Genomic DNA, 57,671 nt, shown 5'->3' with positions numbered 1-57,671 from the left:
ACAAAATGAACCGCTGTCAACAACTGTCGGGTAGGTACTTTAGCCTGTACCCAAACATCACCATCATCGTCCGAATAAAGAATATGCCCTCGGTCACCTACAGCAACCAATCGACCACTGGGTCCAGCGGTTGTCACATCAATTAATAGTTTTTGCTGGGCTAATACTGATGACTCTGCAAACTCAACAGGTGTACTCGTACTGTTTTCTTCTGCTCGTAGGGCAGTTATCATTAACGCAAACAGTAAACACACCGTTAGCCCTACACAAGGCACTTTAGACAGGCTATGATTGAGTGCACTCAAAGCAGAGCCTACCCGATCGGCTACTCGCATATGCCAACCCCTTCTCTCAGTCTTTTTTATAATTGTCTTGGCTGTATCTATGTGGTTACACCACAGTATATTGGTACATCGTTCCACGAATAATTTGGCGAATCTAAATTTAAACGACCGTTATAATATCGCTGTTAATCCTATATGGCTACTGAATAAAGGGAAGTAATTTAACGACAATGAAAAAAATTGGCCAATAGTAATGACGTCTTTACAGCAAAGCTGTCTAACAGTAAAGTAATATTACCAATATAAACGTTTTAATATGAGTGAAATAAATTTTTTATTGTATATATTAACAAAATAAACCCGCAGCGAAGGGTTTACCCTTAAGGAACTACATACAAGGACGAAGTCAATGATTCATCACCTCAAAATCACTCAAGATATTTTAACCTATGTCAGAGACATATCCCTTCGTGAAACCAATACGCTCAAAGCCCTCAGAAATGAAACACTAAAAATGCCTGAGTGCAATATGCAAATCCTGCCTGAACAAGGCCAATTCATGGCATTACTTGTACGCTTAATGCAAGCTAAAAAAGCCCTAGAAATTGGCGTATTTACAGGTTATAGCTCCTTATGTGTGGCACAGGCACTACCTGATAATGGAGAGCTTATCGCCTGTGATAACAATGCTGACTGGGTGAATATTGGCCGAAAGTATTGGCAGCAAGCAGGTGTAGAACACAAAATATCAACCATGATTGGCAGTGCCAAAGACAGCCTGCAACAACTCATTGATGAGAAGCTTGAAGGCTCATTTGATATTGCATTTATTGATGCTGATAAAGAAAACTACGACACGTACTATGAGTTTGCCCTTAAGCTCGTGAGAAAAGGTGGCCTAATTTTACTCGATAATATGCTGTGGTCTGGAGCAGTGGTAAATTCATCAATAACGGACACAGAAACTGAATCCTTACGGGCACTTAATAAAAATATATCAACTGATGAAAGGATAGACTTAAGCTTACTGCCATTTGCTGATGGGTTAACACTTGCGCTTAAACGTTAGCGCTTTTAACTCTGATAGTATTAACCTATTTATTTTTAATACTGATATTACTTTATCATGTAAGTAGCGAAGTCTTCTTCGCTACTCCCCATAAAAATACTACTACTCCAAAATATCAAGCGCTGTTATTTCATCAGACTCAGTTTGCTCAGCTTTTTTCTTAGCACGGTAAACCTCCAGACGCTCTTTATGTTCTTCCTCATAAGCTGCAAAATCCTGATCCAAGTCTTCAATCATATATTGTACTTCTGACATTCTCAGCTTAGAAAGACGCGCAAACACTTTAGCAGACTGCTCAGCTTCTTCAGGAGAAGCCATACCATTATTAATACGCCCTATCAGATCGTTATATTCAACAGCATGTTCTAGGTCTTCAATTTGTGTCTTTATTTGCTTACGATCAAGCTCACTAATTGGCTGATTAATGTCATAACCATAAATGATTAAAGATGAAACACTGGCCCCCTGTTGATCAGAATCTATGGTCTTATCAGCCACTGATACTTCATCACGTAGCTTTCCTGCATCATCATTTTTCATCTTATCAGCATCAGTAACAACAACCCTTTTTTGGTTATTATTTACTGCACTCGACATACTATTCAGGTATATACTAATAGCCAACAAGAGTATCACAAAAGCAACAACAATAGAGACTTTTTTATTCATATATAGTTTCAATTATTTTGTTTTTAAACATTGTAATCACTCATTCTAGCAGTGATTAGCTTAACTATGCATTTCTTTAACAGCAGCAAAAAAGATAAAACAATCTACGCTGTATTAAATAGTGAATAACTTTTATAATACGCCACTTATTGTACACAGAGCAAATACTACTTTGTAAACAGTATAGATCAGTTAAAACGTTTAATAAACAGACAAAAGATAGCTATTTCTGGGATGAACTATAGTGAAAAATAATATTCTTGCATCGAGTATTTTAATAGCAATATCAAGCTCAACATTTGCTACAAGCGGGCCTCTTTATAAAAATAACTGTCCGCAAACAATAAATCATCCTTTACTGGGTACCGGAGTTTACTTTGATGAGTTATGTAAGACAGCATATGTTACACCACCTATTTTTGGAGAATTTAGAGTAATCAATTTAACTGTTGGAGCAGAAAGTTATAGAAACTGTTCCATATTAAAAGAGAGCGCAAAGCTGAATGAGATTCGCTCTAGCATAATTTCACTACAACAAGAAAGAGTAAATGAATACAAACTTAATTTAAAAGAAAGCAACCTGAAAAATCTAGAGTCAGAAATAGATTTCCTAGAAAAAAAAGTGGAGGCAATAAAATCCAAAGAGGTAATCCTTGAAAAGGAAATATACTCAATAGAGCTTGAAATAAAACCTTTTCTTGAAGATTACAAAAAATGTAAGAAAAGCCCGTTAAATACTGAAGAAGACTGTAAACCCCACAAAGATATCGTCCAAGAGTTATATAGAAAAGTTGAAAAAATACAGAAATCCAAGCTTGACCCGCTCATTAATGAGCGTTTTGACCTTGAAGCAAAAATAGGATACTTAGAAATAGATATTAAATCAGAGGCCGACAAAGAACTACAATACCAAAAAGATCTAGAAACAATAGAAGGTATTAGCAATGATATAAATAGACTAGTTGAACAGGTGGATAACATTTACAAAGAGGTAAGAAGTTTGCCTGGTGGAGATGTCGCGGTTGAATACTATGTAGATTGGCACGATTTAATTAACAAATATCAGTTTTTAAATAATGGCTTAAATATTAATTGGCAACCAATACCCATTTCAAAAGCAACATTCAGCATTAACCTTCGCTCTGATGATTTAACAATAAATAAAGCGCCTTTAGTTTTAGCTACTTCATTAGCGGGTGTTAGCTTAAACCAGGGTTCAGTGATTAACCCACCTGAAGGTGAAACAATTGAGCCTTTAAAAAATAAACCTATCAGCTTAAATCCCGCATCCGTTGGTTTTAGCGACAGTATGAGTGCATCTATGACGCTTAGTGTACCGGCTGTTTGTTACATACTAAATGACGACCTAAGCACACCTGATGATATATCTAAAAATGTTATGAGCTATCTTAGTAGCCGCGTGGATTATAACTATCATCCTAAGGTACGAAGAAAATATACCGCCAAGTATAACTTAGAAGCTCTTTATAAGCGCATAGAAAAACTAAAAAGTAAAGGCGGTTTTTTTAGTTCAAAAGCAAAGCATGAAATAATAGAGGATAAAAATTCAAACGAAATATTTGATATCAAATATGATGCCGATGACAGCTACTTCAGCTGGACACCTGAAGAACAAGATAAACTTACTAAGGATATAAAGGCTACACTACTAAATCGTGTACTTAAACAGATATCTCTTTTTAACAATCTTGGAACTAATTTAACCTTACCTACAGCCCCAGAAACAGGTGTTGGTAAATTAGCTGCCTTGTTAAACAATGGCGATTGTGCGAATCCAGAAGTTAAAGCCAAAGCAGTGGAAGCGGTTGCAAACGAAAACAACCCATCTTCAGTCAGCAATAATGATGACTCAACTCCAGAGAACAATAAACCGGCTGAGACAGTAAAAGCATTTAACGATGCGTGTAAATTTACCTTTGATAAAAACCTGCTTGGATCTCTTATTAAAGATAAAGACAATGTATTAGCTTCTGTTGCATCGAATTTCTCTAGTGGAAACTTCCTGGCTATTCCAGGCAGCATTTTATCAAGCTTTAGCTCATCATCAACAAAAGTCTCCTTTTTCCAAAACAACAGTCATACTGTAGAAGAAACAGTAGATCAGATGTCATTTGTAGATAAAGCTACAACGGTTACATTCCGCCCTAAAGCCAAATAATATAATACTTCAACTTATAATAATAAAAAAACCTCCTCCTTACGCTAAGGGGGAGGTTGGTGGGGGACTAAAGCAGTGTTTAACGGTAACTTCTTCTACGAAGCGTACTGGGTTTGAAGTATTTATCGTCTGGAATTGGACGAGAGAAGTCTACGTAGTTGCGTTCTTCGTTTGCCATACCTTGTACATGGTAACGGCGGGCTTGTAGATCATGGAATACATCTAATCCAGTCCAGGTAGTAGGCAGATCGTAATTATTTAATAAGTACGCCATGCTAACCCGCCATAACTCTCCGCGTCCGTCGTATTGGTCAACCACGGCTGCGCCCCAGCTATCTTCATCCAGGTAAAGCGTACGCTTAGAGTAAATATGTCGCTCACCTTTTTTCAAGGTACCTTCTACAACCCAAACGCGGTGTAATTCATAGCGCGTATGTTCTGGATTGATATGCCCTTTTGCCAATACATTTTCATACTTAAGATCAGGGCTAATCACATTATAGTTGTTGTAAGGAATATAAACTTCTTTTTTCCCTAGCAATTTCCATTCATAACGATTTGGAGCACCGTTAAACATGTCTGTATCATCAGCGGTACGTAAACCATCTGCACCTGAAATGGGCGTATCATACGCAAGGTTAGGTGCCCGACGCACTCGCCGCTGACCAGCATTGTACTTCCAGGCTTGGCGTGGCTGTTTAACCTGGTCTAATGTTTCATGTACTAACACCGCTTCACCGGCTAAGCGCGCAGGACTTGTGGTGAATGAAAGATAATAAATAATGGTATTATCTAACGTGCTCTCACTGCCTTTTGGGTAGTAAAAATTAAAACCCGCCTCTTGTTGTGCAGTGATTAATGTATAGTCACCATTACGCTGTACTGCAACTTCAGATGCACGACGCACGACGTATTCACCACGGTAACGAACAATATGGTTCCATAAAGCTTCTAAACCTGTTTTAGGAATAGGAAACGGCACACTGGCATAAGCACCTTTAAAGCCATTCCCGCCATTGACTAATGTAGCCGTTGTTGCATTTTTAAGGGTGTTATCATACACATGCTGTGGTAACGAACCAGAGCGTCGCGTTTGGTAAACTGGCATTTTAAACGTTTTTGGGTAGGCCTCAAATAACGCAATCTGCCCGGCTGTTAATTTGCTTTTATATTTCGCCAGATTTTCAGCGGTAATATAAAACTGAGGTTTATCTCCCGGCCAAGGATTAGGATAATGTTGTCCACGACGTTTATACGACGCGGGAATATCTTTTTTGGTTATCCCCCCTGTCCAAGCGGGAATCGTGCCATCCGCATTTCCTGCTTTTTCAGCACCGATAGGCGTTAAGGTTGTGCCTAATTTTTTCGCTTCTTGTGGGCTAATGGCAGCCGTAGCCGTTTGAATTGCTAAAGTCAGAGCTGCCACTGCAGCACCGATATAAATTGTGTTCTTTTTCATAGCAGGCTCTCTATTAGTCTTTGTAAGATACTCATCTACTTTGTTATCTTCGCTCTTGACCACCAAGGATGCTGGCAATGCAGTTAATACAGGAGCAATTAACTGTCAGCTCAGTCACTTATTTTTTTTCACTTCATCACTTGATGCCGCGTAGATGAACACCTTACGTTGGCTAATGCTAATTTTTATATGTTTTTATTTAGAATGAGTACTTAACTGTAAATGCTATATTATCACGGTCATTCAATTTATTACGCCGCTCTGCACCAAAAAAGTTGGTATAACTGATACCTGCTTCTAAAGAATTCATATACGTTGCATTTAATGCCAAAGTTACTGCTTTACGGTCTTCCATAAAGTTACCTGTAACACGCGAGTTACCTTGCACATCTTGCTTAAAGCGTAAAATCGGGTTCAAGTTAACACCTGCAAATACATCATTCCACTGACCTGAAAATACGGTGGTATAACCCCAACTAAAGCGGTCTAAGCGTTCGTGTTCAGGTGTATAGTCCCCGGAAAACTTTCTTGAATCATATGGACTTGAACCTTTAGCTGCAAAGGCATCATAATTACCACCAATACCTGAAACCAACTCAAAGGAAGGCTCTAGTACTGCTATAAAGTTATCAAAGCCAAAGCGTGGACCAAAATTATGGATAAATACTAAAGAGCCTGTATATAACTCAACACGCTCATAGTTTTTATAGTCTTCACCAACACAACCAAAACTATCAGGTCTTCCCTGAGATAATCTTAGTGTCGTGCAAATTCCTGCTTCTGACCCTGCTGTTGCAACAGCGGGTATAATAATACCTAGATTTTGACTAATACCAGAAACTAAATCATCCGGATGGTCAATCCACATTGGCATATTAGGTCGATATGTCATCTCACCTGCAATTGAAGTGCTACCAACAGTGGTATTAAAGCTTAAACCAAACATTCTTATATCTTCAGGGTAAATTCTGTTTGCATAAACGCCATTTGACAATACATGGGCAATTGGAGCAGCAACAGCAGAGGTAAAGTCTGGATATGGGATACCAACAGTCTGATTTACAGCATTAAGGACACTCCCTGAACGAATACCTGCATCTGCGAAAGGTACTTGCGCATGGTAGTTAACAAAGTAAAAGCCAAACTCTGTCTCATTTAAATCTTCAGCGAAATATTTAAAGTTAATGCCCCACTGCCCACTGTCCCTTGCATTCTTTTTACCTCTAAGGTCTGCAACAACAAGGTAATCTCCATACGTATTAATCCCTAAACTACTAAAAAGACTTTTATATGGAGTTAGACTGGCTCCACTAAACTCAAGCTCATTATACCCAAACGTAGCACCATCAGCGAAAATATCATTATTACTAAAATAAGAACCTACGGGTGGCACAATACTCTCATCCCACTCCATCATGTAGTACGTTTCCATGGAGAGGTTTTCAGTAAGACCTAGGTTAAACGATAGCGCCATTTGTGGAATTAACACATCTTTAAGCTCTGAGCCTGGCAAAGCAAATTGCGCAGCATCAAGTGGGTTAATGGTATTTATACCATCACGGTAAAAAATACCTTCTCCCCAGTTCAGCACTTGCTTACCAAACCTGATATCTAAAGGCATATCACCAACGTGGAAGCTACCAAACACAAATGCATCCATAATTGAAGCGTCTTTTCCAATTAACTCTTCAACATCACTGTCAAATGCATCTGCTGCCCTATTGGTACCTGCCTGATCAAAGTAGCCAGGAAATCTTCGATTAAACCGGTCATTAGTATCAGACCAGTCTGTGTCTTTATCCATTATTTCGGTGTCATAGAATGCACGACCACGCACGAATGCACCATAGTTTTTATAATTCAATTTAAGTTCTGAATTTATTTTGTAGACGCTAGACACCATTCCCGTATCAAAATTACGGTTACCATCGTTGGTATTTACATCATCATGGGTTGGCTCGGTGTCGTTACCATAGGTATGTGTATCTCTACCTTCAACTCGCCACATCGCGCCATAGGATAAGGTAGTATCTAATGAACCGGTTACCTCTCCTTCCATTAAGTCAAATTCAAACGCCTGGACAGGCATAACGGCAAGTAAACTGGCTAAGGCAAATCCTGCTTTTGCGGGTGCAAATAACAGGCGTACAGGCAGGCTATTTGTGTTATTCATGGATCGCTCCGTAGCATGGACTTATAGGAAGGGTGGAAATCATTAAGCGTTTAAACTTGCTAACCACTTAATAAGCTCACCACGCAGGAGCGGTTTGGTTGTGATATATACACTATAACTATACTACTAACCTAAAAAATAGATAAGTACTTTTCTTTTGGTATATATCACTGCGAATAACGAGTTAATTACACCCTTGCTGTCGATATACTAATTTTGGGCGAATATACTCGTGTATCCAGTTAAAATCATAAGAGTAAAACGACAGATAATGTATATATGATTATATGAGTATTATTTATTCACATTTAGTAGAGTTTATATAATCGCATCCATATCTTATTGTCATTGTCCCCTAGTTTTCCAAATTGAACTACTACACACTTTAGTTAGTGTGCAACAAGTAAAGCTTTTTTGTATTAATAGCTCTTTTTGGTTATTACGCTCAGCTCCAACTTCCTAATTATTTTTGTTATCTCAGTACATTCATACTTAAATTTTTCAATGTTTACTGTGAACACATTGAATTAGCTTTTTATGATTTTCTATTTACCATCATATAAAGCCCTCAAAGTGAGCTATATACTATCTTCTTATTTTTTTTATTCAATGTTAATAGCTTCGCAATGAAATATGTAAAAAATTATTGAGTAATGCCTATTAACTTATCTCAGTCCATTGTTGTTTTATAAATTTGTTACATTATGAAACTTTTAAGCAATACAGTCTAGCAAAAACGAACGTTTAAACGATACCAACTGTTTAACTATTAAGCAAACCACATTCTTTTAACCCCTCTAGTCTGTAAACTTGTCCAAGGGACAAGTAATTGCTACACCTACATGATACAGCTAACGACTTATTAGTTTTTTATGTAGTAGATCACTTTTTAAATAAAATGAGCTATTGACTGTCTATAGTTCAGCAAGCGCAAATCATAATCGAGGGCACCTCAATATGCGAAAAGAAGTAACATAGGTGGACAGGTGAGGTATCACTTTTAGTAAAAAGTAACAGTTGCAGTGCTTAAGGAAGTAAAAAAGCAGGAATAAAAAAGATAGAAACACTGTCTTACATATAAACAAAAACGAATTGTTAGACAATTATTTTATCCACGAGGAACAAAAATAAATCCTTCGACTTTTGTGGCATATCTTAAACCCCACCCTGGCCCTCCCCTTACCAGGGAGGCTGCCGCAAAACTACTGCACTTGCAAATACAGCGTTAAAAATCGGCTCAAAGTACTCATTTATTAAGTATAAACTCCGCCTTTTCGCTGATTTTTGCCTTGTCTTTGCTTCGCTCATAACCTTTTGCGACACCCTCCAAGGGGAGGGAATAAAATACCGAAGCCGCTTTAAACTCTCATTCAGTCCCTCCCCCTTGTTGAAGGGGGAGGTTAGGAGGGGGTTAGTTACTGCAAGCTTTTAGAGACTATCTCATAGACGTCTTTCGAAAGGTCTTTTTCTTTCATAATACGCTGCAGTTGTTCTTTCATTAGCGCACCACGGGTTTCATCATATCGCTTCCAACGGGTGATAGGCGTTAATAAGCGAGAGGCCATTTGCGGATTTAGACGGTTAAGTACTAACACCTGATCAGCCAGGAAAGCATAACCAGCCCCATCATCTCGATGGAAATGTACTTTATTTCGGTTAGCGAATACTCCAATCAATGCCCTGACTTTATTTGGGTTTTTCATATCAAACGCTTCATGCTGCATTAATTGGTGTATTTTTTCGAGATCCGTATACTCACCCCCTGCTTGCACAGATAGCCATTGCTCTATCATTTGCACATCGTGCTGCCATTGCTGATAAAAGCTAGCGAGTGCTTGTTCCGCATAGTCGCGGGCTTTAACAGACACCGCATTTTCTAAAATACTCAAGGCAGAAAAGCGATCCGTCATGTTGTTTGCCTGCTGGTATTGCTGCCAAGACAGCTCTATGCCTTGCTCATCAGCCAGTGTCAGATAGCTCAAGCAAATATTTTTAAGGCTACGCTCAGCAATATCATCTGCCGTGGGCTGATAGGCTTTTTCAATATTATTGGCTGCGTAGCAGGCTTTAAACTGCTTGTGTAGTTTCACCGCCAACGTACGGCGCACAAAATCACGTGCCACGTGTATGCTAAGTGGATAAATAACATCACACTCTTCTGCAATGTATTCTTCACTTGGCAAAGCAAGCATTTTGGCTAGCATCGCTTTATCCAGCGAAGCGCTGGTCAATAATGACTTATAAGCGGTAACTAAACGCTCATCCAATGTTAGTGTCATTCCTGCCCGCTGGTGCTCAACAAGCTCTTTAATAATATCAACTGCCAGTTTTTGACCTGCATCCCAACGGTTAAAGCCATCATTATCGTGGCTCATTAAAAACATGAGTTGATCACGAGTATAAGGGTGCTCAACTTTTATCGGGGCTGAAAAGTCTCTTGCCAATGACGGTAACGGCTGCTCGTTGATATTGTTGAAGGTAAACGTTTGCTCAGCCTCTTTAATATCTAAAACAAGTGTCGTATTACCATGTTCATCAAGCGGCATATCATTACCCAATGAGTCAATCAACCCAACAGCAAATGGGATATGAAAAGGTGCTTTTTCTACTTGTCCTGGTGTGGGAGGACATTTTTGCTTCACGGTTAATGTATAGCGTTTATTAGCCGCATCATAATTATCCGACACCTGTACTACAGGTGTTCCAGACTGGGTGTACCAACGGCGAAACTGTGTTAAATCAACATTATTCGCCTCTTCCATGGCCTTAACAAAATCTTCTGTGGTTACTGCCTGCCCATCATGTCGCGAAAAATATAAATCACTACCTTTTCTAAAACCTTCTTTACCCACAATGTTATGAATCATGCGCACGACCTCAGCGCCTTTTTCATAGACAGTTAGGGTATAAAAGTTAGAAATTTCAATATACGACGCAGGACGCACAGGGTGAGAAGTAGGGCCAGCATCTTCAGGGAATTGCATGGTGCGTAAAAAGTTTGCATCTTCAATACGCTTCACTGGTCGTGAATTCATATCCGCCGAAAACTCTGCATCCCGAAAAACGGTAAAGCCTTCTTTCAGACTTAACTGGAACCAGTCTCGACAGGTTACACGGTTACCACTCCAGTTATGAAAATATTCATGGGCAACAATCGCTTCAATGCGCTGATAAGTTCCATCCGTTGCTGTTTCAGGTTTGGCTAACACACACGACGAGTTAAATATATTTAAGCCTTTATTTTCCATGGCTCCCATATTGAAGTGATCCACAGCCACGATCATAAAAATGTCCAGATCATATTCACGACCATAGACATCTTCATCCCACTTCATTGATCGTTTGAGTGATAACAACGCATGAGCACATTTATCAACATTGGCCGCTTCAGTAAATAATTTAAGCGCAACCTTACGACCCGACTGGGTAATAAACTCATCATCAACACAAGCCAAATCCCCAGCAACCAACGCAAATAAATAACAGGGTTTTTTAAAGGGATCTTCCCACTTAACTTTTCGCAAACCATCAGCTAAATATTCATCGGCAACCAAGTTACCATTCGAAAGCATCACAGGGTATTTTTTGGGATCAGCAATAATTGTCGTAGAAAACTTAGCCATGACATCAGGACGATCAAGGTAATACGTGATCTTACGAAACCCTTCTGCCTCACACTGCGTACAAAACATATCATTCGAACGGTATAACCCTTCAAGTGATGTATTTTCTTGTGGCTTTATGCGGGTATTAATAGTCACCACAAATTGTTCTTTGCTCACAGGCAAACTTAAGTTTTCTGTTGTCACTGTGTACTGGTTACTGTCGATTGATTGATTATCAATGCTTACCGACAGAAGTTGCATATCAGTGCCATCTAACACCAGGTTAGGTAAATGTTCATGTTGTTTACTTTTATTTAAGCGTACCTGCAAAACGGCAGTCACATCTGTGTGATCTTCACCTAAATGAAAAGTTAAGTCTGTTTGGTCTATCCAGTAATCTGGTTCCTGGTAATCTTTTAAATAAATTGTCCGAGGCTGGGCGTCTTTCATGCTGTTTTCTCTTAGAATATTCGTTATAGTTTTACCCTTCGCGAATCAATTTTAGGGTTTGTTGTCAGCGCTCTTCACCACAGTCACTTATTAATATAAGCTCCTGTGGCTTCATCACTTGACGGCCGCCCCTAAAAATCCTTCGCTTTGGGTAAATACCCATTATGAAGGATATTTTATACAATGCAGAGTTGTACGTTATATGCCGTATACTTGCGGATATTTAACACCCCAATATCCATTATCAGATACTGACCTTTTATACCTAAAAGCGTACCCGTTATTTCTGATTGTTTATCAAAGTTAAGCGCTGTGACTTTCACTGGGTACTGTAAAACCGGATAATTAATAGTGTATGGCTTGGCATCTGTTATGGCTTGTAATGCCTGTACCCCAAACTGTTGCTGAAACGATGTTATGGTCTCAGCACACTGGGCAAACAATTCATCCCTCTTGCTCACCAAGTCAACTTCATCTGAAGTCCCTTTCAACATTGTTCGCCAGTTTGTTTTATCCGCTACAAAGGCTTTCATTGCCGCTTCAATCAATCCCGACTGTTGTCGTGTAGCAACCCGCATAATGGGTAATGCCTGGGTTGCCCCCTGGTCAATCCAGCGTGTTGGGACTTGTGACAGGCGGGTAATACCTACTTTTACCCCTGATGAGTTTGCCAGATAAACAATATGATCAGTCATACAAAACTGGTCACCCCAAGTCGCATCTCTACAGGTACCCTGATCATAATGGCACTTTTCAGGAGACATAATACAGCTGTCACACTGGGGTAACTTTTTAAAACATGGAAAGCAATAACCTTGATTAAAGCTTTTATTGGTTTTCCGACCACAGGCAATACAATGAATAGCCCCTAAAAACTTCAGTGTTATTTGCTGACCCAACAACTCATTTAATGAAACCAGTGATTCACCCACGGGTAATTGATATATCACTGGGTCTGCGAGTTGTGATTTCATTTTTTGCAGCTGACCAGATATTGGCGATACGGTGGTTACTGACTGAGATAAAACATCACTCAAAACAGGCTATTCCTTTTTTTGTACCGATAAAGGTCTTATACCTTTTATTTAGGTTTTGTATAAATCACGGGAGAAGGTTTATTACTTTATTTTTACAGTCTGTGGCTGACTATCTGCCTGCTCAGTGTCTAGCTTGGTCTGACTGGCACATTGCTGGCTCATAAACCCCGTGTGTTGATCTACAGGTAAGTGCTTGTGCTCATAGGCAATGATCGCTTGCAAACAAAGCTCAACTTGAGATGGTTCAAGGACACGACCATCTGGCCACTTTCTAATTTCTACTGCCGTTTTTAAGCGCTGGTAGGTATCTGCATCAATTTGGTTAATGAGTTGCGAAAAGTCCATAGATTCTCTCAGCTATCACAAAAAAAGTGCCTTTTTTAGAGGTGCTTTAACATCGAAGCGCATTATCTGGATTATAACGGCCTCGAAATGCTGCAAACAAGCAACCAGCTAATAAACCCACGGTATGGGCTGTATTTGCCACATTACCAAAGCCTATCACAGCTAAAATATCTGAGTAACCAATCACCAACCAGACGAGCATAAACATATAGATACTTTGAGGGATAGAAAAGCTCACGTTGGCCAGCTTTTCTCTAACCCAACAGTAGCCTAACAAGCCATAAACAACACCCGAAAAACCACCAAAGATGGGGTGATCCATTGACATTAAATATTGTCCAAGGTTAGAAAGAAAGCCGACAAATAGCACTAAGCCAAACATAAGGCCACTACTGTCTTTGTTTTCGATACGCCGACCCAGCACATAGAGCCAAAGCATATTGAAGATGATATGGAGCCAGCCAAAGTGCAGGAAAATTGGTGACAACAAACGCCAATATTGATGGTTTGCAAACACATCACCCATTGATGCGGCTAATACATAATTACCTATTAGGGTAAAGTCTACAAAGGTTAGCCACGACACGACTTGATAGTTACTGCCAAGCCCAGTCATCGCGGCTACAAATAAGTTAATAACTAAGAAAAAGGCTGTTATTGGGAAGAGGCTTATCTGGCTGATTGAGAACTGTGCGCTTTGAGTAGGTTGTGGCGGAGGATTATCAATCACAGCCTGGTAACGTGATAAATCTAATTCTCCACACTGGACCTGCTGAAACCAGTGTGAAACTTGTTGTTGCTGGTCTTCTGTCACCAGCCATAATACTTGCTGCCCCGATTCTTCAGTGATTTTGTGCTTCACCCCCTGGTGAAACAAATACAATGAGAATGAACGTAAGTCCTGTTCAGCAGGGACCTCAAGCAATCGCATCATAGTTATTCTTCCTTTTAGCGAGGCACAAAAGGGCTTCGCGGCTCCACTTCAACCCATACAAACTTCTTTTTATCTAATACCGTTTCATTATCCATACGATAAGCCACTAACTTGCCGTATTTGACTGCACTGTAGTCAAGGCATGCAATGTTTGGACGAATGGGGTGTGGCACGCCCATTTGCCAGTAGTGACCCACAAATAATGGCTTTTCGTTTAGCTCATAAACAAACAAGCGGTTTTTATCTTCAGCTGTGAGCGTTTCTGCTGCCACGGCTGGTGGCAACGGATCTGGCTGAAAGATAACGTCCTGGTATGTTTCTGGGTCAGGATGCCAAAAGTGCGCACGAAACCGATTGCGAATATAGCCATCCTTACTCTCAATTTTTATGCCTTTTGGCAGTGGAATATCTATGCCACGAATAAGACGACTAACGCAGTACTTTTCAAAGCTCCGAGAAACAATGGTTTGATGTAAAAAATCGTCGTCAATAGTTGCTCGCTGATAGCGGCTCCAAAAAGCCTCAATCAGTCGTTGATCCCAACATGCATGGACCACCCGAAATTGAGCAAACTCTAAAAATAAGGGCAGCTCTTTAAACCATTGTAAAAACATTTGCCACTCTTTAGGGTGACAAGCAAATTGTTCTAAAGTTTCCGCAATGAGACGGTGGTGTCGAGGGTTATGCTCGCGCAAGTATGATCGTCCACTGCCCTCAAGTGCTGGTGTACAGTACGCTAACGCATTGAACTCATGATTACCCATGACAATATGCGCCTGATCATGATCAACCATGTCTTTTACAATATGGAGTGCATCACGTATACGAGGGCCTCGATCTACAATATCTCCCATAAATATGGCTTTGCGTCGAGGGTGGCGAAAGCAACCACGATATTGTCGATAACCTAACTTTTTTAACAACAGCACTAATGCACGAGCACAGCCGTGAATATCACCAATTAAGTCATACCCATCAGCAGTATCTGCCGTAATCCAACTCATATAAATCTCAACCTCATCCCTCTCCTAAACGATTGCCCCACCCTAGTTTACGTCGACACACTTCATAATAATTATGGTTCAAGGGGTGGATGAGTTTTAGACGCTGTGGTTTCTTTGCCACGGTAATGGTATCAGAGGGTGATGCTGGAATATGCACCTGACCATCACAAATAACTTGTGGGTAGGTGGTATTGTGTCCACTAATAGCAATTTTGATTTCTGTGTTGCCATCCACCACAAGGGGACGACTGGTCAAAGTATGCGGAAACATAGGTACGACCACAATGGCATCCAGTTTGGGGTGCATGATTGGACCGCCACCTGATAAAGAATAACCCGTTGAGCCCGTAGGCGTTGAAATAATAAGACCATCTGCGCGCTGGCTATAGACAAACTGCCCTTCTATATAAACTTCAAACTCGATCATTCGCGCAACTTTACCAGGGTGTAACACAACATCGTTCAATGCATCTGACTGGCCAATAGGTTGACCTTGACGCTTAACCACAGCTTGCAATAAGAAGCGGCTCTCCATGATGTATTTACCCGCCAGTACTTCACCGACACGCTGCTCGATTTCATCCGGGTGAATATCTGTCAAAAAGCCTAGCCGCCCTCGATTAATACCAAGCACAGGCACTCGGTAGCGGGCCAGTGCTCTTGCTGCGGCAAGCATACTTCCATCGCCTCCGATAACCACTACCAAGTCACAAACCTCACCCATCATATTATGGCTACACACCTGAAGCCCATGTCCAGGTAAAACATCAGCAAGAGGTTTGTCCAAAATGACATGAACCCCTTCAGAGAGCAGAAATTTTTTTAATCGCTTCAGAGTCTCAACGACCTCTGCACTGCCTAGTCGACCGATAACACCGACATGCTTAAATTGCTCCATAACACTCCGTGATAACAGGCTACTTGTTTTGACTGATTGTCACTGGCTCAGCGCATAATGTCTACCTTCTAGAGTTACTTACAGCTAAAACCTGAATTATTACGCTTTGTTTAATAACTTTAAGTTGTGCGGTACTCTTAATCTATAGGCAAAATAAACAACATATGCATAATATAGCTTTCGTGCATATATGTTTGAGTTATGAGGGTATCTCAATCTACAAGCCTAAAATACTGATTACTAATGACTTACCGAATTGAACAGTTATTTCAAGACTTACAGTGGATTAATCAATCCCCTGTTATTCTCTTGCCTTATGGTCAAACTAATACAGCTTCAACTTTCTTTTTAGAAAGACCTTTTTACGACCACACCATCTCTTGGCAACAAGATCAACTTGAAGTACTTCAGTTAGCGTTACAAAAGAAACAAAACTACCGTCTTGGGCATTATTATGAAACGCTGGTCCATACGTTATTACAACATCAACCAAAGGTTCACTTTCTAAAACATAATATCCCAGTCCACTCTGCAGGCCGAACATTAGGAGAGTTTGACTTACTTTACTTTGATCAAACAGTAAATCATTGGATACATCGTGAACTTGCTGTCAAGTTTTATTTAGGTTTGCCCAGTCAAACAAAACAAAAATCAAGCTCATGGCATCAATGGGTGGGACCTAATTGTCAAGATAGGCTTGATCTCAAAGTCAATAAAATGCTGACTAAGCAATTAAGACTGAGTGAACACCCAGCAGCAAAGTTAGAGTTAAAGCAGTTAACTAAGCAAACAGGACAACCATTACAAGAGAATGAGCCTATAAAAGAAGGTATGCTACAAGGTTATTTATTTTATCCTTATCAACAGTATTGTCCCCCACCCAAACAGGCCAACCCTCAGCATCTTACCGGCGATTGGGTCGCTGTCAGTAAATTAACTGAATATTTAGCAACCCTCACAGATTCATACAAATTAAAAGGTCAACTGGCGTATATTCCTCTCGCCAAATTAGAGTGGCTTTCCACTGTTCATCGGCAAGCTACCAATGAAATAAAAGGTTTTATGAGTGACGCTGCTTTACAGCAATCCATGCAGCAACGGTTTGCGCTGGCTCAACCACCACAGTTAATTGCCGCCTGCTATCAAGAGCGTCACTTTTTTAATGAGATAAGGCGTTTTTTTGTTGTTGCTGACCACTGGTTAGATAAGGCAACAGCCTCTTCACAAGAAAAGTAAAAGACTTCATTTATAGTATTGTGGAAATCCTCTGCGCCCTTGTAAACCTCCACTGTGAATGATGAGCACTCGACTTCCTGCTGGTATTTCATCTCGCTTTATACCCTCAAGCACTCGCCATACAAGCTTACCTGTATAAATAGGATCTAATGGCAAAGCATAGTCCTTTTCGATTGATAAAATAAACTGGTGAAGCTGTTCATTGGTTTTGCCATAGCCTCCCCAGTGACCATCTAGCCATAAATGCCACTGTTTGTTTTCTTCAAGCCCTGAATCCCGTAAAAAGCCTTCGATAACACCCTGAAGAAATCCCCCACCTTTAAGCACAGGTACACCAATAACTTGTTGATGATTAGCAGCACCTTTTATTAACCCTGCTAATGTTCCCCCCGTACCACAGGCTGCAAAAATATAGTCAAACTGTTTTACCTGTTCGTTTTCGGTAATTTCCTGTGTACCTTGTACTGCTAAAAGGTTACTTCCCCCCTCTGGTACCCAGTAAACGGATCTGCTGTTATCAATAAACTGATTTGCCAGTATGCTTCGCTGTTCAGGCAGGTGTTTTTCCCGATAAGACGCTCGATCCAAATAAATGAGCTGCATCCCCATTTCAGCGGCATCTTTAAGTGTTGGAGATAACAACTTGGGCTTATGCCCTCGAATAAAGCCCACTGTTTCAAGCCCCAAGTATGAGCCTGCCGCTGCCAAGGCATGAATATGATTTGAATAAGCACCACCAAAGCTCGCGATACAGTCAGCACCATGGGTAATTGCTGCTTTAAGGTTATATTTCAACTTATACCACTTGTTACCTGAAATCTTTGGGTGTACTAAATCCAAACGCAGCACGTCCAGTTGAATATTTTTTTCACGGGCTAAAGCGTGAGAAAGTGACTGAAAGGGAGGTGTAAATGTGGGGAATTGAGAGATAAAAATGTCAGTGCACATAATCGGGTAAGCATTATAAAAACCCCATTATATGCACTGCAACTGGTATTACCAAAACTAGCCCAAAATACTAGCTTGCTTAAATTTTCTAAACTAAGCCAGCTGTAAATCCGTTACATTATTTGGAGCTGATTCCTTGTCATTTTTATGATGCTCACAGCGGTTTGAATCACCATCGATAAACTGCCCTGGCATATCAATACGCTTGACAGGCTGGCCGCAGCTCTTTCCATCCTCACCTGCCGCTTCACATCGTGACGATTCATAGTGACGACGCCACTTTAAATAGTGCTCTTTACTGACAAAACACTTTGCCGCAACATAAGCAATATTATCTTCTAAATAACGCTCTACTTCGTTGAGTGGAATAGTGACATGCCCAACACCTGGATGATAGGCAACAAATATCACCCCTTTTGCAGCCAGCTGATCAAGCAGTTGGTGAGGGCTACCACTCTGCAGACGAGCAATTTCTTTATGTAAGTCTTTTATTTCAGTTTGCTGCTGTTTATCAAGCTCTTCTAAATACTCTTGCTCAACTTCTTTAGCACGTAGTTGCTCTTTTAACTCTTGCGTTGCAGAACGAACCTTAGTTCTGATCTGAAACTCTAATTGCTGCTGCATTGTTGCCAGCTCTGCACGGCTCTGCTGCTCAATTTCTTTTAGCAGCTGTGTCATTTCGTTACGACTTTCTTGAAACTGTTGTTTTTGATTTTCAAGTTTCATAACCAGTGCGCGGTTTTTATTAGCTAACTGTTCATTAGCTTGCTTTGCTAACGCTAGTTCTTGCTTATAACGTGCAAGCTCGTGGCTAAACTGTTGCTTGAGACGCGCTATTTCTTCTTTGCTTTGTAATGCCAATTTAGCCAGTTTTTCTTCATGCAACTTAACTGCCTTGATAGCACGAGCCGCAGCTAACTGAGTTGGCTCTGGTTCATTGTTTTGAACCAGTTTAACGACAGTTGTGTTATTTACGTCTGTAAAAAGGCGCAACCGGTTACGTTTAGCGGCCGCTTTTAGTAGCACAAGTTCATTAACTGAGGCATTCTGACGATAGTCCCATAGGCTGGCATGATGCCAGTTCACAGGGCAATTAGTCCGAGTGGCCAGCCGAATAGGTCCTGCACCTAAGTTAGGGCCTTTATCAGCCACAGATGACATATGCTTTAATGGCACATTCCAGCTGCGATCTGCCATACCCTCTCGATCAAAATCCAAGAGGAATAAAACAGCTGCAGTTACATGCAAATTTGCATCAATTTGCACGTAAGCACCTTTAACTGTTTGAGTTTTAAACTCTTCTAAATGAACGACACCGTCAAGAACTGCTTCAAACTCAGACATAAGCATTTGTTTGCAAATGCCTTTTGTGTTGAAAAACATGACTGCTTCAGCGAACTTATTCAAGGCGAACTCCTTTTACCTTGTAAGAAAATAGGTAATACCAGCTTGTTATCATAACGATTCACTACACCAATGAAATGACCAGGTTTAAAAAAACAACAAGCCACTCATTTTTACAGATTAGTTCTCGGTCACCCTGAGAACTAATCGAAATAACGATATGCAAAATTATTTCTACTTTTCAGATAGTTAGCTTTGCACGTTCGCCTCATTGTAGTGAAACTACTGCACAAAAAATGTGATTTCCATAGCAATAGTTCGTTTAAAAAACAACCAGTTATCGATAGCTAAGCGGTAAATAATTCAAACAGTCGTGTTAACGCTTTGTTTTAATTAGCCTTTAATAGCAACACTATAACTTAGCGGCTAACTCAGTTCCCTGAGCAATTGCGCGTTTGGCATCCAACTCTGCCGCTTTATCTGCACCACCTATCAAATGCACACTCATGCCTGCAGAAGCTAATGGTTGATAAAGGGCTTGATCAGGATCCTGGCCCGCACAAATAATAATCGACTCTGCTGCTATAAACGATGGATTTCCCCCAACCGTTACATGAATTCCATTCGCTTCAATCCGCTCATACTGGACGTCATTCATCATCTCAACACCGCGCTGTTTAAGCTGTGCGCGATGAATCCAGCCCGTTGTTTTGCCAAGATTTTTGCCCACTTTTGACTTTTTGCGCTGTAATAAAAAGACCTTACGTTCAGGACGAGAATGATCCGAAGCAATAATGCCACCTCGCTCACTGACTGAAAGATCAATTCCCCATTCATGGCAAAATGCCTGGGGTTCTGATGCCTCTGAAGACTTATGGGTTATATACTCTGCCACATCAAACCCTATACCTCCTGCGCCAATAATTACCACGTTATTCCCAACAGGCTTCTGTTTTTTAATCACATCTAAATAACTCATCACTAAAGGATGTCCGATGCCAGGAATTTCAGGGGTTCGAGGAGATACTCCTGTGGCTAAAATAACTTCATCAAACTGCTGTGCAATTAAGTCATCAGCCTTAATGGGCACTCCTGTTCTCACACTCACACCCGCCAACTGTAAACGTTGGGTAAAATACCTTAACGTTTCATGAAACTCCTCTTTACCAGGTATCTGTTTGGCTAAATTAAACTGTCCACCAATTTGATCACTTTGTTCAAAAAGTGTTACTTCATGACCTCGTTCTGCAGCAGTACAGGCAAAGGCAAGTCCAGCTGGGCCAGCACCAACAACCGCTATTTTCTTTGCTGCTCCATTCACAGGACGAATGACCAGCTCTGTCTCATGGCAAGCGCGAGGATTAACCAAACAGCTGGTCAGCTTCATTTGAAAGGTGTGATCAAGACAAGCTTGGTTGCAGGCAATACAGGTATTAATAAGGTTTGAATGTCCTTCAGCTGCTTTATTGACAAAGTCTGCATCCGCCAGGAAAGGACGCGCCATAGAAACCATATCTGCTTGGTTAGCTGCCAAAATATTCTCTGCTATTTCTGGGGTATTGATACGATTGGTTGCGATCACTGGAATTGTTACTGAAGGGCGCAGTCTTGCTGTAACTTCTGCAAAGGCTCCCCGAGGAACCATTGTGGCAATTGTCGGCACTCTTGCTTCATGCCAGCCAATGCCAGTATTGATCAAGGTTGCACCTGCCTGCTCAATCGCCTGAGCCAGCGTAACTACTTCATCCCACTGGCTGCCACCTGGCACTAAATCCAACATAGAAAGCCTGAAAATGATGATAAAGTCTTCTCCAACAGCTTCACGAGTACGCCGAACAATTTCAATAGGAAATCTAATGCGTTGATTAAAAGCGCCCCCCCATTCATCATCTCTTTGGTTCGTCTCAGCCACGATAAACTGATTAATCAGGTAGCCTTCAGAACCCATGATTTCTACACCATCATATCCCGATTCTTTTGCGAGCTGAGCACATTGTACAAAGTCAGAAATTTGTTGTTCTACCTCATCTGAAGTCAGAGCATGAGGCTTGAATGGGTTAATCGGTGCCTGAATTGCAGAAGGTGCAACATTAGCGGGATTGTATGCATAACGTCCCGCATGGAGAATTTGCATACATATTTTACCGCCAACATCATGGACTGCCTGAGTAATAACCTTATGCTGCGCCACCTCTTTGCTATTGGTCAGTTTTGCTGCTCCCTTTAGAACAGCACCCACTTCATTCGGACTGATGCCCCCTGTCACGATTAATCCGACACCACCAAGTGCTCGCTCTCGGTAAAAGGCAGCTAAACGCTCAAAACCATTAGGTCTTTCTTCTAATCCTGTATGCATTGACCCCATTAACACACGGTTGGCTAACGTGGTGAACCCTAAATCAAGTGGTTTTAGTAAGTGAGGGTAATGTTGATTCATGATCACTCCTAATCAGGCATTCATTTCTTTTTCTGCGGCTTACCATAAATCTGTCTTATAATGCCGACAATGATTAAGAGTGACACTTTACTGACCATGATGAGCAGGTACTGATGAAGTTAGGTAATGTTTCAGTAACCTATATAGAGACACTGGCTAATGCAATTCGTCGCTGTGGTAAAAGGCCAGAACCTTTATTAAATGAGTTTGGGTTAGCACTGCCAACGCTGAATGATGAGCAACAGCAAGTAAGCATTGCCAAGTTTATGCATCTGGGAGCTGCAGCAATCACATTAACCCAAGAACCCTACCTTGGCTTAATAATGGGACAATATGCTCCCATCCAGCAGTGGGGCTTAGCTGGCTTATTAGCAATGAGTGCACCCAATCTAAAAATGGCGATAACAGCATTGATAGATTATGAATGCCTAACCAGTGAAAGTGTGCGAGGGGAGTCTTTTATTGAATATTCAGGAGACAGTTGTCATATAAACTTTTACAGTATTTCTCCGTATACGGTTTATAACCAATTTATTGCTGAGTCTGTTTTACTAAGCTGGTTAAAAACGTTGCGCTGGCTTGCTAAACCTGAAAATCTCCTGGCAGAGGTATTCTTTGAGTTTCCTGCACCAGCCTATGCCAATCAGTTTAAACAGTTTTTTAAGTGTCCAGTCTACTTTTCTCAACCATTTAATAAGCTAGTTATCTCTGTATCATCTCTTACACAGAGTAATCGGTTTAGACATCATGTTATGTATAACTCGCTACTGGCTGTATGCGAGCAAAAGAAAAAACAACTCACCTTTTCTGCTCGATGGCAGGAACGCGTCGCTCGTATCCTTTCACGGGAACTGCATGGAGGTCAGCCCACACTAGAGTTCACCGCATCACAGTTAGGTTTATCTCAGTGGACACTGAGACGTAAACTTAATGAAGAAAATACGTCTTTTCAAAAATTACTCAATCAAACCCGGTTGGATTTAGCGCTTAACTATGTAAAAGAAACACCGCTTAGCTTTTCAGAAATTGCTTATTTATTAGGCTTTTCATCCCCAGAAGCCTTCCAGCGAGCATTTAAACGTTGGACTAAACAAACTCCTGGTCAAGTACGACAAAAAGAGTGAAATTACTCTTCATAATCCAAAGGAAAATCTACAGGTGTTTCGTGTTGCTCTGCCAGTTCAAACCAGTCTTCTGACTGCTGTTGTTGCTCTAACAACTCCTCAACATAATCTTCCATTTAAGTGCCCTCTATTTGTGCAAAAGTTATTAGTACTGATCACTATGCGTACATCAAAGGTTTTATACACCCCTCTCTTGTATTTGAGGCAGGCAAAAACCATCTGGCTTGCAAATGCTACGTTAAAAACCAGCAGGTAAAGTAAGGCAATAACTAAGCCACTGTTGAGAATAGCTTAATAAAGTAAGCTTTGGTAATTAAAAGCTAGAAAAGGATTTCACGAGACTAGAAAACTTGATTTAAAGCATGAAGTAGTAATGAGGGGATTTAAGATCTTTAGATATGGCGGAGCGGACGGGACTCGAACCCGCGACCCCCGGCGTGACAGGCCGGTATTCTAACCAACTGAACTACCGCTCCATATCTTATACTGTGTCACCTGTTTTACTAACCTGACGTGGTGGGCAGGGAGGGGTTCGAACCCCCGACCCTCGCCTTGTAAGGGCGATGCTCTCCCAGCTGAGCTACCTGCCCGACAGGTGATGCGCATTCTACTGGTATTTTTCTCAGAGTCAACAGTTAATGTATTGCCTGACAATCTAAAAACTATGCTTTACTACTAAAGCACTCCAGTACTTTTATATCGAGCAGAATTTACCCTCCTTCACAAATCATTTTTATACACGTAATCCATAACACTTATTGTCCGAGTATAAAACAACCGCCGTATAAGCAAGGCACCGTAAGCTCATTATTGATAAGACTTTACATAGTAATACTCAGATAGGCTCTTACCATGCCAGCCTCATCTTGAGCATCAATCCTAATTTTATCGATAGAAAAGTGATATTGATTATGCAAGTTAATGACCCAAGCCAATAACTTCTGATAGGCAACTTGGTCCATCCAGACCGTTACACCCTCATTCGAAGGTTGTACCCGACTTAATTTAATACCTTGTTGCCTGGCGGCTCCAGTGACGACTGCTGATAATTTATCTCGCGAGACCTGCTGCACACCCTGACTTGTGCTTTGCCTAGCTGCTTGCTCATTCGCCTGAATAAAAGCAAGCGTATCCATATTTGACTGATACTCCTTGCGGGATTCCTCAGACCACTGCATGATCGGTTCCCAAATCAACATGTACACCACAGTTAATGTGACAGCAATAACCATAATGACCAAAGCGCGCCGATCTCGCTCTGGCATTGCATTTAACTGTGCAGTTATTTTTTCCTTGAAAGGTGATGCCATACTATCAATCTACCTTGCTATGCTTGAATATTAATACGTGCTAAAACAGTCTCTTTTTCTTGATTAGCTGTTTCCAGCTTGGCACTCATACCCCTTTGTTTTAACTGATTGACATAAGCATCCAATACTTCATAACTCTTAGCATTCACTTCAAGCATTAGAGAATTACCAGAACTATTAAAGTCCAGGCTTTTAGGTTTTATTTGCTGGCTCCCCAACTGCTGGGTGACTGATGAAACATCTACCAGTAATTTGATAAATACCCCCTCACCACCTGAAGAAGCATTTTGTTTCATCCGGCTTGTCATACTGTCTTTAAGGTCAAAAACATTGCGTGCATTCGGATATATCGAACGAAAAACTTCCTCTGCCTGTTGATGTAAAACATCACTTTGCTGACCAAAATAAATGGCCTGCCCCAAATGCAGACCTAATGTGACAACCACCCAGGTTGCCGCCAAATAGATAACACTTTTCCACTTCGCAAACCCTGCACCACTGTCAGCACTCACGGAATATTGGTTTTGAAAGAGGTTAATATATTTTTGGCGGCTTTGATTCTGTAAAAAACTGCGACACAAATAATGAAAAATAGCACCCTTTAACGCAGAAAATTCCAGCTCAATTTGGTACTGCTGCAACTGATGTTCTAACTGTTTTAATAATCGTTTTATTTCTAAAGTAACAGGCTTAGCTACAGTCACTTTTAGCCGAGTATATCCTGCCGACATTGCCAATGTAGGGTCATCCTCAGCATCAATCATACGATACTCAGCGGGGTTTTCTAATACCGTTTGTAACGTCATTGGTAAAATGGAAGTGTCTACACTAAAGTAGTTGTCTTCTGGAATAGCCATTAAAGCTTTATCCCCATCAACAACAACCTGTATAACTTCTGAAGAGGTGGTATTGACTAACTGAGCCTCAGAGATACAAAGATAAGGGTTCAGCGCTAAGTCAGAAATGGCCGCAAACAGCTTACTCATTGACTCATGTGCAATAGCGGCTACAGGCAGCATTCCTTCATTCACCTGGCTATTGGTGACAATTAGCATATCATCCACATCATTAACCAAGTGATCTTCTAGCATATAGGGCAAAGCTTGCTTTATATGCTTCATTTGAGCGTCACTGACAGGCACTTTCACCAGTAATGCCTGATCACCTGGCAAAATAAACACTGTCTTCGCTTGGCCTAAAGCGTTTTCTTCAGCAAGCGTTTCCTCTATCGATAACAAGCTTCCTTTAGCGGGACCACTAATAACCTCACCTTCACTGGAACACAGCAGCCACTCAGTATCAATGTCTGCAGGGTCTTCACTAGGTAGAGATAAAATCCGTACAAAAAGGTGACGTTCCATACCAATTAACAGCCTAATTTATGTCTTTTTGGGTTTATTTTGAACTAAAGGTGCTGGCAAACGCCCTTCTGCCCGAGAGATAACATCAACTTGCTTCTCAGCACGTTTGTAGTAACTAAGCATATGATAACGCGCATCGGCAAACTTAACGGTAATTACTGCTAAAAAATAGTTACTGGATACAACTAATGCGTCTTTATTTAGTTTATTCCCTTGCCCAGCAAACATAGACAATGACGTTAACTTATCGACCGAGTCAAATCCCTTATCACCTCGCTGGCGAATTATTTCTTCAGCTTGCGCTTCCTGCATATTAGGCAGTAACGACATTAAAACCTCTTTGGGAGCTGTATTAATATTTAACTTAGCGTCAGGTGGTAGTGCGACAATATAAGGCGCTAATTGCTTATAAAGCTTAGGGTCCATTTTAGGTAAAAACATTAATTCAGAAATTGATGTGATCGCCCTGTCAGCTGCTCGATAAGGCATCTCATTCAGCAAATATTCGTTATCCTCAAAGCCACCACCAGGCGTAGTTTGATCATTTTCATCCACCCAGTCGGTTATCTGCTGAGTAGGCACATTAAGACCCAGCTTAGTGATCAGGTTATTAAATAAGTCCTTACCACCACTTCCTTTTGTCTTCCCCTTGCTACTATCATCACCATCAACACTTCGTGGAGGCTCTCCAGTTGAAGGGTTTGAGTTTGAGGAAGAAGAAAGCCAATTCACATTGATATAACCTTGCAAGTCAATCACATTAATATAAATGTAATCACCTTCTTTAATTTTTTCCTTATCTTTACTTTCCCCAATAACCCCTGACTCAATTTCATCTAGAGGGTAGTAGCGATCAATAAGGCTCCAAGGCTCTTTTAAATGGTCAACTGTGGAAGAGTTTTGTGTATTACCAGTCCCTGTATTAGGAGGGGTAGTTGATCCTGCAGGTTGGTTTTTTTTATCGTTTTCTAAATCAGCTAACAATAATTGAGCAACCAAATCTTCTGCGGCTAAAGCATAGGCTCGAGCTTGGCTCCGCATTAAAAAGTGGGATGTTCGATCTGTCTGGAAATGAAGCTCAGTTACTACTTTTGCTACCATCACACTGATCAAACTAAAAATTACCATCACAAAAATCAGGGCGACACCACGCTGACGCTTTGGAAACGAGGGAGTAGGATTCTTATCTCGCATAGCTATCCTCCTCCAGGAATGTTAGGAATCTGGTTTTTCTGCTGTGGTTTTGGTGTACTCACCCCCACAAAGTACCTAACCATCCTACCGTAACGAGGATCATCTAGGGCCAGCTCAACCCCTCCAGGCACGAGTTCGTTAGGGTCTGAGCTATTATTGTTGGCAAAGGGATTTGATGCTCCAGGATTATTTGCCACAGCCCAGTCTTCTACCCAGTTATGCTCTTGATTGAGGAAACGGAAACTGATGCTATTAACACCGGTTAAAATCACTTGATCTTTATAGGGAGGATTAGGTGCACGATCTAGTACCAACCAAAATCGCCGAATAAGTTTGTCATCTTCAAGCGTGTAGGCGACACGCTGAAACTCACTGCGCTTGGCCAGCGCAGGATTACGCCATCCTTGCCGGGTAAACTCAACTAAATAACCGCCCTGATTCGCTACAAAAGCTGGTAGCACTTCCCCTAGTTCACTCTTTATTGGGCGGGGGGCTAGCTGTGAAAAGTCTTTTTCCATAATCAGAAAGGCCCGTTGTACTTCATTCAGTCGCTTAAGGCTTTTCTCTGTGACCGCTTGTGTCCGTGCGGTTGTGTGAAACAATGAATATGCAGCCATACTCACAATAGAAAAAATGGCAATGGCGATCATCAGCTCTAAAAGCGTAAAGCCACCACTTTGAGTTTTTCGCTTGATTTTTGCGTTTAGCAAAGGCTTCATTCGCTCTGCTTCCTTAAGAAGCCAATCATGCGATAAAGACTTCGCTCTTTATTAACACTACCACCTTGCTCAGGAATAACCGCAACTTCAACACGCCTAAACCCATCCTGACCGGTTGTTTTTATCTCCGCAATAACCTGCCAGTCCCTTTCCGCAAAACGGACTGAGGCCTGTTTATCACCGGTATCAGGCCAGTCACGGGAAAGCTTGAGTTGATTTAGATAGTTTTCTGCAACCCAGCCAGCAAGGATTTTGTCTTCGAGATAAGCAGCCTGTCTAACACCTGTTGATCCAGACATAGCAACAACTGCAGCTGCAGAAGCAAATATCGCTAATGCAATCATGACTTCTAGCAGCGTAAACCCTTTACTTTTCTGTTTTAACTTCAATGCCATTAAAACCATCAGTGACTAAATAATAAGGTGTTTTGGAGTTATCATCGGAGAGAGTCATTCGAAAAGGCGTAACTTGAGAGTCACTATATACAACTACATCAGGCGTTACTTTTCCTTTATCTTTTTGCTTAGTAGAGTTGCTTTTACTTTTGGATAGGGTTGTTGACTTACTATTCAGAAAGGGATCTTCTTCAGGCTTTACATCCAGGATCAGTCCATCAGGCATTTCATACTGCTGAAAGTGGCCTTCTTCAATAGGCTGCCAAGCCCCTTCCCCTTCATTAAATTGTAACCACTCATAACGACGGCCATCACTCTTAAAACCAAGCTCAACTCCTTTGAGCAGAGCGTGGTCAGCCGCAAGCTGAAACAGCTGCTGCAACCGCCGAGACTCATCCTGTAAAACTTTTTGCCCTCCATCTCGCATTAATGGACTTACCATTGTGATGCCTACAAGGGTACCGATAATAACGATAACCACCAACACTTCAACAAGGGTAAAGCCTTTTGACACATGCATTTTAGAGGGCAAAGAAGTCACTTACTTAGCCTTCCCAACTGGTGATGTCTGTATCAAAGCCTTCACCACCTTTTTTACCATCAGCACCTAACGAATAAAGGTCAAACTTGCCGTGGTTACCTGGTGACTGAAACTGATAATGACGCCCCCATGGGTCTACTGGAATTTTCTCTAAATAGCCATCAGGATTCCAGTTACGGGCTTCAGGCTGACCACTGGGTTTACGCACCAGTGCTTCTAGTCCTTGGTCTGTGCTGGGATAGTTATGGTTATCAAGCTTATACATTTCCAGTGCTGTTTTAATGTTTGCAATATCTGATCGAGCAACAGTCACTTTAGCCTGATCAGGACGGCTCATTATCTTAGGCACCACAAGCGCACCCAAGATACCCAAAATAACTACAACAACCATAATCTCGATAAGGGTAAAGCCTGACTGCTTCGGCCTTGCAACATTTCTTCTCACAGTTTCATTCCTTACATTCTCGTTGTATTAACCTAGAAGCTGGTTCATGTTGAGGATCGGTAATAACACTGCAAGTACAATTATCAACACTATCCCCCCCATAAACATGAGCGTCAGCGGTTCGAATAAGCCAACTATAACCGCCATTCGACTTTCTAAATCAGTCTCCTGACTTCGCGCTGTTCGCTCCAGCATATCATCAAGTTCCCCACTGGCCTCTCCACTCGCAATCATATGTAGCATCATGGGTGCAAAATGACCTGTCTGCTCCATCGCCTTAGTTAAGCTCACCCCTTCACTCACCTGTTGTGGCAAAGTACTTAGCGCCTGTTTGATATAAAGGTTAGAAACTACCTCTGTGGCAATTTTTAACGCTTCAACTAAGGGCACTCCACTTCGTGTCAGAATACTTAGCGTACTGGCAAAGCGTGCCGTATTCATCTGCCGATTCAAACGCCCTACTAGCGGCACCCGCAAAATAAAGCGATGAAAACGAAGCTTAATAGGAGGTTTGCTTAATAGGTAACGGGTAGTCACCACAATACCAATAATGGCAAGTACTATGAGATACCAGAAGTCCTTAAAGACATCACTCAATGATATCAAGATTGTGGTAAGCGCAGGAAGTTCCTGACCACTATCAATAAAGACCTTAACAATATCTGGAACCACAAAGCCTAATAGAAAGGCAACAATCCCAAAAGAAGCCAGTATTAATAATGCTGGATACACCAGTGCCATTTTTATTTTCTGCTGAGACTGCTGGCGAGACTCTGAATAATCTGCCAACTGATTAAGTACTTTATCCAAAAAACCCGCATGCTCTCCTGCAGAAACCGTTGCACAATACATCGAAGGAAAAACGCCAGGGAAGCACTCCATGCTTTGTGCTAAGGTATAGCCCTCCAAAACCTTAGAGCGAACTGATAGCACAATATTTTTAATACGCTGCTTTTCCTGCTGCTCAGCTACAGCTCGTAAAGCCTCTTCAATCGGAAGAGCGGCTTGAATTAATGTTGCTAATTGACGAATAAGCAGTGCGAGTGCTGATGTAGAAATGCCTCCCGCAAGAATACTACCACCACCCTTTGCTTTTCGCTCTTGCTGCGATGCAACCTCAACAGTTAAGGGTGTAAGTTTTTTCTCTCGAAGCAGTTGTCGAACCTGTCGAGCACTATCTGCTTCCAATGTACCACGTTCTTGCTTTCCCTTGGCATTCAGGGCTGTAAATTCGTAAGCGGCCACACTTAAACCTTCTGCTAATCTTCTTGTGTTACCCTTAAAACTTCTTCCAGAGTAGTTAATCCTGCAAGCACTTTACGCCGTCCATCTTCACGAATACTGGGTCGATTAATGCGAACGTATTCAATAATCTCTTGCTCGCCTGCTTGGTTATGAATTAACCGTCTCACTTCACTATCAATCGGGATAATTTCATAAATCCCGTTTCGCCCTTTATAACCAGTATAGTTACAGTCAGCGCAGCCTTTTGCTCGGTAAATCTCTGGCGGCACATCTACATTTAAATGCAGCCTCAAGCACTCTGCATCATCAGGACGGTAAGGATCTTTACAGCTCTGACACAACCGGCGCACTAGCCGCTGAGCAACAACACCAACAAGACTTGAAGACAATAAAAATGGCTCTACACCCATGTCCTGTAAGCGGGTTATCGCACCTACAGCACTGTTAGTGTGTAAAGTAGATAAAACTAAGTGTCCAGTTAAACTAGCTTGTACAGCTATTTCAGCCGTTTCTGTATCACGGATCTCACCTACCATGACCACATCAGGATCTTGCCGGAGGATAGCGCGCAAACCACGCGCAAAGGTCATATCAACTTTAGTATTGACTTGTGTTTGACCAATGCCTTCCAGGTTATACTCAATCGGGTCTTCTACCGTAAGGATATTACGTGTTTGATCATTAAGTGTTGAAAGAGCAGCGTAAAGCGAAGTTGTTTTACCCGAACCAGTTGGCCCTGTGACAAGAATAATGCCATGAGGACGAGATAAAATAGTCTTCATCAGCTGCATATCATCAGCAGACATACCTAAGTGGGTTAAGTTCAAACGCCCAGCTGATTTATCTAACAGACGCATTACAATCCGCTCACCACTGTTAGATGGCAACGTAGATACCCGCACGTCAACTTCTTTGCCAGCTACTCGCAAAGCAATACGCCCATCTTGAGGTACTCTTTTTTCGGCAATGTCCAGCTTAGACATAACTTTGATACGAGAAGTTAGTAGCGGCGCAAGCTGCCTTTTCAATCGCAGCTTTTCTTGCAGCACACCATCGACCCTGAAGCGCACAGCTAAGTGTTTTTCAAAGGTCTCAATATGAATATCTGATGTTCCTTCTTTAATGCCTTCAGATAAAATGGCATTGATCAATCGAATAACGGGGGCATCATCAGCCTGTTCAAGTAAGTCTTCAGACTCTGGAACCTGATCAGCCAAACTAGCCAAGTCCATGTCATCGCCAATACCAGCAACGTTTTGCAGTGCTCCGCTATCACTTTGGTAAATTACAGAAAGCAATTCACCAAAACGATCTTCATCCACAAGTTCATAACTCATGCTGGCTGCAGTGTATCGCCTCAGCTCAGCTGCAATCATGGGCGTCAAACCCTTCTTATGGAACACCCGAACATGGCCATCTTCCTGCGTTTGAAAAAGCACACCATATTTCTTAGCAAACGCAAAAGGTAGGCGCTTTTCCTCAAAGGAGACTTCTTGATTTGTTAGTTCTGGCTGCGACGACACATCCTTGTTTTCAGTATTCGCAGCCTCTTTTTGGACTGACTTAATTTGTACTTGCGCAGTCATCTACCCACCCGAAATTATGATTATCAATAGTAAGATTATGCCTGGGATAGCTACTAGCATCTATGCCCAATTTCACTAACTCGACATAGCTAGTCTGGAGGCTAGTATGAGCACCTGCTGCTTTGAACCATTTGCTTCCTTTTAGGTCTTAAACAAAGCCAACAGTTCCCAATGGTTTACATCAGTTGTGAACCAAGTGCAAACAATCTATAACTAGACTATTTAGTCATAGACCTATTTTGGAAATTTGGTCACCTTTTTTTTGAGCACTAAAGCATTAAGGGAATAATATTTTTTAAAAATTTCACAGTCTTACAGCTACTTGCTTGACCCGTTTCAAGCATTTGCTGTTATTATGTCATTAATAATACGTTTGTTGTGGTACATTTCCTTACTCAACAACTGACCAAACAAACGATCACTATAGAATATAGAATAATCAGTAATGAAAGCAGCTTCACTACCTCCTTACCTTATCTTGGGGCATCCCAAAAATATTTCGGTGCTCATCTTCGTTCTGTTAACCATAATAGGGATGACAGTTGCTTCCCAAGGCTTGTCTATTTATACCCTTCTCATTGCTGAGCCTGCACAGCCAGAAATCATTCGGCAACCCTCTCAATACCAAAAGACTGCTATTAATCCCGCCAATGTTGCACTCTTATTTGGCCGAGGTCAGGACCCACAAACTGTTCAAAAAAATATCCCTAAAACTAATCTACGATTAATACTTAAAGGCGCTTTTGCGAATACTGATGACAAACTGTCCAGTGCCATTATAGAAGGAAGCGACCGGCGCACTGCACTTTATTATGTAGGGGATACATTACCGGGCAATGCGCAGCTTGATAAAGTGCACTCTGATCATATTGTTATTTCTCGAAATGGAGTCCTTGAAACACTTTATTTTCCTGAAGCTCATGGACAAAGTCGCTTCCAAGCCATTGAAGTGAATATAACTCAGCTACCAAAAGCACCTATTCAGCCTACTCAAGATTCTGCTTTTTCCCGCCCAGAACCCACGTCGTTATTGCCAGCAACTCCGGTTAAGCGCAAAGAGGAAAAAGCACCGATTTATACACCGAGCTACGACCAGTCTCAGATAAAACAACGAATGCAAGAGCTCAGAGAAAGGATGCGTGCTCTCGAAAACAGCTCCACAGGGGGTTAAAGCATGCTGCCTTTAACTGTCAAGAACGAGGAAAAGTGTCGGGACTTTTGGAAAACACTCATGCCTTACCAACATCCAAAAACTAAACTTGGCCGTTTCACCCGGCTTTTAATAAATGCCTCTTTACTCTGTTTTTGTGCTTCTATGCCAATACATAGTTATGCAGAAAACGCTGAAACAGAAAAAAAGTGGACCATAAACCAAAAAAATGCTGATATTCGTGAGTTCATTGCTCAGGTTGCCTCGATAACGGGACAAACCATCATCATAGACCCACGTATAAAAAGCATGAATAACGTGACTGTGGTTTCATCGACACCATTGTCCAAAGAGGAAATATACGATGTATTCCTCTCTGTACTTCAAGCCAATGGGTTTACTGCAGTTCCTCAGGGCAAGACGCTCAATATCGTTCCCATCAATCGTGCTAAAAGTGATGCACCAGAGTTCGCCCCAAACACTAAGCCTAACTCTGGCACAATGATCACACGCGTAGTGGAGTTGATAAATCTATCTGCTGTTGAATTAATACCTGTAATAAGGCCTCTCATCCCTCAATACGGCCACGCTGCAGCCATCGCATCCAGTAACTCCATCATCATTAGTGACCATGTCAGCAATGTTAATCGACTGGCCAAGCTTATCCGTGAAATGGACATGGCAGAGAGTACCAACTTTGACATCATAAAACTGGAACATGCTTGGGTTGGTGATCTGGTTAAAGTGATTAAAGAAAGCTTACTTGGCAAGCAGCAAAACCGTAAACTCAGTGGTGAGCTCATCGCTGACGAACGAACCAACCGTCTTTTGGTTACAGGTAAGCCTCAGTTTCGTCAGCAAGTCCGCCGCCTCGCAAAAGCAATGGACGTTGCTTCTGAAGCAACATCATTAACACGTGTTATTCACTTACGTCACGCTGATGCTGAAAAACTAGCAGAAACACTGGCAGACCTAACAAAATCACTCAGTGGCAGTGTTGCAGGAGGCAAAGATAGCAAAGAGTCTAAGCAAGTAGCGGTTAAAGCTGATGTTGATAACAACGCGCTGATTATTGCTGCAGCCCCAGAGTTAGTTCGTGAAATTGAAAATATCGTGCGCAAACTAGATGTTAGACGTGCTCAAGTGTTAATTGAAGCAGCAATTGTAGAGGTCTCTGGCAGTATTAATGAAGCACTCGGTATCCAGTGGGGCATAGATGGAACAAAAACATCTTCAGGAAAAGACAGTGCAAAAAGCTCAATCACAGGCGCCATTCTTGATAACAGTAAAATAAGTATTGGTAGTGTTGCGCTTCGTAACTCAAACTTTGGTGTTCTTGTTAATGCCCTGACCACGACCGCGAATAGTAATTTACTATCAACACCCAGCATTATGACTCTGGATAATGAGGAAGCTGAAATTCTGGTAGGTCAGGAAGTCCCATTTGAAACTGGTTCTTACACTACTGACTCATCAGGTTCCAGCAACCCTTTTACTACTACTGAGCGAAAAGATGTAGGTGTTCGTTTAAAAGTTACACCTCACATCAATGAAGGTGAAACACTTCGTTTAGAAGTAGATCAAGAAATTTCTGCTGTGGTTCCAAGCTCTGAAAGTGGTGTTGATGGTTTGGTTACTAATAAGCGAACTATAAAGAGTACAATCCAGGTTAATAATAATGAAACGATTGTCCTTGGAGGTTTGGTTCAAGATGATGTAAGCCAGTCTGAAAGCGCCGTTCCTTTTCTCAGCTCTATTCCCTTACTAGGAAGACTATTTGAAAACGATACAGATACTCATACTAAAAGAAACCTGATGGTTTTTATCAAAACCTCGATAGTGCTGAATGAGCAAGAAAACGCATCGCTTACAGATGATAAGTACTCTTCAATAAAGATGGTTCGCAATAAGCTTGATAAAAAATCTGAGAAATTTAAGCTTGATCGAGTGCTTCCACAAGATGCCAGCGGCTTATTTGACAGCCCTCAAAAACGTCAGCAAGGATCAAGTAATAAGCCTACTATTTGGCAAGATCCTGCCCCTGCAGCACGCAGAGGAATCTCTACATCTCAAGCTCAAAGCAATGCACCTGTTGCCAGTGGTGGACCAGGCTGGGGAGTTCAGCTCGCATCTTACCGGTCTGCCAATGCAGCCCAACAAGCTGCGAGTAAAATTCAGTCTCAGCACTCTCAATTACTGGGTGGACTAACATCTGAAGTTAAAGAGTCAAATATGGGGAGTAAGGGGGTTTACTACCGTGTTGTCTTTAGTGGGCTGAGTGACCGTCGTCAGGCACAAACACTGTGTAGACAGTTACAAGCTGCTAAGCAAGGGTGCCTAGATATTCGTAATTAAGCTTAAACATTTCCCAGCTATGATTAGCACCAGCAGTAATCACTGTTGGTGCTCTTATCACATTAATTCACTTCAGCTATACTAATTCCCCTCTGATAAAACAAACAGCTCCATTACAAAAAGGTTGAAGTGTCAATGCGCAATTGGAGTGCAAAGCCAAATCTGCTTGCTAGCATGCTGCTAGTTTGTGCAATGTTCTTATGGGGTAGCTCTTTCATCGCCCTCAAGATCGCTTTTACAGCCTACCCGCCCCTACTCGTCATATTCATTCGAATGCTAATTGCAAGCTCATGCTTTGTATTCATTTGGAAATATGCCAATCGCTTCAAGTATCAAGCTGGTGACTGGAAGTACTTAGCACTCATGGGATTGTTCGAGCCTTGCTTATACTTCCTATGTGAGACCTATGCGCTACAAAATACTACAGCCTCTGCAGCAGGAATGATTACCGCCCTACTTCCTCTACTTGTGGTGATTGCTGCAGCCATTTTTCTGAAGGAAAAAATTAATAAGCAAGTGGGTATAGGCCTAGCACTTGCGCTTATTGGTGCTTGCTGGTTAAGCCTCTCAGGAAAGTCATCTGCAGACGCACCTAATCCTCTATTAGGAAACTTTTTTGAATTCCTTGCGATGATTTGCGCAACAGGCTATACCTTAGTCGTAAAGAAATTGAGTTCACGTTACTCTGCTCTATTCTTAACAGCAATACAGGCATTTATAGGGACATTGTTTTTTTCCCCAGCCCTGTTTTTGACTGATTTACCAACTGAGTTCCCATACACACCAACTATTGCCATTGTATACTTGGGCATAGTGGTAACATTGGGAGCTTACGGACTCTACAACATTTCACTAAGCTATATTTCTGCAACACAAGCATCAGTATTTGTTAATCTAATTCCGGTATTTACTATCTTGTTAGCTTTTATAATTCTTGGAGAGAAGTTAACACACCAACAACTTATGGCTGTCCTGCTTGTGTTTTTAGGTTTACTTGTCAGCCAAATTGCACCGTCTGCAACTATCGAAGAAGCTGAAGCAAGCCCCAGTTAAGTTTGCTGTTACTGGTCAAAAGACAAAAGGATTTAAAAAAATTGAATTTGTTAACTGATTTTTTCTTAACCATCTATTAAATTCTCGCTTTCTTTTTTCACAGCATAACTCAGCTCAAGTTTGTGAGAATTTGCAATAAATATCGGTTAATTTAATAAAGACTTTTGCTATAAAAAGCCTTTATTTATAACAAAGTTAAGATAACTACCATGCGTAATAAAAGGGAGTTTCGGTGAGCAGTATTCGTATTTTCAAACATCATGTGCGAGTCCCCTATCTCCTTCTAGGTATATTTGAGTTATGCCTTTTTGTACTTGCAACATACCTAGGCACTTACTCCAGGTTTGGCACATTTGACCCCATCCATAGTGAGCCTACTACCCCCCTCATTTTCAGAGCCATATTGCTCGGTACAGTTTTCATTATCAGCATGATTGCCATGGGCCTTTATCAAGCCAGGCTCAGAGAAGGCTTTACAGGAATGCTGATCAGAGCAGCAATTAGTTTTATTTTTGGCAGTATTATCCTGTCATTGTGTTTTTTCTTATTTCCTAGCCTTTTGATAGGCCGCGGTGTTTTTATACTCACCGTCCTCTTCACTTTCATCTCTATTGGTGTTACCCGCTTCTTCTTTACTCGCTTAGTTGATGAAAATATTTTAAAGCGCCAAGTGCTTGTTCTTGGTGCAGGGCATCGTGCAAATAATATTGCCCAGCGATTACGTCGAAGAACCGATCGTAGAGGATTCAATATCGTTGGTTATATGCATATTGCTGACGAAGAAGATATCGTCAACCCTGACTATATTTTAAACAACACTCAGTCACTTGTAGAGTTTGCTAACGCGCATAATATTGATGAAATAGTGGTTGCTGTAGATGATCGACGCCGAAACTTCCCAATCAATGACTTGCTTGACTGCAAGTTAAGTGGCATTGATGTTGTTGATGTTCTCACTTTTTTTGAACGAGAGACTGGCAAAATAGAACTCGATTTACTACACCCAAGCTGGATTATTTTTTCTGATGGATTTGGTCAAAGTAACTTACGCGTATACTCCGAGCGAGCCTTTGATATCTTTGCCAGCCTAACACTATTAGCTTTTGCCTGGCCATTCATTGCAATCACAGTCGTAGCGATCTGGTTAGAAGAAGGTTTCAAAGCTCCTCTCATGTACAAACAAAAGCGTGTTGGACTCAATGGTAAAACATTTAATGTATTAAAGTTCAGAAGTATGCGCATCGATGCAGAGAAAAAAGGCAAGCCACAGTGGGCCCAACAAAATGATCCCCGGGTTACTCGGGTAGGAAAATTTATTCGCAAATATCGGATTGATGAGCTACCACAAATTTTTAATGTATTAAGAGGTGATATGGGATTCGTGGGTCCTCGGCCTGAAAGACCTGAATTTGTTCATCAACTATCAGACAAGATCCCTTATTACAATGAGCGCCACCGTATCAAACCAGGTATTGCTGGCTGGGCTCAGCTCTGCTATCCCTACGGTGCATCCGATAAAGATGCTCTACATAAGTTGCAATATGACCTTTACTATGTAAAAAATCATAGCTTATTTTTAGACATCTTAATTCTAATTCAAACCGTCGAAGTGATTTTATTTGGTAAAGGCGCACGCTAACCGTTGTAACACAAATATCACTTACCAACGTCATAAAAACAACCACGGCATAATAAAAGGGCTTTTCTTACAAGCCCTTTTATTTTTGTTGTAAAATTTGATAAGCAACTACTTGATAAGTAACTAATAAGAGAATGATTTTTTTACAACTTCACAAGTAGTTTTCTTAAGTTATCCCGCCATAGCCTTTTTGTACGAATAGGTTGTCCTTTATTCGTCATGACCTGTACACATCGATCATCCCATAACTCAATCATTCTAAAATCTTTTACATTAGTTATTTCAAGCCCCGCAAGCCCATTTTTCTCTAACCAGCGTTCAACATGAGGTATATACTCTGGTATCGAGGCTCTTGCAGTAAAGATTCGCACTTCTTGACCTTGCATCAACCAACTTTTCACTCTTTCCAACATTGGCTTTATTGGCTCACCAATATGCTCAGGCCCTCTCCAGCGATCATAACGCGCTAACGTGCCGTCAAGATCAACCCCTATCCAACCAGACATAACACCCTCAGATTCATCAAACATCTAGAGAATTTGATTAATTTTTACACTTTTCATTCACGAGATTAAATGGAAGATCAAGCCATCCTGCTCGCCTTTAGCTCTAATAAGGCCTTGCTCAATAACCTACCAAAAATAGGTCAATTAATAGCCAGACCTTAAATACATGGTTGCTACAGCATACTCAATAATACCTGAAAGAATTGTACCAAAAGGCAGGCTAAATCGAGAAATAGCTTTAAAACAAACGTCAGAAATTATTACAGAAATGCTACAGTTAGTTCAAAGAAAAGCGAATATGCTCTTTTATTCAGCAGATTAAAAAAGCGGCCTAGCATTTGCTTAGTATTTAAATCAGCGTCACCTTATTGATCTGTTAATAAGGGAGTTAAAAATGACTCATATATGGTTTTACTTATTAGGCTTTATATTTGTAGGTATTTTACTCACCTACATTTTTGCTGCTGCTGCCAGACAGTATGTCTCAAAGCAGGTTTCAGACAACACGCCACCTCCTGGGAAAATGGAGCAAGCTTTTACAAAAGGACGACAAGCAGGTGATCGCCGAAAAAATTCACAACCTGTGTTTTTTCCCTTTAGGGATTCAAGTGGTATTGTAGTAACAGGAGAGCGCCGCTCACAAACTGACCGGCGTACGCCCTTTTAATAATGTGCTAATTTTCTGTTAACTTTTTAATTAAATCTTTAACATGGTTTACGGGAATAGCATAAGTAATTCCGCTTGGCTTTTGTAAAACAGATTCTTTTGTTTCTTTAACAAATACTTTATTTATTACACCTACCACTTCTCCACTCTGCCTTAAATAAACGGGACTGCCGCTATTTCCTGGGTAAGCTGTCGCATCTAACTGTAAAACATTATAGGGATGTCTTAAACGCTTAATATGCTGTATATCCAATTGTCTGGCATTCGCTGCAGGTATAACTATTGGTGTCACACTAGAAATAATACCTTGATGCGTAACTGGATATAAGCCAAGCACAGCACCAATAGGGTAACCAGTGAATGCAATAGCCTCTCCTTCCCTAGCCAGTTTAGCTTGACCTAGCGCTAAGGCAGGCAGGCGCGCTCCTTTAATTCGTAACAACACTAAATCATGAGCAGCATCTTTCTGTAAAACACGGGCTTCACGTAGTTCTGGGCGACGCCCCTGACCTACAAAAATAACTAGCTTACGTTTACCCTGATATTTTGCAGAATATATTTCAGGAATAGCATGGGCATTAGTGACAACATGATAACCATCATGCACAACAAAACCGGTAGCGATTAACTGTGCGGCAGGTGATGCCATAGCATCATAGGTTCCAACCCCAACAATTGATGGCTTTACCTTAGCAACCACATCAGGAAAACGTGCACCGTAAGCTAACTGACTTATTCCAAGCAGAAAATAGGCTAACGCCACAAAAGCAGTTTGCTGCAATTGCAAAAAGATTCCATTCATTTTATAACCAACCAAATGCTCTAATTAGCTATGCTTATACCCAAAGCAAGTGTTTTAACAAAGGTTCCCATGTAATGGAAGCACAATATTCATCACCATCTTACTCTTCAGTAAAAGTATAAAACTGCAATAGCTACTTAATTAACCATGACACTCATAGTACTTACCTTAAACTGATTTCTTAAGGATGAGCAACTGCTAATGACGCAACTACTTCACGAACTCTACCAACATACGGCTATTCATGACCCAGACCAAGTCGCTTTGGGATTTAAAGCACAAACAATTACCTACAAAGCATTAGCATCAGCTGTTCAGCTCACGGCAACAGCATTACAACAGTCTGATCTTAGACGATTTGAGCGTGTCGCGATTTACTTACCTAAACTTCCCGAAGCAGTATTTACCTTTTTTGGTTGCTCTATGGCAGGAGGCACATTTGTTCCTATCAACCCTATCCTCAAGCCTGCTCAAGTAAGATATATATTACAAGATTGCAATGTAAGAGTGCTTATTACACAGCGGGCACGCTTACAACAGTTGATGGATGAGCTTAGACATTGTCATGATATACGTCTTGTGGTGTGTGTAGATGATGTGCCTGAAGAGCATCATCTACCCTGCCCAGTTATTAGCTGGCAGCAATGGTTAAATACAAGCCCGAAACCAATAGCTACTGCAACCATTGACACAGACATGGCTGCCATTTTGTATACATCAGGCAGTACTGGTCGTCCTAAAGGTGTCGTACTTTCTCATCGAAATATGGTGACGGGCGCCCATAGTGTCGCTCAGTATTTAGAAAACACCTCCAAAGACCGTTTATTAGCGGTCTTACCCATGAGTTTTGACTATGGCTTAAGCCAGATCACCACTGCATTTAGTCGGGGTGCTAGCTGTTTTCTCATGGATTACCTACTGCCTAAAGATGTCATTCGTGCTGTTCAGCGTTACCAAATTACGGGTTTAGCTGCCGTCCCTCCCCTTTGGGTGCAGCTTGCTGAACTGGAGTGGCCCGAGGAAACCAAAGACTCTTTACGCTATATCACTAACTCTGGTGGCGCAATGCCTACAGCTACATTAAGTAAACTGAGAAACGCCCTGCCAAAAACCCAGCCATATCTGATGTATGGTTTAACTGAAGCATTTCGATCAAGTTACTTACCCCCAGGTGAACTGGAAAAACGTCCAACCTCAATGGGTAAAGCCATTCCAAATGCTGAATTACTTGTCATTAATGAGGCAGGTGAAGAATGTGAACCTCATGAACCTGGCGAGCTGGTCCATCGTGGCAGCCTTGTAGCCATGGGCTACTGGAATGATACGGAAAAAACCCAGCTGCGTTTTCGGCCTTCTCCAACAAAGCTATCTGGTGTTCCTACAGAAGAGCTGGCAGTGTGGTCAGGCGATATTGTCAAAAAAGATGAAGAGGGTTTTCTCTACTTTATTGGGCGCAATGATGACATGATTAAAACTTCTGGGTATCGCGTCAGCCCTTCTGAGGTAGAAGAAGTTGTATATGCATCAGGCCTCGTCGGAGAAGTTGCAGCCCTCGGTATTCCTCATCCACAGTTGGGCCAGGCCATCGTATTAGCCGTTACTTCCCCCCAACCAGATAACACTGTTGATGAAGTCGCCGTTATCAATACTTGTAAAGCTCAATTACCAGGATTTATGGTCCCAACACAATTGCAGTGCCTACCCACACTGCCTCGCAACCCAAATGGTAAAATTGACCGCAAACTACTTACCAGTCAGTTCCAAACATTATTCGGAGTTAACGACTGATGGATAAAAGACCCCAACACGCTCCACTGTGGGGCATTTCGACACACAATAATGAGATGATGGTTGCTCAACGCCCTATCTCTGAAGTAGCTAATATTATAGGCCGTACACCATTTTATCTTTATGACCGCCAGCTTCTAACTAAACGGGTCACGGAGCTAAAAGCTTATTTACCTGACCCACTGAAACTGCACTATGCCATTAAGGCAAACCCTATGCCTGCTGTTGTTAATCATATGGCAGGCATTGTAGATGGCTTGGATGTTGCCTCTCAGCTTGAGTTACACACCGCACTTAATAGTGGTATGTCCGCTGACAATATAAGCTTTGCAGGCCCAGGCAAACAAGATCATGAACTACAATCCGCCATTGCTGCTGGTATTTTAATTAATGTTGAGTCCGCTCACGAGCTACAACGCATCGTCAAAATTAGTCAGCAATTACACTGTACAGCTCGTGTTGCCTTAAGGGTTAACCCTGACTATGAGTTAAAGACCTCTGGCATGAAAATGAGTGGTGGCCCGAAACAGTTTGGTATTGATGCAGAGCAAATACCAGATATTTTAAAAAACTGGCCCAGCTCAGTACAGTTTTGCGGTTTCCATATTTTTTCTGGCTCTCAAAATTTGCGCTCAGAAGCCATAATAGATGCTCAAACCAAGACCTTTGCCTTAGCAGAATCCCTAGCGCAATTTGCCCCCACCCCTATTTCTACACTCAATATTGGAGGTGGACTGGGTATTCCTTATTTCCCTGGGGAAAACCGCCTTGACTTGGAACAGATTCGCGACAACCTACAAAAACTCATTAATCAGCACCATAAAGCCTTAAATCACTGTGAACTGGTGATTGAACTTGGACGCTATCTGGTGGGTGAGGCGGGCGTTTATATCAGTCGGATTATTGATATTAAAGAGTCCAGGGGAACCACTTTTTATATTGTTGATGGTGGGCTACATCATCACTTGGCTAACTCTGGTAATTTTGGTCAGGTTATTCGCAAAAACTATCCTGTGTTGCTTGCCAACAAAGTGAGTGATACTACGCTGCAACCAGTACAGGTTGTTGGCCCACTGTGTACCCCACTCGATATTCTGGGTGATAAGGTGATGCTCCCAGCTGCTCAAGTAGGCGACCTCATTGCTATTACCCAGTCAGGTGCTTATGGTCCCACAGCTAGCCCGCAGCAATTTTTAAGTCATCCATCGGTTACAGAGCTATTGTTGTAAAAGCTAGACCCTGCATATTTAATAATTCTGAAATTTTGCACAGCAAATCAGCACAACCTTAAAGTTAACCATCATACTTTAATATAAGGATGTGTTGATTTGTTGAGTAAGCACATCAGTACTTTGCTTAGTTACTTCTTATTGAAAAAAATCAGAATCTTATCCGACGAGTGCGGTAGTTTAGTTTTCACAACACCTGCACTGTTTGCCATCACTGTCACTTTTTCTGTCCCTACTTGAATATCAACAGACTGCGCCATTGCCAAACCGACAATCAAAAGCTGCTTTGCCTGTCCTGTTTTTTTAACTGCAAGTACATCTGCCATTTCATGCGCTACAAAAACCACTGCACGATCGCCAGAAAGTACTGCCCTTGCCTGTTGCCCTACTGCCAAAAGTGACTTTAATGCGGGATAATCATGTTGCTTTTGTTTTAAGCGCGGTGTGAGCGATACTAAAAACTGATCAACGTTCTGCTGACCTGAAGACACAAATCCCAACCGCCATTGTGCTTGATCAAACCATGGTTTACTGGAAGCACCCTCTGCCTGATTTTTCCCATCATAGGTTGCACCATCTCCATCAGAATCCGCATAAAACCGATAATGAGGGCCACCAATGACTTCGGTCTTTGCATCAATAGGGAAGATTCGATCAACCGTTAGCTGAGCTGTCTTACTTTTGACCAGCACCCGATTATCATCACTCAGCATAATGCCATCATTTTTCTGCCCTTTAATTACCTTCACAGAACTGACTTCAGGCTTTACAAGCGTATGCAACAACCATTTTTTTCGATAGTTTGGTTTAACCGCATGAATAAAATCATGGACCAATAAGCGGTCCTGAGGACGTAAATACAGCAGCTCCCGTGTAACACGCCATACTTTTCCCTGCTCACCATTATCATCAAATTGAGTATTATTATAGGCAGCAGTCAAGTCCATAAGCACATAGTCAAAATCTACCTGACTATCCTGCTGTAATATAACCCCACCTTCCCAATGTGCTCCCTGGTAAAGATTTTGGTACCAGTGTTTAATGTTTCGTACTGCACTTCCCGTTGGCATAGTCAACCGTTGTCCACCTGCGGCAATATTCTCCTTAAATAACTTATTGGGCTGAACATGCTCCCCAGGACGTAGAATTAATAAGCTATTTTTAGCAACCGTTCGTAATGCATAATTTAGACGATTTGGCTTATCAAACAATGTATAGCTACTGCTATTCACCGCTAATGGCTCACCTTTAAATAAGGTAAAGTGTCCAGCATCATAGTGTCCATGATGGGTAAAGTTATGACCTGCACGAAAACTGATGTATGTTGCATTGTTAGTCCAGTCAGAGCGAATGTAACCTAAGTTAAATGCTCCCTTACCAAAAATATCAAATCGCGGTAACCCTTGGCCAACATGCTTCAATGAAGGGCTCTCAACAAAGCGCGTTAATAATTTAGGCTCATTAAATAAACGAAATGCCCAACGATAACTGTCGTGATAACTGGAACCGCCAAATGCCTGTAATAAATATTGCGAGTAAGCAGTCAAAAACGGGTCTTCCGTCATTTGCGCAACAAAATCAATATAAGGGCGAGTGATATCTTTCAAATCAACACGCGCACCTTCATCCCCCACATGCTCCACACGATGGTCAGGCCTCGTAGCATAAATATGCCAATGACCAGTGCGCCGCATAATTTCTTTTATTCGATCTGCTTCTTTCGTGTCACTCAAACCGTTAAGATAAGCCCCTGCAGCAAGTGCCAGTACCAGTGCCCTGTTATTAATCCAGTAGCTAAAACCTTCGGGCCATCCCTCTGTAAGCTCAAGCGCAGCCATAACATCTAAAAAATGGCGCTGACTTTGCTGTAACAGCTCTTTATGATCATCTAGGTCAGTGTCCAAAATCACGGCAATCAGAAATGCATTAGCTGCCATGGAAGCTCGGCCATGCCAAAGTGATAAATCATCCCCTTCCAGCAGCCGGATATATTTTTTAAGCTCCCTTTTCAAGCGTGATTGAATTTCTTGCCGTTGTTTAGCAGAAAACCCTGGGTACAAGGAGCCTAGATCATAAGCAAATGCTAACTGCCAAGCATTCCCATAGTAACCACTTTCAGCAGGTGATTTCAGATAAAAGTCAAACATTCGTTTAACCATTAAATCACCATTTTCCTTGGTTGGCGTTAATATCCAGCAAGCCGCTCGAGCCATCACATTCGGATAAACACAGGGATTTACAGAAGATACCTTACGTTTCTTAAAGGTTGCTAAGCGTGTTTTTAACGTAGGATGCGTACCTGTTGCAGGGTCCCAGCCCGCCAAAAAAGGCAAAAATATACGAGGGTGCTGTTGCTTTATTTTACCGTCAAGCCCGTCTTTTTTTTCCCCCTGTACCAGCTTCCCGGCCAATAAACTTCGCTGATCAACTTCATCCATTAGCACCTTTGGTGAAAACTCAAAAGGCCAGTGACTTGCCAACTGCTCAGCAATAACGGCGAGTGTTGTTAGTAAACCAGTAACAATTAGGCCAATCCTAACAATTTTTCTTGGCTGCTTGCTCTGCAAAACGCGCTGTTTCTTTCCACTAGCCATTCCTTATCCTTTTATACGTGGCATATCGTTCCTTTTAGAAGCTTTAAGCAGGCAGACATAACGTTCTGTCATCAAAAGCAAACTCAGTGACCGTAACAACACATGTTGTTGTTGCCTTGAGCTAAATTGTAACGACATACTTAATTCACTTTAGTGAATCAACTGTTATAAAAATCGCTATTTTAAAAGGGAGTAATACAACGCTATGACTGCTAATTCAAAAAAACAAAAAAGCAAAGAAGGGGTAAGCAAATAATTGACAACAAGCACACTGTAGTTGCCAACTCAGCCAAAACAATACTTGATGTATAAAACGAATGTCCCTAATAAAGCGAAAGGATTACTTGCAGAATGAGCAAAGAAAGACTGACCATTCTTTGCAAACATATGGATTAATCGACATTACCAAGACTTCAGCCAAGTGAGTGTTTTCTCTGCCACTTCATCCCGCCAAGCAGCTGAGGAAAAAGTATGGGTCGCCCCACTGACTTCATAGCGTTCAACGTGACGCTGGTTGATTACCTGCTTCCAGGGACTAGATGCATTTAACAACTCACGAAACTCATCTGCGGTTAAGTCATTACCACTAAGAATAATTAAAATTTCCCCTTTAAACCGCTCAAGGCCAAGCCTCATACCTGTCACAAAATCAACGGCAGTCTCAGTGCTTCCATTAACTTTTTTCTTACCAGGCTCAGATGACTGTTCAGGGAATAAAACCTGCTTAATGTTGCCCCACAAATCACCAAAGGCTTTCGTAAAGCCAAACTGTCCAGAGAACACTTTTCGCCAAAGATCAGGGTTTACCAGTCTTGCCAGGTAATAATTTTTGACATAAACCTTGGCCAGACCAGCCTCCGAACGAACCCAGGGATTGAGCAACACTAAACCAGCAATGCGCTTATCCTGAAAGCCATACAACAATGCGGCAGAGGCTGCATCACATAGCCCCCACAATACAACATCTTTTAAATGTGGTACCTGCTGATAGAAAACGTCAATCGCTGCTTGGATATCATCATTAATAAATTCAAACCCTGGACGCGCGCCCTCACTATCCCCCAAACCTCTATAATCAAAGCGCATTACAGGTATACCTGCAGCAGCCAAATAACGCGCCAACAATACAAACTGACGATGGCTGCCTACCCGAGTTTGGGGTCCTCCTACAATGATGAGTACCCCACGTGAAACACTTTCATCTGTTGGTTTATGAATAATCCCCATCAAGCGTTGCTGATGACAGGGAAAAATAACAGGAACTTCACTACTTACACTCATACAACGGCCTGCTCCTTAACCCGCGACAACCACTGTAGCGACAAAGCAATCATTTCAGGCACGTCCACTAATTCTTGTGTTGCCCAAAATGGTTCACAAACAATTGTCTGTAAATCAATATCAATAGCTTGTTTTCGCCAAATGTCCACTACTTTACGCGTAGCAGGTGCAGCATCAGCCTGTTCATCTCTTACCACATCAACCCAGCCAACCGTGGTTTCTGTGCAGGGAATCAGTGTTGATAAGTCTAAGCCTTCCAAATCATTGAGTAATGTGGCTGATAAATTATAGCCCGCCACCTCCAGCGTCCCTTCTGAGGCGATGATATCCTTTAACTGTTGTACCGTTTGGCGCTGAGTATCGCTTCTTACCATGCTTGCTGCCAGCCTTAACCGGAGAAACTGTTGCATAAACTGTTTGCCATTCGTCACTGGCTGCCAGGCAAGTAAACGGGTAACAGGACACTCAGCATGGTGCCGCATCCAGTCAACAGCAATAGGAACCCCTAACCGAAGCCCCCATAACATGACTGGAAGCTGTGTTTGACCCTGAGTCAAATAGTTAAATGCTGCCAATAAATTGGAGCGCCATAAAGGCAAACTCGCTTCTTCCAGCAGTCCCTGACTATCTCCACACCCATGAAAGTCAAATACCAACACTTGCCATCCTGCCTCAGCCAATGCCCTGGCTTGCATAGTGATTATATGCCGAGATTTATTCATCTCTTCAGCAAATGGCGGTACACATAAAACATACCCAACGACTGTAGTAGGCTTGTAGCATACTGAAAATAAATCACCTGACTCAGCAGGAATAAATGCCGGTATAATATCCATGATGCTTGATTTATGATGCCTGGGAAAATATCAGAGCTTTTGCTGCACAAACTGAGTTAAAGAGCCCAGCGTTTCAAACACCTCGGCACTTATCTCATCGTCATCGACCATAAAACCAAAATGTTCTTCTAGGGCCGTAATCACAGACACCACTGCCATAGAATCAAATTCAGGAATTGCGCCTAATAAAGGTGTATTTTCATTGGCAGCAGCCAACTGCTGATCAAGCTGCAATTGGGATGCTAATAACTGTTTAACCTCGTTTAGAACATCCATTCACTGTGCTCCATCTGAACTTACCAACATATACTTAAACTAACGTATACTTACAGACTAACTATACTAGTTATACGCTTATTCATTATAAACTAGCGTACTTACAGCACCATGTACTGGATGTACGCTTATTAAAAATGACCGTGGTATTCCGTTTGCTCTATCAAGGATGCAGCCGAAATTAGCGGCTGCTTTGAGAATAAAGCATTGCGACAGGCTTGGTGTTTTTTTATTACCTAAGCATTACACATGAATGAAGCATGTGCTTCTTCGGTCGCAGGATTACATGTTAGGACATGAGTTAGATAATAACACACTCCTGTGTAAAAACGTGCTTTACATTGGCAACCCCTTGCTATTAATGACCAGGATGGGATATGTACAGCAAATTTCAGCTTTTAGTCCATGAACTCGGTTGGCTAAATGCATTCCTTTATAGTATTCACCGCGGCATCAATAAGCTACATCGCCGCTGCAGAATTATAAAATACTATCTCTACAGCCAGCCTATCAGTCACAAAGCACTCCTTCCTGAGAGCCGAGGCAAGCAGTTTAACATTCAAGAAATAACTGCATCAGACCAACAATGCTGGCCTGACTTTCCCTGCCCAGAACGAGTAATTCGCTATCGTTTCAATCAACATGCTCGGTGCTTCGCAGCTTATAAAAATAACCAGTTTCATGGGTATATTTGGTATACCCCAGGCACTTATCAGGAAGATGAAGTCCGCTGTTTCTTTGAGCCTCTTCCTGCTAATGAATCGGTATGGGATTTTGATGTTTATATTGTGCCTCATGCCCGCATGAGCTTAGCATTTCCAAAGCTTTGGGATACCCTATGTGCTCACCACAGAAAAAATAATATACAGTGGACATTAAGTCGCATTTCAGCATTCAACAAAGAATCTATACGCGCTCATGAGCGACTTGGAGCAAAACGAGTAGGCTCTGCCACCTTTATTTGTGTAGGGAAATGTCAATTAATGCTATCCAGTCACGCGCCTTGGATTTATATTTCCTTTAAGCAAGGTCCCAGACTTCGTGTTGCAGCCAAATAATCAATATTGTAAGTGCGACGATTAAGAGATAGACAAAAGGACACTAAGTAAACCCAGAAAAAGTATTCGCAAAGTGATGTAATATGTTATTTTAAACTCATAATCACATGCGATATCTGTGGTGCTGTAGTAATGCCCTCAGTTAAAAAACCTATGGAAAGGGTATATTTGTAAGAATATCTTACAAATATGTAGTAAAAGCTTACCAGATATTGCCCATGGACTGTGTAATATAATACTCAGAGGGCATAACCACTATGCGCATCATTGTGCTGATCATTTATGCAGCTTTTCTCACGCCAATAATGGCATTTGGCAAGTCTGATTGTGGCAGTTTAGAAAATCACTATGGTCCCTATGACTATACGAATCCAATGCATGTCAAAAATCGCTTAACGATTGTTGAGCGATACCACTTTAGCTCTGATGTTGAGTTTTTAAAGCGTGGCATTACTGGGGATGCGATGGGGGATGTCACCTACACACTTAGAGCATTTCCCAACCATCATCGTGCATTATTTACCGTGATTCGTTACTACACACAAGAAAATCGGCCAGAAAATGCCAAAAAGTATTTTACCGCTGAGTGTTTTTTTGATCGTGCGATACGCTTTAAACCAAATGATGGCACTGTTCACATGCTCTATGGCATATATCTACACCGACTAAAAAAATACGATGAAGCCCAGAAGTCTTATGAAACAGCATTAAAATTAAACACGAATAAAGCTGAAGTACACTATAATATGGGCCTGCTTTATACCGATATGAAAGACTATAATAAGGCACTTGCCCATGCTCACGAAGCCTACAAGCTTGGCTATCCTCTTCAAGGTCTTAAAAACCGGCTTATACGCGCTAACGCCTGGCGATAGCCTAATCAAGAGCAATTAGATGAATAATATTTATGCGAGCGGAGTCCTGACTCCGCTATGACTTAGCTGTTTTTAACAAACTTATGACTTTTTGTTTACTTGCCAACCCTAACCCTTTCACTGTCCTTAAATTAAATGCCTCCACACCCTGAACGTTCTGTACGCTTCTCATCCAGTCCCGCTTATAAGCTTCGCTACCGATACCATAGTCAATAAGTGTCACCTTATCTTCATCAATCGAATGCTTGAACATAAAGTGCGATAGTATTGAACCCACAGAGTAAACTTTGTAGTTCCCATCATAGGCCAGCTTATAAATAGTGGATGTTGACTGAAAAGTAATCCAAAGCTGTGCAGCAACAGGTTGCTGACCAATAGTCAAAACACCCAGGCGTAATATTCCCAAATCAGCACAGAGCCTAATAAAGCTTGGCATAAAATCAGGATATGGCTCAGGTTTCTTCCAACTCTGATTATATACAGTGACAAACCCCGCTATACCCTGTTCAAGCGCTTCACCCTCCTTGATCAGTTTTATGTCATAGCTATGTTCTTTGGCTAGTTTTTTCTCTTTACGCTTAATAGTGTTACGTAGTTTTGAAGAAAGGCTTTGATAATAAGAAGTAAAATCTTCACCGTTTAATTTCAAGAACCAGTTTTCATACTGAAAAAATGCATTAACAGAAAACTGCTTTGCTTTTAGAGCAGTCACAAATCCTGTAGTTTCCGGATCATGATCTTGAGTCAGCAATAATTCAACTTTTTGCCAGCGCGGCTGTTCTTGAGTTATATACTCAACCAATGACGAGATAGCTTGCTGCGCACAATGACTTTGCAAAACAACAACGCCATAAGCTAAAGAGTAAAAGTTTGTCATACTCCTGAGAGTTCGACTTGATGGCTGGGCAAGACAAAACAGCGCCACCACTGGCTGTTGATTACTATCCAGCACAAAATAAATACGAGGCTCTTCATTTTCGTGAACAAGCGCATTATTGAATAAATTTTCAAACCATTGCCAAGAGTAGAACAATGAGCAAGATGAGGGCTCGAAAGAGGTTGACTCACGCAAGTTGGCGGGAACAGCAGTAAATGCTGAAAAAACCTGAACTGTAAAACTCATAAATTACTACTCAACTACTTAACAGCTTAACTACTCATGAGACAAAAAAACTAAGGCTATAATCGTTTGTTGAAGGGTGTACGTCTCAACACTGTGACCATTCTAACTAATCTAGCTGATCAAACATAATTTACCAACAGCACCAGGCCATCACTTTGTCATCATTCTCATAACGAAACTTAACAACTTCAACTTACCTAATGAAAAAATTCTCAGCCAAATACAAATTGCATCACACTTTTTACCACTCAAATCAGCCAAAAAATAAATATTGAATTATTTTAAACAACATAGACATTCATTTGAAATAATAAAAAATATGATTTTATACTCTTCGCGAATCAATTTTTGGGGTTTGTTGTCAGCGCTCTTGACCACCAAGGATGGTGGAAATGCAGTTTATGCATAATGACATGGATGTCATATAGTAGAGCAATCCAGGAGCTATTGCCGAGGAGCATTTAACGGCCACCTCAGTCACTTATTTCTATAAGTTCCTGTGGCTTCATCACTTGACGGTCGTCCCTAAAATTCCTTCGCTTTGGGTATATTTATAATTAAGGTCTAGTAAGAAGGCCACTGAAAAACCAGAAAATGCGAGGCATATGAATTTAATATCAATAAAAACAAGGTAATTATTGATAAAGCTATAGGTAATACTTAATAACTCTATGCATTGCAAAGATTTTTGCGGATAAATCATGCATTATATCCCCTAGCAAAAGATATAGTACATTTCCCCAATTTTTTTCAGGTTGAAAGGCTTACAGTACACTCTATAGCCAAAACGAAGTTTTTTAGCGGTGCTAGTCTGATCTGTGAAGACGAGCAACAGCAACCAAAGCTGTTTTAAAAGCGCTAGCTGGTGTGACAGTTAAATGCTCCGCGGCAATTGCCCCTGCATTGCTCTACTCAATGATTTGTGAAAGGTATATATAAGCCTGTAACTTGGGACATCTTATAAACATGTGTACATATTGGGAAAACACGATAATCTAGCGCTAAAAGGAACAACAGACCTCTGCACCGGTTAGCGTTGTCAAATGATTTAACAAGTACAACAGTCGCTTTTTTGAACAGATTAATGTCACGAATGAAGGATACGCTATGACTCCGTTTTGTGGTTGGATACAGCAAAATACACCACTCAATGCCAACGAAGCTGACAACATTTTACAACATATGCTGGGTACTGATCCTCATGAACGACAGTTAGGCCCACATCATGCTCTCGCAATAAGCCAAACGGACCACAGCTTTTTTATTCAAGATAGCAACACAACGGTATTAGTTAATGGCCATCCTCGCTGGAATGATGAACAATTAGCGACCCAGGCTGCCAAAAACTCACATGCACACGCCCTACAGCATGCCTACCAGCGTGACGGTATAGCCTGTCTTCATCGCTTACAAGGTCAGTTCTACTTTCTCATCATTGATCATAGCCAACAGGTAAGTTATTTGGGTACTGACAGAATAGGCAGTCAACCTGTTTATTATCAGTGGCAACCCGAACTTAGCTTACTAACTTTTGGTTCTAGCGCGGCAATGGTAAAGCGTCACCCCCAAACCCATTGCCAATTATCTGAACAGGCTATTTTCAATTACCTGTATTTTCATATGATTCCAAGCCCAGGCACTGTCTACAAAGACACCTATAAACTGGAGCCAGCTCAATATATTAAAGTACAGCACGACAAGTTATCACACCACACATACTGGCTTCCCGACTTCAGTGATTACACCAGCTTTAATGATGATGAGTTAGGTAACTTAGTATATGACACGCTTCGAAGTGCTGTATTGCGTGCAAGCGAACGGCCTAACCCTGGTGCATTCTTAAGTGGAGGACTTGATAGTTCAACTGTAGCCGGTTTTTTCAGCCAGGTTAGTACTGAACCGGCCAAAACATTTTCAATCGGTTTCCCGGTTGCAGCCTACAATGAAATTGACTACGCACGTATAGCTTCCAGGCATTTCAAGACTGAGCAACATGAATACTTCATACAACCAGAAGATATTTTGACTGCTTATGACTCGATCATCGGTGCACTTGATGAACCCTTTGGTAACTCTTCAGTTTTACCTACTTATTTTTGTGCAAAACTCGCAAAAGAAAATGGTGTTTCAACCATGCTTGCAGGTGATGGTGGCGATGAAATTTTTGCGGGCAATACTCGTTACCAAAAACAAATTATTTTTGAAAACTACCAAAAAGTTCCTTCATTTGCCCGCCAAAAACTTCTAGAACCGATTATTATGCAGAGTGTTTTTTCACGATTACCCCTGGGTAGTAAAGCACAAAGCTACATTAAGCAAGCACTTACTCCACTCCCGGATCGGCTCGAAAACTACAATTTTTTACATCAACATGCGGCAAGTGAAGTGTTTACCGCTGATTTTCTACAAAAAGTTGATATAGAAGCGCCTCTTAGTCACCTACGAGATGTCTATCATAGACCCAAACAAGGTGACTATATCAATCGCATGCTCTATCTAGACTGGAAACGAACACTTGCAGATAACGATTTACCCAAAGTGAATCGAATGTGCCAGCTTGCTGGTGTAGATGTCGTCTACCCAATGTTAGACGATGATTTGATTGCCCTTACCTGTAGTATTCCATCCAATAAAAAAGTCAATTTTCAAAAACTTCGTTATATTTACAAGCATGCAGTGCGTAACTTTTTACCAGAAGCTATTATCAATAAGCCTAAGCATGGCTTTGGTTTACCCTTTGGTATTTGGACTAAAGAGCATAAACCATTACAAGAATATGCTTACCAATCACTAGACCACGTTGAGTCGCTTGGTGTTTTCCACCCCGAGTTTTTAGCCAATGCAAAACACATGCATCAACATCAGCATAGTGATTACTATGGAGAACTCATCTGGCTTTTAATGACACTTGGTCAATGGTGTAAAACACATTTAGACGAATAGTATGGTAAGACTAAAAAAACAGCTTGGTCGTATACCTTTTGCTACAGGTATATAACCACGCTGTTTTTTTGACAAGAATTTAAACAACTTCAGGCAAAGTATTTCGGTAATTCAAAACATGCCGCAACATAAACTTGCCAGAAGAAGTATCCCAAGGGGTAAACCGGGCCAGTTGATAACAGTCAGCATCTGGAGAAGAAACGCCCCAGGCAGTGGAGACAGCACACTCATAGCCTAATTTTTTTACAATATTAATATGTGCTGCCTGATAATCCCTACCTGGCTTGCCATTTGGATAAGCAAACACTCGTAGAGGCTCACCAAGCACACTTTCTAAATAGGCTTTGTTATTAGCAATTTCCTGTTCGGCTTCTGTTTCAGGCAAACTAGCCAGTATTGGGTGACTGCAAGTATGACCACCAATATCCATCCCCTGCTGCTTCATATGGCATAGCTGTTCAACAGTCATCATTAAGTTGTTTGGTGCTGTCACTTGCGCTTGTTGAAGAACATATTCAACTTTTTCAGCACGCTCAGCATGAGGCAAGTAGATTAATTTACTTAATAAATAGTTTGCAGTACGTTCTTTGTTTTCTTTAGTATCAATAGCAAGAGGATGCTCATCAATTTCACTGAGCATTAATGTATTCAGCGGCGACTGAAAAACAGCTTCTAGTATTTTATCATTCCACATGCAGCCGCCATTTAAAAAGCCAGAAGCAATAAAAAATGTTGCAGGTAACTGCCACTTTTTAAGAATAGGCAATGCAACTTCGCAATTGTCTGCATACCCATCATCAAAGGTAATACACACAGCGCGCGGAGGTAGGGAGTTATTTTTTAAAGACTGTACTGCATCAGCTAACGGCAATACATTAAAGTACTTAGCCATCAAACCCATTTGCTGATCAAAAAGTTGGGCATCAACTTCCAAACCGATACGATTATAAGGTTTAGGATGCACTCTATGATAAATGAGTATTGCAAGTTTACCTTGTTGCTCTGTCCGTGAAAGCCAGGTCCCTAATGTTTTTAAACCGTTCATAACCATCAGATGAAACTTCCCAGCCAGATTATTCATTAAATGTTAAGATATTTTACATATTTTATTGCTCCCAGCGCCATTTTACCTTTGTAGAGCCTGTTGATTCACTAGGTTTTACTACTTCATCTTTAACAGTTTTTGGTTCCGCTAAAGCTTGTTCCACACAAACCCGAGTTAAAACAAGTAATGCAACCATGTGATAAGGCAAATCAAAGTATGCTAACCCCAAAAAGGCGCCACCTGTAGCATATGCTACCAAACCAACCTGCAACATCCGCGCCAAATTTAGTGCCCATACCAGATCCTCTCGCCCTTTGGTATTTTTAATAATCCAGCTACCTGTTCGCCATGCTAAAAAGAACAAAAAGAAAAAGATAAACAGTCCGATAAACCCTTGTTCTCCCAGCACTTCAAAATAAATACTGTGTGCATCAAAGACACGTGTTGGGTCTGAATAAACCGCAAACACCTCTTCTTTCCATGGACCATAACCACCTGCCGTCACTCGGTCCTTAGCCAGATTATAGGCCATCGTCCAGGCACTTATGCGACCCAGTGCCGACTCATCTTGCTCGTAGGTTTGAATCGTTGACATACGCTCAAAATATTTGGCCGGCATAGCCATCAAAATCACCACTATCGCAAGTACAGCCGCAAGACCAATCGGTAATTTGTTAGGACTTTTCAACCAAAAGAAAAACATCATCGCCATAGCACCTAAAAAGGCACCTCTGGAATAAGTGGTAATAATGGAAACACCAATGAGCACCATAGCACCTAATAAAGCACGTTTTATCCACTTATTATCAACCGTCATTTGCATAAAGCGAAACATCGGCAAAACCATAAGTAATGCCAGGCCCAACTCATTATTTCCCTCAAAATAGGAGCCAGGAGGTCCCCAAACCCTGAAGTTTAAACCGCTAAGAATTGAAAAAATGCCGCCTTTAATACCAAAAAAACCAACTGAAAGCGCAATCACCCAAACCAATGTTTGAATACGCTCTCGGTTATTAATCAATATTAAAGTTAAAATAGTAAAAAACTGTATTTTCATGACACGGATATACTCAATTTTTGCATCTTCGGGATAAAGTGCAAAAAACGTCGTAATCGACATCCAGATAATAAAAATAATTAACGTGACTGTGACTGGCGTTACAGGAAATTTTTTGGTTTCTTTCGAGGTAACAAAGGAAATGACCGTTAATACAGCAACTAACATGGCATAAGGAAAACTATAACTAAATCCCCAGCTTAATCGGTGAGGATTCATATAACTAATCCAAGACCAAAAATACACACCAATATGGGGATTCATCAAAATTTTGGGAATCCCCACTAACACAATCAGTAAAACCAGTATATCGCGCATTTTGCCTGTGTTTTCCTTAGCTGAGGCAGTCGTCCTGCAAAATTCTTAACCACTCAATGAAGGTGAAAGCCAATTCTTTTATCTAAATGATGTTTACACATGTAATCATATAATGTCGTACTTAACAGACCACGACTTGCCGTTGCCTGCCAATGTAAATCAAATAATGAGTTCGCCTCAATGACAACGGGTCCTTTGTCAGTTAACGCCACATCCCACGCTAAAACACCATTAAAATGAACACATCGTGAGGCCCGCTGTACCAAAGTTACTGTTTCTTGCCAATCAGGTAACTGAAAGCCTTCAACCACTAGGCCACTACTTTTATGAACTGCTTGGGGTTGTGCAATACCATTGATACGCACTGAACCATGTTGTAAGCGTCCTGTTGCCAATTCTATCGCAGCTGACATATTACCTAACGATGTGTTATCTGCAATCTGATCTGCTGCAGCAAGACGCATCATTGCCGCATGAATGCAAACATCTTCATCATAGCTGCTGATTATTCTTGCCGTGTGTAAAACATTAGGGGCAAATTTTGCCATCTCCTGATGAGGGTTCAACCGCTCTTCTATCAAATAAGTATCTAAGTGTGGTTGTGCCTGAAAATGCTCAAGTAACTCAGGCAGTGTAATTTCCCCTTGTGGTAGCTTTTGCCAACGACCAGGCTCTATCTGATCACCCAAACTTAATACACCTACTCCCCGAGTACCTGCTACTGGCTTTATAAAGAGATTACCCAAGCTGCGCTGAATCAACCACTTTTCTAACTGCTGAGGTGTTCTCAATAATTGCCCATCATCACTCAACCCTTTTGGACCATAGGTTCCGTATACCCGGGCAACAGGAATTTGGGCTGCACTCAAAAAATGAGAAAAGATCAGTTTATTTTCTGTCAAAAATTTATAGTGTTCAGGAGAGACTGGCGCAACCCATCGCCAACGTTCATGGCACCCAATATATGTCAACTTTTCAGCCCAGCTGACTTCTGGCCTGAACAGCCCATATAAATAGTAGTCATCAGCGGTAACACCATTCGCATACATTAGCTTGCACTGATCCCACCAGTGTTGATACCACTT

General features: G+C 41.4%; 46 protein-coding genes and 2 tRNA genes (2 of these 48 cut by a window edge). 14 read left to right on the top strand and 34 right to left on the bottom strand.

The features are described from left to right. A protein-coding gene (locus KHS79_RS03780) for a WD40/YVTN/BNR-like repeat-containing protein (protein ID WP_212716735.1) crosses the window boundary here: on the bottom strand, positions 1-335 show its beginning. It extends 724 nt beyond the left edge of the window; 335 of the gene's 1,059 nt are visible here — the first part of the coding sequence; its start codon is at positions 333-335; the stop codon falls past the left edge of the window. Positions 336-693: 358 nt separating this feature from the next. On the opposite strand from KHS79_RS03780, the gene KHS79_RS03775 reads away from it, so the two are divergent. Next, positions 694-1,353 (top strand): O-methyltransferase, encoded by a 660-nt coding sequence (locus KHS79_RS03775; RefSeq protein ID WP_212716733.1) that lies wholly within the window; start codon positions 694-696, stop codon positions 1,351-1,353. A 102-nt stretch (positions 1,354-1,455) separates the two neighbouring features. On the opposite strand, the gene KHS79_RS03770 is transcribed toward KHS79_RS03775, so the two are convergent. Continuing rightward, on the bottom strand, positions 1,456-2,022 hold the full coding sequence (locus tag KHS79_RS03770) for a hypothetical protein (protein ID WP_212716731.1): 567 nt from the start codon (positions 2,020-2,022) through the stop codon (positions 1,456-1,458). A 244-nt stretch (positions 2,023-2,266) separates the two neighbouring features. On the opposite strand from KHS79_RS03770, the gene KHS79_RS03765 reads away from it, so the two are divergent. Further along, positions 2,267-4,201 carry a hypothetical protein gene (locus KHS79_RS03765; protein WP_212716729.1) on the top strand — a complete coding sequence of 645 codons (1,935 nt, stop codon included), beginning with the start codon at positions 2,267-2,269 and terminating at the stop codon, positions 4,199-4,201. Positions 4,202-4,280: 79 nt separating this feature from the next. On the opposite strand, the gene KHS79_RS03760 is transcribed toward KHS79_RS03765, so the two are convergent. From KHS79_RS03760 to KHS79_RS03725, 8 genes are all read right to left on the bottom strand, one after another. After that, on the bottom strand, positions 4,281-5,660 hold the full coding sequence (locus tag KHS79_RS03760; protein WP_212716727.1) for a DUF1329 domain-containing protein: 1,380 nt from the start codon (positions 5,658-5,660) through the stop codon (positions 4,281-4,283). 199 nt (positions 5,661-5,859) lie between these two features. Continuing rightward, positions 5,860-7,833 carry a DUF1302 domain-containing protein gene (locus KHS79_RS03755; protein WP_212716725.1) on the bottom strand — a complete coding sequence of 658 codons (1,974 nt, stop codon included), beginning with the start codon at positions 7,831-7,833 and terminating at the stop codon, positions 5,860-5,862. A 1,415-nt stretch (positions 7,834-9,248) separates the two neighbouring features. Beyond that, complete coding sequence (pepN, locus tag KHS79_RS03750; RefSeq protein WP_212716723.1) at positions 9,249-11,888, bottom strand: aminopeptidase N; 2,640 nt, start codon at positions 11,886-11,888, stop codon at positions 9,249-9,251. 176 nt (positions 11,889-12,064) lie between these two features. After that, positions 12,065-12,925 (bottom strand): DUF2797 domain-containing protein, encoded by an 861-nt coding sequence (locus tag KHS79_RS03745; protein ID WP_325167548.1) that lies wholly within the window; start codon positions 12,923-12,925, stop codon positions 12,065-12,067. 81 nt (positions 12,926-13,006) lie between these two features. After that, a complete protein-coding gene (locus tag KHS79_RS03740; RefSeq protein WP_212716721.1) occupies positions 13,007-13,270 on the bottom strand; it encodes a YeaC family protein in 264 nt (87 codons plus the stop codon). Between the two features lie 46 nt (positions 13,271-13,316). After that, a complete protein-coding gene (locus KHS79_RS03735) occupies positions 13,317-14,204 on the bottom strand; it encodes a rhomboid family intramembrane serine protease (RefSeq protein ID WP_212716718.1) in 888 nt (295 codons plus the stop codon). Between the two features lie 14 nt (positions 14,205-14,218). Continuing rightward, on the bottom strand, positions 14,219-15,208 hold the full coding sequence (locus tag KHS79_RS03730; protein WP_212716716.1) for a metallophosphoesterase: 990 nt from the start codon (positions 15,206-15,208) through the stop codon (positions 14,219-14,221). A gap of 13 nt (positions 15,209-15,221) precedes the next feature. Continuing rightward, a complete protein-coding gene (locus KHS79_RS03725; protein WP_027707555.1) occupies positions 15,222-16,106 on the bottom strand; it encodes an NAD(+) kinase in 885 nt (294 codons plus the stop codon). A gap of 243 nt (positions 16,107-16,349) precedes the next feature. Between KHS79_RS03725 and KHS79_RS03720 the strand changes: the two genes are divergently transcribed. Further along, positions 16,350-17,342, top strand: a complete 993-nt coding sequence (locus KHS79_RS03720; RefSeq protein WP_212716714.1) for a DUF1853 family protein — start codon at positions 16,350-16,352, stop codon at positions 17,340-17,342. 6 nt (positions 17,343-17,348) lie between these two features. Here the strand turns inward: KHS79_RS03720 and KHS79_RS03715 are convergent, their stop codons facing one another. The 3 genes from KHS79_RS03715 to KHS79_RS03705 form a co-directional block, all read right to left on the bottom strand. Continuing rightward, positions 17,349-18,290: a 1-aminocyclopropane-1-carboxylate deaminase/D-cysteine desulfhydrase gene (locus KHS79_RS03715; RefSeq protein ID WP_212716712.1), complete on the bottom strand. Its 942-nt coding sequence runs from the start codon at positions 18,288-18,290 to the stop codon at positions 17,349-17,351. 93 nt (positions 18,291-18,383) lie between these two features. After that, positions 18,384-19,697, bottom strand: a complete 1,314-nt coding sequence (locus KHS79_RS03710) for a hypothetical protein (protein ID WP_212716711.1) — start codon at positions 19,695-19,697, stop codon at positions 18,384-18,386. A 349-nt stretch (positions 19,698-20,046) separates the two neighbouring features. Continuing rightward, the gene (locus tag KHS79_RS03705; RefSeq protein ID WP_212716709.1) at positions 20,047-22,071 is read right to left on the bottom strand and encodes an NADPH-dependent 2,4-dienoyl-CoA reductase; all 2,025 of its coding nucleotides are present in this window, start codon (positions 22,069-22,071) and stop codon (positions 20,047-20,049) included. Positions 22,072-22,184: 113 nt separating this feature from the next. On the opposite strand from KHS79_RS03705, the gene KHS79_RS03700 reads away from it, so the two are divergent. Continuing rightward, positions 22,185-23,195 carry an AraC family transcriptional regulator gene (locus KHS79_RS03700; RefSeq protein ID WP_212716707.1) on the top strand — a complete coding sequence of 337 codons (1,011 nt, stop codon included), beginning with the start codon at positions 22,185-22,187 and terminating at the stop codon, positions 23,193-23,195. 399 nt (positions 23,196-23,594) lie between these two features. Here the strand turns inward: KHS79_RS03700 and KHS79_RS03695 are convergent. From KHS79_RS03695 to gspE, 11 genes are all read right to left on the bottom strand, one after another. Further along, positions 23,595-23,671, bottom strand: a tRNA-Asp gene (locus KHS79_RS03695). 38 nt (positions 23,672-23,709) lie between these two features. Beyond that, positions 23,710-23,785, bottom strand: a tRNA-Val gene (locus KHS79_RS03690). 231 nt (positions 23,786-24,016) lie between these two features. Further along, positions 24,017-24,505, bottom strand: coding sequence for a type II secretion system protein GspM (gene gspM, locus KHS79_RS03685; protein ID WP_212716705.1), 489 nt, complete (start codon positions 24,503-24,505; stop codon positions 24,017-24,019). Between the two features lie 17 nt (positions 24,506-24,522). After that, on the bottom strand, positions 24,523-25,866 hold the full coding sequence (gspL, locus tag KHS79_RS03680; protein ID WP_212716703.1) for a type II secretion system protein GspL: 1,344 nt from the start codon (positions 25,864-25,866) through the stop codon (positions 24,523-24,525). An 18-nt stretch (positions 25,867-25,884) separates the two neighbouring features. Continuing rightward, positions 25,885-27,060, bottom strand: coding sequence for a type II secretion system minor pseudopilin GspK (gene gspK, locus KHS79_RS03675; protein WP_212716701.1), 1,176 nt, complete (start codon positions 27,058-27,060; stop codon positions 25,885-25,887). Between the two features lie 2 nt (positions 27,061-27,062). Continuing rightward, positions 27,063-27,779 carry a type II secretion system minor pseudopilin GspJ gene (gspJ, locus tag KHS79_RS03670; protein WP_212716698.1) on the bottom strand — a complete coding sequence of 239 codons (717 nt, stop codon included), beginning with the start codon at positions 27,777-27,779 and terminating at the stop codon, positions 27,063-27,065. Then, complete coding sequence (gene gspI / locus KHS79_RS03665; protein WP_038290459.1) at positions 27,776-28,174, bottom strand: type II secretion system minor pseudopilin GspI; 399 nt, start codon at positions 28,172-28,174, stop codon at positions 27,776-27,778. Before gspI ends, gspJ begins: the two co-directional genes overlap by 4 nt. Next, positions 28,146-28,715 carry a type II secretion system minor pseudopilin GspH gene (gspH, locus tag KHS79_RS03660; RefSeq protein WP_133296114.1) on the bottom strand — a complete coding sequence of 190 codons (570 nt, stop codon included), beginning with the start codon at positions 28,713-28,715 and terminating at the stop codon, positions 28,146-28,148. Before gspH ends, gspI begins: the two co-directional genes overlap by 29 nt. 4 nt (positions 28,716-28,719) lie before the next feature. After that, the gene (gene gspG / locus KHS79_RS03655) at positions 28,720-29,160 is read right to left on the bottom strand and encodes a type II secretion system major pseudopilin GspG (protein ID WP_027707545.1); all 441 of its coding nucleotides are present in this window, start codon (positions 29,158-29,160) and stop codon (positions 28,720-28,722) included. Between the two features lie 27 nt (positions 29,161-29,187). Then, entirely contained in the window at positions 29,188-30,405 is a 1,218-nt protein-coding gene (gene gspF / locus KHS79_RS03650) for a type II secretion system inner membrane protein GspF (protein WP_212716696.1), read from the bottom strand. A gap of 14 nt (positions 30,406-30,419) precedes the next feature. Beyond that, positions 30,420-31,991 carry a type II secretion system ATPase GspE gene (gspE, locus tag KHS79_RS03645; RefSeq protein ID WP_027707543.1) on the bottom strand — a complete coding sequence of 524 codons (1,572 nt, stop codon included), beginning with the start codon at positions 31,989-31,991 and terminating at the stop codon, positions 30,420-30,422. 445 nt (positions 31,992-32,436) lie between these two features. Here gspE and KHS79_RS03640 point away from each other — a divergent pair, with 445 nt between their 5' ends. From KHS79_RS03640 to KHS79_RS03625, 4 genes are all read left to right on the top strand, one after another. Beyond that, positions 32,437-33,162, top strand: a complete 726-nt coding sequence (locus tag KHS79_RS03640; protein ID WP_212716694.1) for a type II secretion system protein N — start codon at positions 32,437-32,439, stop codon at positions 33,160-33,162. A gap of 3 nt (positions 33,163-33,165) precedes the next feature. Continuing rightward, the gene (gspD, locus tag KHS79_RS03635) at positions 33,166-35,496 is read left to right on the top strand and encodes a type II secretion system secretin GspD (protein WP_212716692.1); all 2,331 of its coding nucleotides are present in this window, start codon (positions 33,166-33,168) and stop codon (positions 35,494-35,496) included. A 135-nt stretch (positions 35,497-35,631) separates the two neighbouring features. Then, complete coding sequence (locus tag KHS79_RS03630) at positions 35,632-36,549, top strand: DMT family transporter (RefSeq protein ID WP_038290457.1); 918 nt, start codon at positions 35,632-35,634, stop codon at positions 36,547-36,549. Positions 36,550-36,781: 232 nt separating this feature from the next. Then, positions 36,782-38,188: a TIGR03013 family XrtA/PEP-CTERM system glycosyltransferase gene (locus tag KHS79_RS03625; protein ID WP_212716690.1), complete on the top strand. Its 1,407-nt coding sequence runs from the start codon at positions 36,782-36,784 to the stop codon at positions 38,186-38,188. A gap of 143 nt (positions 38,189-38,331) precedes the next feature. On the opposite strand, the gene KHS79_RS03620 is transcribed toward KHS79_RS03625, so the two are convergent. Next, a complete protein-coding gene (locus KHS79_RS03620) occupies positions 38,332-38,718 on the bottom strand; it encodes a hypothetical protein (protein WP_211233606.1) in 387 nt (128 codons plus the stop codon). A 370-nt stretch (positions 38,719-39,088) separates the two neighbouring features. On the opposite strand from KHS79_RS03620, the gene KHS79_RS03615 reads away from it, so the two are divergent. Next, on the top strand, positions 39,089-39,361 hold the full coding sequence (locus KHS79_RS03615; RefSeq protein ID WP_027707540.1) for a hypothetical protein: 273 nt from the start codon (positions 39,089-39,091) through the stop codon (positions 39,359-39,361). A 7-nt stretch (positions 39,362-39,368) separates the two neighbouring features. On the opposite strand, the gene KHS79_RS03610 is transcribed toward KHS79_RS03615, so the two are convergent. Beyond that, positions 39,369-40,163 (bottom strand): S1C family serine protease, encoded by a 795-nt coding sequence (locus tag KHS79_RS03610; RefSeq protein ID WP_212716688.1) that lies wholly within the window; start codon positions 40,161-40,163, stop codon positions 39,369-39,371. A 201-nt stretch (positions 40,164-40,364) separates the two neighbouring features. Between KHS79_RS03610 and KHS79_RS03605 the strand changes: the two genes are divergently transcribed. Further along, complete coding sequence (locus tag KHS79_RS03605; protein ID WP_212716686.1) at positions 40,365-41,951, top strand: acyl-CoA ligase (AMP-forming), exosortase A system-associated; 1,587 nt, start codon at positions 40,365-40,367, stop codon at positions 41,949-41,951. After that, positions 41,951-43,180: a pyridoxal-dependent decarboxylase, exosortase A system-associated gene (locus KHS79_RS03600; RefSeq protein ID WP_212716684.1), complete on the top strand. Its 1,230-nt coding sequence runs from the start codon at positions 41,951-41,953 to the stop codon at positions 43,178-43,180. The genes KHS79_RS03605 and KHS79_RS03600 overlap by 1 nt, the downstream gene beginning before the upstream one ends. 131 nt (positions 43,181-43,311) lie before the next feature. Here KHS79_RS03600 and KHS79_RS03595 read toward each other — a convergent pair whose 3' ends face one another. The 4 genes from KHS79_RS03595 to KHS79_RS03580 form a co-directional block, all read right to left on the bottom strand. Beyond that, complete coding sequence (locus KHS79_RS03595; RefSeq protein ID WP_212716682.1) at positions 43,312-45,774, bottom strand: heparinase II/III family protein; 2,463 nt, start codon at positions 45,772-45,774, stop codon at positions 43,312-43,314. Positions 45,775-46,176: 402 nt separating this feature from the next. Further along, the gene (locus KHS79_RS03590; RefSeq protein WP_027707535.1) at positions 46,177-47,055 is read right to left on the bottom strand and encodes a hydrolase 1, exosortase A system-associated; all 879 of its coding nucleotides are present in this window, start codon (positions 47,053-47,055) and stop codon (positions 46,177-46,179) included. Next, positions 47,052-47,891 carry a hydrolase 2, exosortase A system-associated gene (locus KHS79_RS03585; RefSeq protein ID WP_212716680.1) on the bottom strand — a complete coding sequence of 280 codons (840 nt, stop codon included), beginning with the start codon at positions 47,889-47,891 and terminating at the stop codon, positions 47,052-47,054. The genes KHS79_RS03590 and KHS79_RS03585 overlap by 4 nt, the downstream gene beginning before the upstream one ends. 30 nt (positions 47,892-47,921) lie before the next feature. Continuing rightward, entirely contained in the window at positions 47,922-48,167 is a 246-nt protein-coding gene (locus KHS79_RS03580) for an acyl carrier protein (RefSeq protein ID WP_027707533.1), read from the bottom strand. Positions 48,168-48,544: 377 nt separating this feature from the next. On the opposite strand from KHS79_RS03580, the gene KHS79_RS03575 reads away from it, so the two are divergent. Further along, positions 48,545-49,225 carry a GNAT family N-acetyltransferase gene (locus tag KHS79_RS03575; RefSeq protein ID WP_212716679.1) on the top strand — a complete coding sequence of 227 codons (681 nt, stop codon included), beginning with the start codon at positions 48,545-48,547 and terminating at the stop codon, positions 49,223-49,225. Positions 49,226-49,482: 257 nt separating this feature from the next. Then, positions 49,483-50,100 carry a tetratricopeptide repeat protein gene (locus KHS79_RS03570; RefSeq protein WP_212716677.1) on the top strand — a complete coding sequence of 206 codons (618 nt, stop codon included), beginning with the start codon at positions 49,483-49,485 and terminating at the stop codon, positions 50,098-50,100. Between the two features lie 55 nt (positions 50,101-50,155). Here KHS79_RS03570 and KHS79_RS03565 read toward each other — a convergent pair whose 3' ends face one another. Then, entirely contained in the window at positions 50,156-51,223 is a 1,068-nt protein-coding gene (locus tag KHS79_RS03565; protein ID WP_212716675.1) for a GNAT family N-acetyltransferase, read from the bottom strand. Between the two features lie 1,107 nt (positions 51,224-52,330). On the opposite strand from KHS79_RS03565, the gene KHS79_RS03560 reads away from it, so the two are divergent. Beyond that, entirely contained in the window at positions 52,331-54,166 is a 1,836-nt protein-coding gene (locus KHS79_RS03560; RefSeq protein WP_212716673.1) for an asparagine synthetase B family protein, read from the top strand. 79 nt (positions 54,167-54,245) lie between these two features. On the opposite strand, the gene KHS79_RS03555 is transcribed toward KHS79_RS03560, so the two are convergent. The 3 genes in view from KHS79_RS03555 to KHS79_RS03545 are tightly spaced (at most 55 nt apart) and all read right to left on the bottom strand, a layout consistent with a single transcriptional unit that may run on beyond the window. Continuing rightward, complete coding sequence (locus tag KHS79_RS03555; protein ID WP_212716671.1) at positions 54,246-55,217, bottom strand: polysaccharide deacetylase family protein; 972 nt, start codon at positions 55,215-55,217, stop codon at positions 54,246-54,248. A gap of 55 nt (positions 55,218-55,272) precedes the next feature. Beyond that, entirely contained in the window at positions 55,273-56,586 is a 1,314-nt protein-coding gene (locus KHS79_RS03550) for a putative O-glycosylation ligase, exosortase A system-associated (RefSeq protein ID WP_051311759.1), read from the bottom strand. A gap of 53 nt (positions 56,587-56,639) precedes the next feature. Continuing rightward, positions 56,640-57,671, bottom strand: the 3' portion of a protein-coding gene (locus tag KHS79_RS03545) for a sugar-transfer associated ATP-grasp domain-containing protein (protein WP_212716669.1). Its footprint extends 99 nt past the window's final position; only the last 1,032 of its 1,131 coding nucleotides appear in the window; its start codon lies off the right edge, out of view; the stop codon is at positions 56,640-56,642.

The organism is Zooshikella ganghwensis, from assembly GCF_018263875.1.
Lineage (GTDB): Bacteria > Pseudomonadota > Gammaproteobacteria > Pseudomonadales > Zooshikellaceae > Zooshikella > Zooshikella ganghwensis.
Note: the sequence above shows the minus strand (reverse complement) of the source record. Positions and strands in the feature narration are given on the sequence as shown.

Bases quoted from the DNA above. Each gene is read 5' to 3' on its own strand.
- KHS79_RS03565 (WP_212716675.1), bottom strand. From the start codon at position 51,223: ATGAGTTTTACAGTTCAGGTTTTTTCAGCATTTACTGCTGTTCCCGCC.
- pepN (WP_212716723.1), bottom strand. From the start codon at position 11,888: ATGAAAGACGCCCAGCCTCGGACAATTTATTTAAAAGATTACCAGGAA.
- KHS79_RS03580 (WP_027707533.1), bottom strand. From the start codon at position 48,167: ATGGATGTTCTAAACGAGGTTAAACAGTTATTAGCATCCCAATTGCAG.
- KHS79_RS03770 (WP_212716731.1), bottom strand. From the start codon at position 2,022: ATGAATAAAAAAGTCTCTATTGTTGTTGCTTTTGTGATACTCTTGTTG.
- gspL (WP_212716703.1), bottom strand. From the start codon at position 25,866: ATGGAACGTCACCTTTTTGTACGGATTTTATCTCTACCTAGTGAAGAC.
- KHS79_RS03640 (WP_212716694.1), top strand. From the start codon at position 32,437: ATGAAAGCAGCTTCACTACCTCCTTACCTTATCTTGGGGCATCCCAAA.
- KHS79_RS03585 (WP_212716680.1), bottom strand. From the start codon at position 47,891: ATGGATATTATACCGGCATTTATTCCTGCTGAGTCAGGTGATTTATTT.
- KHS79_RS03775 (WP_212716733.1), top strand. From the start codon at position 694: ATGATTCATCACCTCAAAATCACTCAAGATATTTTAACCTATGTCAGA.
- gspD (WP_212716692.1), top strand. From the start codon at position 33,166: ATGCTGCCTTTAACTGTCAAGAACGAGGAAAAGTGTCGGGACTTTTGG.
- KHS79_RS03760 (WP_212716727.1), bottom strand. From the start codon at position 5,660: ATGAAAAAGAACACAATTTATATCGGTGCTGCAGTGGCAGCTCTGACT.
- gspI (WP_038290459.1), bottom strand. From the start codon at position 28,174: ATGGCATTGAAGTTAAAACAGAAAAGTAAAGGGTTTACGCTGCTAGAA.
- KHS79_RS03620 (WP_211233606.1), bottom strand. From the start codon at position 38,718: ATGTTTGATGAATCTGAGGGTGTTATGTCTGGTTGGATAGGGGTTGAT.
- KHS79_RS03615 (WP_027707540.1), top strand. From the start codon at position 39,089: ATGACTCATATATGGTTTTACTTATTAGGCTTTATATTTGTAGGTATT.
- KHS79_RS03755 (WP_212716725.1), bottom strand. From the start codon at position 7,833: ATGAATAACACAAATAGCCTGCCTGTACGCCTGTTATTTGCACCCGCA.
- KHS79_RS03605 (WP_212716686.1), top strand. From the start codon at position 40,365: ATGACGCAACTACTTCACGAACTCTACCAACATACGGCTATTCATGAC.
- KHS79_RS03575 (WP_212716679.1), top strand. From the start codon at position 48,545: ATGTACAGCAAATTTCAGCTTTTAGTCCATGAACTCGGTTGGCTAAAT.
- KHS79_RS03590 (WP_027707535.1), bottom strand. From the start codon at position 47,055: ATGAGTGTAAGTAGTGAAGTTCCTGTTATTTTTCCCTGTCATCAGCAA.
- KHS79_RS03730 (WP_212716716.1), bottom strand. From the start codon at position 15,208: ATGAGTTGGATTACGGCAGATACTGCTGATGGGTATGACTTAATTGGT.
- gspE (WP_027707543.1), bottom strand. From the start codon at position 31,991: ATGACTGCGCAAGTACAAATTAAGTCAGTCCAAAAAGAGGCTGCGAAT.
- KHS79_RS03630 (WP_038290457.1), top strand. From the start codon at position 35,632: ATGCGCAATTGGAGTGCAAAGCCAAATCTGCTTGCTAGCATGCTGCTA.
- KHS79_RS03725 (WP_027707555.1), bottom strand. From the start codon at position 16,106: ATGGAGCAATTTAAGCATGTCGGTGTTATCGGTCGACTAGGCAGTGCA.
- KHS79_RS03550 (WP_051311759.1), bottom strand. From the start codon at position 56,586: ATGCGCGATATACTGGTTTTACTGATTGTGTTAGTGGGGATTCCCAAA.
- KHS79_RS03705 (WP_212716709.1), bottom strand. From the start codon at position 22,071: ATGAATCAACATTACCCTCACTTACTAAAACCACTTGATTTAGGGTTC.
- KHS79_RS03720 (WP_212716714.1), top strand. From the start codon at position 16,350: ATGACTTACCGAATTGAACAGTTATTTCAAGACTTACAGTGGATTAAT.
- KHS79_RS03595 (WP_212716682.1), bottom strand. From the start codon at position 45,774: ATGGCTAGTGGAAAGAAACAGCGCGTTTTGCAGAGCAAGCAGCCAAGA.
- KHS79_RS03715 (WP_212716712.1), bottom strand. From the start codon at position 18,290: ATGTGCACTGACATTTTTATCTCTCAATTCCCCACATTTACACCTCCC.
- KHS79_RS03700 (WP_212716707.1), top strand. From the start codon at position 22,185: ATGAAGTTAGGTAATGTTTCAGTAACCTATATAGAGACACTGGCTAAT.
- KHS79_RS03740 (WP_212716721.1), bottom strand. From the start codon at position 13,270: ATGGACTTTTCGCAACTCATTAACCAAATTGATGCAGATACCTACCAG.
- KHS79_RS03560 (WP_212716673.1), top strand. From the start codon at position 52,331: ATGACTCCGTTTTGTGGTTGGATACAGCAAAATACACCACTCAATGCC.
- KHS79_RS03610 (WP_212716688.1), bottom strand. From the start codon at position 40,163: ATGAATGGAATCTTTTTGCAATTGCAGCAAACTGCTTTTGTGGCGTTA.
- KHS79_RS03570 (WP_212716677.1), top strand. From the start codon at position 49,483: ATGCGCATCATTGTGCTGATCATTTATGCAGCTTTTCTCACGCCAATA.
- KHS79_RS03735 (WP_212716718.1), bottom strand. From the start codon at position 14,204: ATGATGCGATTGCTTGAGGTCCCTGCTGAACAGGACTTACGTTCATTC.
- gspJ (WP_212716698.1), bottom strand. From the start codon at position 27,779: ATGAAGCCTTTGCTAAACGCAAAAATCAAGCGAAAAACTCAAAGTGGT.
- gspK (WP_212716701.1), bottom strand. From the start codon at position 27,060: ATGCGAGATAAGAATCCTACTCCCTCGTTTCCAAAGCGTCAGCGTGGT.
- KHS79_RS03555 (WP_212716671.1), bottom strand. From the start codon at position 55,217: ATGGTTATGAACGGTTTAAAAACATTAGGGACCTGGCTTTCACGGACA.
- gspM (WP_212716705.1), bottom strand. From the start codon at position 24,505: ATGGCATCACCTTTCAAGGAAAAAATAACTGCACAGTTAAATGCAATG.
- KHS79_RS03600 (WP_212716684.1), top strand. From the start codon at position 41,951: ATGGATAAAAGACCCCAACACGCTCCACTGTGGGGCATTTCGACACAC.